This is a genomic window from Pseudomonas sp. S2_C03, from assembly GCF_054668405.1.
This window is the reverse complement of the sequence record NZ_CP162766.1, coordinates 5,321,814-5,378,029: the sequence shown is the minus strand read 5'-3', so window position 1 is coordinate 5,378,029 and position 56,216 is coordinate 5,321,814. Positions and strand designations below refer to the sequence as shown.

Below are 56,216 nucleotides of genomic sequence, written 5' to 3'. Positions count from 1 at the left end.
TGGGGCGCCGCGTAGTTTTGCCCTGATCCAAGGTGATGACATGACGACCCGCACCGAGGCCGTAAAAGCCTATCTGCTCGACCTGCAAGACCGCATTTGTGCTGCCCTGGAAGCCGAAGACGGCGCCATGCAGTTCGTCGAAGACGCCTGGACCCGTGCGGCAGGCGGCGGCGGTCGCACCCGGGTGATCGAGAATGGCGCGGTCATCGAAAAGGGCGGCGTGAACTTTTCCCACGTTTTTGGCAGCGGTCTCCCACCGTCCGCCAGCGCCCATCGGCCGGAATTGGCCGGGCGTGGCTTCGAAGCCCTGGGCGTGTCGCTGGTGATTCACCCGCACAACCCGCAGGTGCCAACTTCCCACGCCAACGTGCGTTTTTTCATCGCGGAAAAAGAAGGTGAAGAACCGGTCTGGTGGTTTGGCGGCGGCTTTGACCTCACCCCCTACTACGGCAATGTCGAAGACTGTGTGCATTGGCACCGTGTTGCCGAGCAGGCCTGCGCGCCGTTCGGTCCAGACGTCTACTCACGCTACAAGGCCTGGTGCGACAGCTATTTCCATATCAAGCATCGCCACGAGCCACGCGGTATTGGCGGCCTGTTTTTCGATGACTTGAACGAGTGGGACTTCGACACCTGCTTCGCCTTCATCCGTGCCATCGGTGATGCCTACATCGACGCCTACCTGCCAATCGTGCAGCGCCGCAAGAACGATACGTTCACCGCCCAACAGCGCGAGTTCCAGGAATTTCGTCGCGGCCGTTACGTCGAGTTCAACCTGGTGTATGACCGAGGTACGCTGTTCGGCCTGCAGTCGGGTGGGCGCACCGAGTCGATCCTGATGTCGCTGCCACCCCAGGTTCGCTGGGGCTATGACTGGAAAGCCGAGCCGGGCACCGAAGAAGCCCGTCTGACCGAGTATTTCCTGCAAGATCGCGATTGGTTGGCCGAGGCCTGAACGAGGAAACCTGATGGACCGTTACGTCGTATTCGGCAACCCGATTGGCCACAGCAAGTCGCCGATGATTCACCGGTTGTTTGCCGAGCAGACCGCTCAGCAACTGGATTACAGCACTTCACTGGCGCCGCTCGAGGATTTTTCGGCCTTCGCCCGGGGATTTTTCCTCGAAGGGCGCGGGGCGAATGTGACGGTGCCGTTCAAGGAAGAAGCGTTTCGCCTGGCAGACAGCCTGACGGCGCGTGCCCAACGGGCTGGCGCGGTGAACACCCTGAGCAAACTCGCCGACGGCACCCTGCTGGGCGACAACACCGATGGTGCCGGACTGGTGCGGGACCTGACGGTCAATGCCGGGTTCAGCCTCAAGGGCAAACGCATCCTGCTGCTCGGCGCCGGTGGTGCGGTGCGTGGAGCGCTGGAACCACTTTTGGCCGAGCAGCCGGCTTCGGTGATCATCGCCAACCGCACGGTGGAAAAGGCCGAGCTGCTGGCCGAGCTGTTTGCGGACCTGGGGCCGGTGTCGGCCAGTGGTTTCGATTGGCTGCACGAGTCGGTGGACCTGATCATCAACGCGACGTCGGCGAGCCTGTCCGGTGATGTCCCGCCGATTGCCGGCAGCCTGGTCGAGCCCGGCAAGACCGTCTGCTACGACATGATGTACGGCAAGGAACCGACTGCGTTCTGCCGCTGGGCAACGCAGCAGGGCGCAGCGGTGTCGATGGATGGCCTGGGCATGCTCGCCGAGCAGGCGGCGGAAGCCTTCTTCCTGTGGCGTGGCGTGCGCCCGGACACGGCGCCGGTGCTGGCGGAGTTGCGTCGGCAGTTGGCTGCATAAACCGGACGCTCCTACAGGGGTGGTGTATCAATCCTCGAACCGTATCGGGCACTTCTGCGCCCCCTCAAGCTTCCTCAGCTCCTCCACCACCGGCGGCCGAGCCCCGCGCAGCGTCAGGCTGCGATCCTGACGCAACAGCCGTCGTGCCTCCTGATGCAGCATTTCCACCCCTGAATAGTCGATGAAGTTGATCTGCTGCGCTTCGATCACCACGCGCGCGGCGTTCATCCGTTGCAGGCGCACTTGCAGGTAATGGCTGGCGCCGAAGAAGATCGAGCCGCCGACCCGCAGAATGTCCTCGTCGCCGTCACGCCAGTGCTGGACCCGTGGTTGCGAGGTGCGTTTAAGGTAGAAGAACAGCGACGCGAGCACGCCGGCGTAGATCGCGGTTTGCAATTGCAGCAGCAGCGTGGCGACGCAGGTCAGTGCCATCACCGCGAATTCCGCGCGGCTGACTCGCAGCAAGGCACGGATGCCGCGATGATCCACCAGCCCCCAAGCGATCAACAGAATGCTGCCTGCCATGGCCGGGATCGGAATGTGCGCAATCAGGTTGGCGCCGAAGATGGCAAACAGCGCCACCCAGATGGCGGAAAAAATCCCTGCCAGCGGTGAGCAGGCGCCGGCTTCGAAGCTCAACCCAGAGCGTGTGAAGGAGCCGGCCGACAGGGACCCGGAAAAAAACGCCCCGACAATGTTCGACAAGCCCTGTGCACGTACCTCCTGGTTCGCATCGAGCAATTGCTGTGAACGCGCCGACAGGGAGCGGGCAATCGACAGGCTGGTGACCAGCCCGAGCATTCCCACTGCGACGGCGCTGGGCAACAGTCGAAGGACCACATCCAGGTCCAGCGGCAACGGGCTGAACGGCGGCAGCCGGCCGACAAAGGTACTGACCAGGCCGACATGGCCGAACATCGAGGGCCACAACCACACCACCAGCCCGCTCAGTACCAACGTGATTAACAAGGTTGGCCAGCGCGGCAACAGCATTTTCAGGATTACGCCCACCACCACGGTCGCTACGCCGAGCACCAGTGAGGGGCGATCAACTTCGCCCAAGTGGTGAAACAGTGTCATGAAACTGTCCAGCGCCGTCGCCTGGTTGGGTACATCCAGCCCTAGCAGGTTGGGCATCTGGCCAATGGCGATGACCACCGCTGCGCCCAGGGTGAACCCCAGCACTACCGAGTGTGAAACGAAATTGACCAAAGCGCCGAACCGCAGCAGCCCCAACAACCACTGGAAAACCCCGGCCAGGAACGTCAGCAGCAGGATCAACGTGATGTAGTCCTTGGAAGCCGGCACCGCCAGCGGACTGACACTGGCATACAACACAATCGAAATGGCCGCCGTAGGGCCGCAGATCAGATGCCAAGATGAACCCCACAGACAGGCGATCAGCACCGGGATGATGGCGGCGTACAGGCCGTACTCCGGTGGGAGTCCCGCGATCAGGGCGTAGGCAATGGACTGCGGTAACGCAAGAATGGCGCCGCTCAAGCCAACGATCAGGTCACGCCCGACGCTGGCGCGGGTTTGCCGGGGCAACCAACTGAGGAAGGGAAAGAGCGAATGGCGGCTTGGAAGGGCCATGGGTCCTCTCGGTCAGGGTTTTGCGAAAGAGTAACAGCAGATGACATTGTGGGAGCGGCGGTGCGCAGCTCCCACAGGGGAGAACGTTAAAGCTTGGCCTTGACCACCGGCAACGCCTCCTTGCCATCCAGGGTCTTCACGCCGTCCAGCCACTTGTCCAGCACAGCCGGGTTGGCCTTGATCCACGCCTTGGCCGCATCGGCGTTGCTCAGCTTCTTGTTCACCACCTCAGCCATGATGCTGTTTTCCATGTCCTGGGTGAAACTCAGGTTGGTCAGCAACTTGCCGACATTCGGGCAGGCCTGGGCATAGCCCTTGCGCGTCAGGGTGTGCACGGTGCCGGTGTCACCGAAGTACTTCTCGCCACCCTTGAGGTAATGCATTTTCAACTGCACGTTCATCGGGTGAGGCGTCCAGCCGAGGAAGGTTACGAATTTCTGCTTCTTCACGGCCCGCGACACTTCAGCCAGCATGGCCTGTTCGCTGGACTCCACGAGCTTCCACTGCCCCATGTCAAAGTCGTTTTTCTTGATCATGTCCTGCAGCGAAATGTTGGCCGGCGCGCCGGAGCCGATGCCATAGATTTTCTTGTCGAACTTGTCGGCGTATTTGTTCAGGTCGGCAAAGTTATGCACACCCGCGTCCCAGACATAGTCCGGCACGGCGAGGGTGAATTCGGTGCCGTCGAGGTTTTTCGCCAGTTGCGTCACGTCACCGGTAGCCACGAATTTGTCGTAGAAACCTTGTTGCGCTGGCATCCAGTTACCCAGGAACACGTCGACCTGGCCGTCCTTCAAACCCCCGAAGGTGATGGGCACCGCGAGGGTGTCGACCTTGGCCTTGTAGCCCATGCCGTCCAGCAGAAACCCGGTGATGGCGTTGGTCGCGGCAATGTCACTCCAGCCAGGATCGGCCATCTTCACCGTCTCGCAGCTCTTGTCGTCGGCAAATGCCGAGGCACTGCCCAGAGCCAACAGACCGATTGTCAGTGCTGTGGATAACTTTTGCATGGACTTCCCCTTAACATTATTGGTTTTGGCAGGGTTGTGGATAACGTGCTTTGCGCTCCAGGTCGTCGAGGTCGATGTGGTTGCGCATGTACTGCTGACTGGCGTCCACCAGTGGCTGGTGATCCCAGCTCTTCAGCTTGCCGATGGTCAGCGCATCGGCAACGAAACGCCGACGACGTTGACTGGCGAGCACCTGCTGGTGAATCGCCGGGATATCCCATTTGGCCCGTGCTTCGGCGAGAAATTCATCGAACAGCCCACGATGTTGCGCAGACTGGCTGAGTTCTTCCTGCTCGCAGGGGTCATTGTTTATGTCGAAGAGCAGGCAAGGGTCTTGCTCGCTGTAGATGAATTTGTAGGCGCCGCGGCGAATCATCATCAACGGGCTGGTGGTGCCTTCGGCCATGTACTCACCAAACACTTCGTCATGACCGCCCTGCCCTTGCAGGTGCGGCACCAGGGAGCGACCATCCAGTGGCAACCCAGGCTCCAGTGAGCCTCCAGCCAGTTCGACGAAGGTGGGCAACAGGTCGGCGGTCGACACGGCGGCGCTGACCCGTCCTGCACCGAACTGCCCGGGCGCGCTGATCAACATCGGTACGCGGGCTGCCATTTCGAACCAGTGCATTTTGTACCAGAGGCCGCGTTCGCCGAGCATGTCGCCATGGTCGCCGGAAAAGACGATGATGGTGTCGTCGATCAACCCGGTTTCTTCGAGCGTTTGCAGGAGTTTGCCGACGTTGCTGTCGATATAGCTGCACGCACCGAAGTAGGCGCGTCGCGCGTCGCGGATCTTATCCACAGGCAACGGCTTGTCCCATAAGTCGTAAACCTTGAGCAAACGTTGGGAGTGAGGGTCGAGCTCGCTCTGCGCCGGCGTTTCCGGCAACGGGATCTCACTGTCTTCGTACAGATTCCAGAACGCCTTGGGAATCGTGTACGGGTCGTGCGGGTGAGTCATCGACACGGTCAGGCAAAACGGCTGGTCGCCCTCTTCGCGCACGTGATCGAACAGATACTGCTGGGCCTTGAATACCACCTCTTCATCGAAATCCAGCTGGTTGGTACGCACGCACGGCCCGGCTTGCAGCACCGAAGACATGTTGTGATACCAGGTGGGACGCACATCCGGCTCGTCCCAGTTTACCGCCCAGCCGTAGTCGGCTGGGTAGATGTCGCTGGTCAGGCGTTCTTCATAGCCGTGTAGTTGGTCCGGACCGCAAAAGTGCATCTTGCCCGACAGCGCCGTCCGGTAGCCCAGGCGACGCAGATAGTGGGCGTACGTCGGCACGTCGGCGGGGAAATCGGCAGCGTTGTCATAGGCGCCGATCTTGCTCGGCAACTGACCGCTGACCAGGGTAAAACGCGACGGTGCGCACAGGGGGCTGTTGCAGTAGGCGGCATCGAACACCACGCCTTGCGCGGCGAGGCGGCTGAGATTCGGGAGTTTGATAGGCGAAGGGCCGTAGAACGGCAACATTGGCGCGGCCATTTGATCGGCCATGATGAAAAGAATGTTCTTGCGCTTCATGTGATCGCGGCATTCCATAGTGAATATTTATGCGAAAGTGCTGCAATCGAGGATGGATTCCATGCTCTTTGTGGTAAAGCCCATGCAAGACAATGACTAGGATAAGCACAGCTTATGTATGACGCCTTGGGTGATTTGTCCCTGGATCTGCTTCGGGCTTTCGAGGCGGCTGCGCGCCAACGCAGTTTCACCGCTGCGGCTGTGGAGCTGGGCACGACGCAGCCGGCGATCAGTCAGCAGATCAAGCGTCTGGAAGATCAACTCGCCACGCGTTTGTTCGACCGCATTTATCGCGGCATAGAAATGACCGAGGCTGGGGCGATCCTATTTGAGCAAGTTCAGCTCGGTTTGCTGAATATCGATGCAGGATTGAGCGCAATCAGCACTCAGAATCAACACGAAGTGTTACAGGTTGCCACCGATTTCGCCTTCGCCGCCTATTGGTTGATGCCGCGTCTGCACCGTTTCCATGCGGCCAACCCGCAGGTGGATGTCAGCCTGGTCACCAGCGAGCGCAGCCTCAACATGCTGCGCACGGATATCGATGTGGCCGTGTTGTTCGGTGATGGCCGATTCAAGCAGGGCGAAAGTCATTGGCTGTTCAGTGAAGAGGTCTTTCCGGTATGCAGCCCACTGCTGGTGGCGGACCGACCCCTGCCCTTGTCCGCTCAAGCGTTGCTGGAGTTGCCACTGTTGCATTTACGCGGCGAGAACAGCAGCAAATGGTTCGATTGGAGTGGCGTGTTTCGTGGACTCGGCCTTAGCTCGGCGCCTGCGCCTGGCCAGTTGCGCTTTGACAATTACACGCTGCTGATCCAGGCCGCGATTGGTGGCCAGGGTGTGGCAATTGGTTGGCGGCACCTTGTGGATAACTTGCTGGCGCAGGGGTTGTTGTGTCGTCCGATTGCCGACACGGTCATTTCCCGTCAGGGTTACTACGTGGTGCTGCCGCCCCGGAAACGACGCGGGGCGCTGATCCAGCAGTTCGTCGACTGGTTGATGGCCGAACAGGCCAGCAGCGCGCAATCGCTCAGCGGCCTGACATTGCCGTCTATTGCGGTGTAGTACCCACGAAGCTGATGTGGTCACCCACGTGCAGGTTCAAGTGCAACTCATCGGCGATACCTGTCGCGACACGACTGAGACGTTCGAGCGGTTCGGCCAAGCCGGGTTCCAGACTGCTGCTGACCTGGCTGAAATGCTCGATGGTCAGCCCCGCCACGCCTCGCGGTGCGTCGATCAGCGTCCAGTGCAGCGAGCTGCTTTGCAGGGCCTCGCGGATTTCTTCGGCGGCGTGGCGCTGCAGTTGGTCCTCAATCTCCGGGTCATCCAGCAGTTCGAAATCACCCACCAGAAACAATCGCGAAATGCCCGCCGCCTGCAGGCCATCGACTAATGCATCAACCGCCAGCACTTGCTCCACAGGCCCCGGCACAATGCTTCTTTCCACGTGCTCGCTGTTGAATGGCAGCCCTGGTGCATCCAGCAGGCAGATCACTGCCGAGCAGCCCGCCACGCTCTGCTTGACCCGCTCGGCATCGAACAGGTCACCGGTCTTGGTGCGCAAACCGGGACGGGGGGCCAAGGCTGTCAGTTCATCGAGTATCGCGATCACTTCATGCTGACGGCGCAGCATTTCAGCCATCAGCGCACTGCCCAGGCTACTCATGGCACCATACAGCACCACTTTGATGACTGGGGTTTCTGCATTTTTCATGGCTGATCTCCACACTTTCATACGTATATGGCGTGTGACCTGCGGTAATCGGTGAGGGTTCGAAAGGGTTTGGAGGGATTGCCATGCAGCAGATCAAGGGCTATCACGCCCATGTGTATTTCGACGCGAACAGCATCGATCAAGCGCGGGGGTTCTGGATGGGCGCGATCCGGCCATTGGACCTGTCTATTTTTTGATCACAGGGTTTCTTCGGCTTCACCCGGCAGGTGTTCGTCCAGGTGCAACCACGGCAGGCGGCTGTCGGTCCAGATGTGGCGCTCGGCCGGCGCCTGGTCCGGGTGATCGAGGGTGGCGATGGTCAGGTCGATGCTTTCCGGGCTCAGCCGGGTCACCAAGGCGAGCTGCGCCCCACATTTCGGACAGAAGTAGCGTACGCAACTGGCTGAAGAGTCGTACTGCGCCGGCGTGCCTGCAAGCCATTCGAAGGCTGCGGCCGGCACGGTGATCCAGGTGGTGACGATGCCGCCGCTGACCCGTCGGCAAATCGAGCAGTGGCAATGGGCGATGTCACGCAGCGGTCCGCTGAACTGGTAGCGCAGCTGGCCGCAGTGGCAGCCGCCGGTGTGGGTGTCGGTCATGTCTGTTGCTCCTGCGGTGTCTTTGATTATGCCTTCGCGAGCAAGCCCGCTCCCACAGGGTCCGCGCCGTCCTGTAGGAGCGAGCTTGCTCGCGATGGCTTCACCTCGGTCTCACGCCCCGACGACCGGTCACGCATCCGGTCACCACTTTCACGGGCGAAAGCTGGCTGAAAGCTTCCCCGATTAGGATCGCCCCACTACCGGCAACAGACCGGTCGGCCAATGCCAGCGTTTTACCGCTCGCACAGCCCATTAAACAACAACAATGGTGACCCTGATGTCCTTTACTACCCGCCGCTTCGCCATCACTCCGCCCGTACGCCTCGCGCTTCCCGTTCTGCGCTGACCCCTCCGGTTCGCCCATTCCCTAGCCGCGCTACGCCTGGAGTATTCCCATGCTGACTTTCCTTGGCTTCGCCATGGTCATCACGTTCATGTTCCTGATCATGACCAAGCGCCTGTCTGCGCTGATCGCCCTGATCATCATCCCGATCCTCTTCGCCCTGTTCGGTGGTTTCGCCCCGAAAATCGGCCCGATGATGCTCGAAGGCATCACCAAGCTTGCGCCAACTGGCGTGATGCTGATGTTTGCCATTCTGTACTTCGCCCTGATGATCGACTCCGGCCTGTTCGACCCGGCCGTGCGCAAGATCCTCAAGATGGTCAAGGGCGACCCGTTGAAGGTTTCGGTCGGTACCGCCGTTCTGGCGCTCGTTGTCTCCCTCGACGGCGACGGCGCGACCACTTACATGATCTGCGTGGCCGCGATGCTGCCGCTGTACAGCCGTATTGGCATGAGCCCGCGCATCATGGCCGGTCTGATCATCCTCGCCGGTGGCGTGATGAACATGACCCCATGGGGTGGTCCGACCGCCCGTGCCGCCAGTGCGCTGCATGTCGACCCGTCGGCGATCTTTGTCCCGATGATCCCGGCGATGGCCGCTGGTGTGGTGGCGATCCTGGCCATCGCTTACTTCTACGGCAAGCGTGAGCGTGCGCGCCTGGGTGAGCTGCACCTGGTGGGTGATGAAATCGACCACAGCGAAATCAGCGTTTCGCAGTTCCCGGATGCCCGTCGTCCGAAGCTGATCTGGTTCAACGGCGCATTGACCCTGGCGCTGATGTGCACCCTGATCGCCGGTCTGTTGCCGCTGCCCGTGCTGTTCATGGTGGCGTTCAGTATTGCGATGATCGTCAACTACCCTTGCCTGCAACAGCAGAAGGATCGCGTCGCAGCGCATGCTGGTAGTGTGCTGGCGGTAGTCGGCCTGATCTTCGCGGCGGGCATTTTCACCGGTATCCTCACCGGCACCGGCATGGTCGACGCGATGTCCAAGAGCCTGCTCGCGGTTATCCCGGATTTCCTTGGGCCGTACCTGGCCGTGATCACCGCGCTGGTGAGCATGCCGTTCACGTTCTTCATGTCGAACGACGCGTTTTATTACGGCGTGCTGCCCGTGCTGGCCGAAGCCGCCAGCCATTACGGTATAACCGCAGTAGAAATGGCACGTGCCTCGATCGTCGGTCAGCCCGTCCACTTGCTGAGCCCGCTGGTACCATCCACCTATCTGTTGGTGGCGCTGGCCGGTATCGACTTCGGTGACCACCAACGCTTTACCCTGAAATGGGCAGTGCTGGTGTGCATGTGCATACTGGTTGCTGCATTGCTGATGGGGATTTTTCCGCTGTTCAGCACTCTATAAGCCCAAGACTCACCATAAAGAGTCCAGGCTTCGTTGATTGAAGCCCGGACTTTTTTGGTTTAACACTCGCTCAAAGGAATACACATGGAATGGCTGACCAACCCTGAGATCTGGGTTGCCTTCTTTACCCTGACTGCCCTGGAAATCGTCCTGGGTATCGATAACATCATCATGATTTCGATCCTGGTCAGCCGCATGCCCAAGCACATGCAGGCGCGTACCCGTATCTTCGGCCTGGCGCTGGCCATGGTCACACGCATCCTGTTGCTGCTGTCCATCACCTGGGTCATGCGCCTCACGGCCGATCTGTTCGAAGTGTTCGGCCAGGGCATTTCCGGGCGAGACCTGATTCTGTTCTTCGGTGGCCTGTTCCTGTTGTGGAAAAGCTCGCAAGAGATGTACCACGCGCTGGAAGGCGAAGACGAAACCAACGACGAGCCAAGCGGCAAGGGCGGCAATTTCCTCTACACCATCATCCAGATCGCGATCATCGACATCGTGTTCTCGCTGGACTCGGTGATCACTGCTGTCGGTATGGTCTCCCACGTGCCGGTCATGGTCGCGGCGATCATCGTGGCCGTCCTGGTGATGATGTTGGCCGCCGGCACCATCAGCGATTTCATCGACAAGCACCCGTCGCTGAAAATGCTGGCGCTGTCGTTCCTGCTGGTGGTGGGTACCGTGCTGATTGCCGAAGCCTTCGACGTTCACGTGCCTAAAGGTTACGTCTACTTCGCGATGGGCTTCTCGCTCGCGGTAGAGGCCATCAACATCAAGATGCGCACCGCCATCGCCAGGAAGAAAAAGCAGCAGGACCCGGTGAAACTGCGCAAGGACATTCCGGGACAGTAACCCGAAACGCCGAACTTCTGTAGGAGCGAGCATGCTCGCGATGGACTCGAAAACGCCACGGGGTGCCAGGTACCCAGCGTTATCATTGACGACCATCGCGAGCATGCTCGCTCCTACAGGGGTAATGCGCTTCACATGACGGTTTTGTTTCAAACCTTTCTTTGGCTGTGCGATGCTGGCGCACAGACCGTTAGCCAACTACAGCTTAAGTACAAGACGTAGAAATTCGCGCGGTACCGTCAACTTGCTCCATTGGGGCGCTATCACCACAGGGGGCCTGTATGCTCACCCTGCTCAATCTGCTTTCCGCCGTGGCCCTGCTGATTTGGGGCACGCACATCGTCCGAACCGGCATCCTGCGGGTCTACGGTTCCAATCTTCGCCATGTAATCGGCCAGAACATGTCCAGGCGTTGGCTGGCATTTCTGTCGGGCATTGCCGTCACGGCCATGGTCCAGAGCAGCAACGCCACGGCGATGCTCGTGACGTCCTTCGTCGGCCAGGGATTGATGGCGCTGACCCCTGCCCTGGTGACCATGCTAGGGGCCGATGTCGGTACGGCGCTGATGGCGCGGGTGTTGACCTTCGACCTGTCCTGGCTGTCGCCACTGCTGATCTTTCTGGGGGTCATTTTCTTCCTGTCGCGCAAGCAGACCCGTCTCGGCCAGATGGGCCGCGTGGCCATCGGCCTGGGGCTGATCATCCTGGCGCTGCAACTGATCGTCGAAGCAGCCGACCCGATTACCCACGCCAAAGGCGTCAAGGTGATTTTCGCTTCGCTGACCGGCGACATCCTGCTCGATGCCCTGATGGGGGCGCTGTTCGCCATGATTTCCTACTCCAGCCTGGCAGCGGTGTTGCTGACCGCGACCCTGGCCGGTGCCAAAGTGATCAGCCTGCCGGTAGCCTTGGGCCTGGTCATTGGCGCCAACATCGGCAGCGGTGTCCTGGCCTTCCTCAGCACCAGCATGCAAAACGCCGCCGGGCGTCAGGTGGCCCTGGGCAGCCTGTTGTACAAACTGATCGGGCTGCTGCTGATCATCCCGGTGCTCGATCCGTTGGTGCACTGGATCGACAGCCTGGATTTCAGCCCGCAGGAAATGGTTATCGGCTTTCACCTGCTCTACAACTCCGCGCGCTGCCTGATTTTGCTGCCCACCGTCGGGCCGATGGCCAGGTTCTGTGCCTGGGTGCTGCCGGAGCAACCCCAAGCCAACGGCATGGCCAAACCCCGGCACCTCGATCCGACGGCGCTGGTCACGCCCAGTCTGGCGCTGGCTAATGCGTCTCGGGAAACCCTGCGCATGGGCGATCTGATCGACCACATGCTTGAGGCCATGCTGGATGTGCTGCAGGGCAAGCAAACCGCCGTCACCCAGGAAATACGCCGTCTGACCGATGATGTCGAAGCGCTGTACAGCGCGATCAAACTCTATCTGGCGCAGATGCCCCGCGAAGACCTCAGTGACCAGGACAGCCGCCGCTGGGCGGAAATCATCGAGCTGGCGATCAACCTCAAGCTGGCCAGCGACCTGATCGAGCGCATGCTGCGCAAAGTCCAGCAACAGAAAACCTCACAGCGCCGCTCGTTTTCCGAGGTTGGCCTGGAAGAGTTGGCGGGGCTGCAAAGCCAGTTGATTTCGACATTGCGCCTGGGCCTGTCGGTGTTTCTCAGTGCCGACAAGGAAAGCGCCCGTCAGCTGCTGCGCGAGAAACGTCGCTTCCGCGCACAGGAACGCCGCCTGGCCCACGCCCATGTCAGCCGCTTGCAACGTAAAATTGTGCAAAGTCTGGAGACCAGTTCGCTGCACCTGGAGCTGATCGCCGATATGAAGCGTCTGAGCTCTCTGTTCTGCAGCAGTGCCTATGTGGTGCTGGAAAACGCCGACACCGGGGCACTGATGGTCGACGATTTGGCTGACATCACACATTCGCCTTGAACGTCTGGCACAGTGATCAGTCAGTAACTTGGATCTGTAGGAGCGAGCTTGCTCGCGAAAGCGCCCTGACTGACGAAACGGATCCCTGACTGACTGCCCGGAAGCTTCTTATGCGTTGCCTGTTGTTCGCCTGCCTGCTGCTGGGCTCTCTCCCTTCTTTCGCCCTGGATCGCTTCCAGGTTGAGGGCTATACGCTGCGCAACGGCCTGCAACTGCTGCTCAAACCGGGCAGCGAGCGCGGGCATGTGGCGATTCGGCTGGTGGTAGGTGTCGGCATCGATGATTTCAGCTGCGCCGACAAAGAGCTGCCGCACCTGCTCGAACACTTGCTGTTCAGCGGTATCGACGCCACCGGTGAAGGTGGCCTGGAAGAGCGCATGCAGGCACTCGGTGGTGAGTGGAACGCCTTCACCAGCAACGCCGACACCACATTCGTCATCGAAGCCCCGGCGAAGAACCAGCGCAAGGTGCTCGACCTGCTCCTGGCGTTGCTCACGCAGACCCGCATCGATGACCACGCGATCAACGCCGCCAAGCAGGTGGTCGAGCGAGAGGACGGCGGTCACTACACCCATCTGCAACGCTGGCTGGATCGTCAGGACCTCGGTCATACCGCGAGCAATCAACTGGCGGTGGAACTGGGCCTCAGATGCCAGGAGCGGCCCGAAGTCGATCACCTGACCCGCGAACAACTGGAGTCGGTGCGCAAGGCCTGGTACGCGCCGAACAACATGACTCTGATCGTCGTCGGCGACCTTGAGCGTCTGCTGCCGGCTTATCTGGAGCGGGCCTGGGGTGCGCTCAAGGCGGTAGACCCGAGCGAGCATCCGCCCTTGCCGGTGATCCTGGCCAGCGCCGCCCATGAGCGTACCTTGAGCCGCGGCCTCGTGGGCGACACGGCCAAACTGCACTGGCTAGTGCCGGAACCGGTGCTGGACGATGTCAATGACGCCACCTTCGACTTGCTCAAGGACTACCTGGACTGGGCGCTGTATCGCCAGTTGCGCCTGGCGCACAGCCTGTCCTACGGTCCGTCGGCCGAGCGCGAGGTATTTGGCGGGGTGGGCTTCATGAGCCTCAATGCCGATCTTGAGCGAGGCGATGTATCAAAGGCTGCGCGGGCGCTGGACGAATTGAAGGCCGGCCTGCTCAAGAACGGCCTCGACGCCGACACCTTCAATCGCCTCAAGCAGGCCGCCATGGCACGCCAGGCCTGGGCCGTGCAAGGCAACAGCGCATTGGCGGATTACTACTGGAGTGCGCTGGGCGATTACGAGGACGGTCGATTCTCTGACCCGGCCCGGGAGTTGCACAGCGTGACCCTGGCGCAAGCGAACAAGGCCATGCGTGAATTGCTGATCCAGCCGGGTTACCTGCGGGTGGAGAAGCCGCTGCTGGGTGATGATCAGTTGATCGTGGCGATCGCCGCCGTCCTGGGTCTTCTCGTATTGGTGCTGCTGGGTTGGTGCTGGCGCGCGCGGAAAACGGCGCAGGATCGGCTCGCCACAACGACCCGCGGGCGGTAACCTGTCGAGGATTTTTCCCACGACTACTGCGAATCGCCGAATGCCGACCCTGACCTTGTACGTACAGCGCCTTCTCGAATTGATGAAGCGCTACCCAGGCGTCATTGCGCTCGGCGGTTTCATCTCCGGGGTCGCCAGTTTCATGCTGGTGGACCGCCAACAGGGCCTGGCGACCTGGATCACCGTGATCATGGTCCTCAGCTGGGTCTGGCTGATGCTGGAAAACAGCCTGACGCAGCTATTTACACGCATCTTCAAGCGAGAAATCCCACAACCTTTGCTGCGTTACGCGACGCAGATGATCCACCAGGAAAGCCTGTTCTTCGTCCTGCCCTTCTTTTTCATCACCACCACCTGGAATAGCGGCCAGTTGTTTTTCACCGGGCTGTTGGGCATTGCCGCGCTGATTTCCATTATCGACCCGCTCTACTACAAATGGCTGGCCCCGCGGCGCTGGGCGTTCCTGGCGCTGCACACGCTGACGCTGTTCGCCGCGCTGCTGACCGCCCTGCCCGTCATCCTGCACCTGACCACCTCCCAGAGCTTCAAGCTGGCGCTGGGCACGGCGGTGGTCCTGTCGTTCCCGAGCCTGGCGTCGATCTTCCCGATCCGTACCGTGCGCAATGCCGTGGCGATCCTGTGCATCACCGTCGGCATTGGCGCTGTGGGCTGGGTCCTGCGGTCGTGGGTGCCGCCGGCCACGCTGTGGATGACCGACGTCGCGATCAGCACGCAGATGCAGGACCGCACGCCGGGCGACAGCCTCCATGAAGTGAGCGCCGAGCAGATTCGTGGCGGCGGGCTCTATGCCTACACGGCGATCAACGCGCCACGTGGTCTGGACGAGCGGATTTATCACGTCTGGCAGTTCAATGGAAAAGAGGTCGACCGCATTGCTCTGGACATCCATGGTGGTCGCAAGGAAGGCTACCGCGCCTGGACCCATAAACAGAATTTCCCCGGCAACCCGGCGGGTGACTGGCAGGTTCGCGTGTTGACCGAGGACGGCCAGTTGATCGGTGTGTTGCGATTCAAGATCACAGACAGCACACCGACCAAAGAAAAGTAACGGGGTTCGTGCTATTACGTAGCTCTGCGTAATAGCCGAACAAGCACGGAGCTTATGACCAGCAGCACAACGCCCGGCAGTGCCCTGATGGACACATCACTCTCCCCCGCGCAATTGCGGGTCGTGGGTGACTGGACGCTCGCCCACTACGCCGCCCTCAAGGATCTGTGCGAAAAGCTGCGCGGCCAATACGACAACAACACCCACATCGACCTCAACGGCCTCGGCGCGCTCGACACCGCAGGTGCATCGCTGCTGGCGGAGTTGCTGGGCTCGGAACGTCTTGGACGATCCGCCGAACACCCTGATTGCACCTTGCCCACTGCGGATCGGGCGTTGTTGCAGACGGTGTATCGCTCGATGACCGATTTCTGCGTACCGATCAAGGAGCCGGAGATCAGCGTCGGCATCCAATTGTTGACGCGCATCGGCCGTGCGGTGGATGCCGTCTGGCAGGACACCCTGCAACTGCTGGGTTTCGTCGGGCTGATCCTGGAAACCCTCGCCCGCGGATTGTTTCGCCCCTGGCGTTGGCGGATCACGCCGATGGTTGCGCACATCGAGCAGACCGGCCTCGACGCCGCGCCCATCGTCGCCCTGCTCACGTTCCTGGTGGGCGCCGTGGTGGCGTTCCTCGGGGCGACGGTACTGGCCAACTTCGGAGCGACGGTGTTTACGGTCGACCTGGTGGCCTTTTCCTTCCTGCGCGAGTTTGCCGTACTGCTGACAGCGATCCTGATGGCCGGCCGCACGGCCAGCTCGTTTACCGCGCAGATTGGCTCGATGAAGGCCAACGAAGAAATCGACGCCATTCGCACCATCGGCCTCGACCCCATGGAGCTGCTGGTGGTGCCACGGGTGCTGGCATTATTGGTGTCGCTGCCGATGCTGACGTTCCTGGCGATGATCTCCGGAATCGTCGGCGGCGGTGTGGTCTGTGCCCTGTCGCTGGATATTTCCCCGGCGATGTTCCTGTCCTTGCTGCATTCGGACATCGGCGTTCAGCATTTTCTGGTGGGGATCGTCAAAGCGCCGATCTTCGCGTTTCTCATTGCCGCGATTGGCTGCCTGGAAGGTTTCAAGGTCAGCGGCAGTGCCGAGTCGGTCGGCGCCCATACGACATCGAGCGTTGTGCAGTCGATCTTCGTGGTGATCGTGCTCGATGCCGTGGCCGCCCTGTTTTTCATGGAGATGGGATGGTGAGTCGTCCACTGCGTGCGCCCTCCGAGGCGGTGATCGAGGTACGTGGCCTGTGCAATCGCTTTGGCAGCCAAAGCGTGCACGAAAACCTCGACCTGGATTTGAACAAGGGTGAAATCCTTGCCGTGGTCGGCGGATCCGGCAGCGGCAAGTCGGTGCTGCTGCGCAGCATTGTCGGCTTGCGCCAGCCCAGCGAAGGCATGGTGAAGGTGTTCGGCAAGAACCTGCCGACCCTGTCTGAACATGAGCGCTCGCTGGTCGAGCGGCGGTTTGGCGTCTTGTTCCAGAAAGGCGCCCTGTTTTCTTCGCTGACGGTGACCGAAAACGTCGCCCTGCCCCTGATCGAACACGCAGGCCTGAGCCGTGAGGATGCCGAGCACCTGGCAGCAGTGAAACTGGCGCTGGCCGGCCTGCCGCTGTCCGCCGCCGACAAATACCCTGCCTCGCTGTCCGGCGGGATGATCAAGCGCGCTGCGCTGGCCCGGGCATTGGCGCTGGACCCGGACATCCTCTTTCTCGACGAACCAACCGCCGGCCTTGACCCGATTGGGGCGGCCGCCTTTGACCAGTTGATCCTGACATTGCGCGATGCGCTGGGCTTCAGTGTGTTCCTGATCACTCACGACCTCGATACCCTTTACACCATCACTGACCGCGTAGCCGTGCTGGCGCAGAAAAAAGTGCTGGTGGCAGGCCCCATCGATGTCGTCGCCGAAACCGATGATGCGTGGATTCACGAATATTTCCACGGCCCTCGCGGCCGCGCGGCGTTGACCGCCGCCCAACAGTTGAAAGAGGTCTGACATGGAAACCCGAGCCCATCATGTATTGATCGGCCTGTTCACGGTGATCGTCGTCGCAGGCGCCCTGCTCTTCGGCTTGTGGTTGGCCAAGTCCAGCGTCGACACCGAGTTCAAGGACTATGAAGTGGTCTTCAACGAGGCCGTCAGCGGCTTGTCCAAAGGCAGTTCGGTGCAGTACAGCGGGATCAAGGTCGGCGACGTGGTGACCTTGCGTCTGGACCCGAACGACCCGCGCCGGGTGCTGGCGCGCATTCGCCTGGGCGGTGACACGCCAATCAAGGAAGACACCCAGGCCAAACTGGCACTGACCGGGGTGACCGGAACGTCCATCATCCAGCTCAGTGGCGGTACCCCGCAGAGCCCGGCCCTCAAGGGCAAGGACGGTGAGTTGCCGACCATCGTCGCCTCGCCCTCGCCCATCGCGCGCCTGCTCAATGACAGCAACGACCTGATGTCCGGCGTGAACATGCTGATGCACAACGCCAACCTCCTGTTCTCCAGCGAAAACGTCGAGCGCATCGGCAAGACCCTGGAACACCTGGAACAAACCACCGGCACCATCGCCGAACAACGTGGCGATATCCGCCTGGCGATGCAGCAATTGGCGTCGGTCGGCAAGCAGGCCAGTGGCATGCTGGAGCAGACGTCGACCCTGATGCGCAACGCCAATGGCTTGCTCAATGATCAGGGCAAGCAGGCGTTCGGCAGCGCGGAGCAAGCCATGAAGTCGCTGGAACAGAGCAGCGCCACCCTCAATAAGCTGCTCAGCAGCAACCAGGATTCGCTCAACAACGGTATGCAGGGACTCAATGGCCTGGCACCGGCGGTGCGAGAACTGCGTGAGACGCTGACGTCGTTGCGGGCCATTTCACAGCGCCTGGAAGCCAATCCCAGCGGCTACCTGCTGGGCACTGACAAGAACAAGGAATTCACGCCATGAAGCTGTGTCACATTGCTCTCCTTGGCGCCTTCGCGGTGACCAGCGCCTGCTCGATCCTGCCCAAGGCCGAGCCCTCCGATGTGTATCGTTTGCCTTCGTCCCAGAGTGGCGCAGCCAGCAGCCATGGCACCGCGCAAAGCTGGTCGCTGCGCCTGGTCAAGCCGCAGGCCAGCGAGGCGTTGAACAGTCGCAACATCGCGGTGATCCCCCAAGGGGATCTGATCAGCAGCTACAAGGCTTCACGTTGGAGCGACCCTGCGCCGGAACTGCTGCGCAATCGTCTGCTCGATGGCTTCCAGCATGATGGCCGGGTGTCGTTGTTGAGCACCGACGACAGCAATTTCCAGGCAGACCTGGAACTGGGCGGAACCCTCCAGGCCTTCCAGACCGAGTACCAGGGCAAGGCCGTCAGCGTCGTGGTGCGCCTGGATGCCTTACTGGTGCGTGGTTTTGACCAGCGCATCCTCGCCAGCCGCCGCTTCGAAGTGCGTCAGCCGCTGGGCGACGTCGCCGTCCCATCGGCGGTGAGCGGGTTTGGTCGGGCCAGTGATCAACTGACGGCGCAGGTGGTCAACTGGGCGGTGGAACAAGGCCAGAAGGTGGCGCCAGCGCGCCCGTGAGGCCAATGATCCCCCTGTAGGAGCGAGCGAGCTCGCGATGCGGTGTGCCATGGAACATCTAGGGTGGCTGATACTCCGCGATCGCGAGCAAGCTCGCTCCTACAAGGGAACTTGGATTAACCGAAGAACCAATAACAAACCCCAATTGCCCCCAGCACCCCAGCCAACTCCGCCAGCAACGCACAGCCCACCGCATGCCGGGCGCGCTGGATGCCCACCGCGCCGAAGTACACTGCCAGCACATAGAAGGTCGTCTCGGTGCTGCCCTGAATCGTCGCCGCCACCAGCGCCGGGAAACTGTCCACGCCGGAGGTTTTCATGGTTTCGATGAGCATTGCCCGGGCAGCGCTGCCGGAAAACGGCTTGACCATCGCCGTCGGGAGCGCATCGACGAAGCGGGTGTCCCAGCCGGCCCATTCCACCAGGTGACGAATGCCATCGAGGCCGAAATCCAGCGCCCCGGAAGCACGCAGCACCCCAATCGCACAAAGCATCGCCACCAGATACGGCAGCAGGTTCTTCGCCACATCGAAGCCTTCTTTCGCTCCTTCGACAAAGGCCTCGTAGACCTTCACCTTGCGCAGCGCGCCGATGATCAAAAACAGCATGATCAGGCCGAACAGCGTGAGGTTGCCCAGGATCGATGACAGGCCGGCCAATGCAGTGGCCGACATCGTGGCCAACAGCGCCATGAAGCCGCCAAGCAAGAGAACGCCGGGAATCAGGTAGGCCAGCACCACCGGGTCCCAGACCCGCAGGCGCTGCATGAACGCGACGGCGAGGAAACCCACGATGGTGGAGCAACTGGTGGCCAGCAGGATGGGCAGGAACACCAGCGTCGGGTCAGGCGCGCCTTGCTGGGCGCGGTACATGAAGATCGTCACCGGCAGCAGGGTCAGCGAGGAGGCGTTGAGCACCAGGAACAGGATCTGCGCGTTGCTGGCAATGGTGTCGCTGGGGTTGAGTTCCTGCAATGCCTTCATGGCCTTGAGGCCGATGGGGGTGGCGGCATTGTCCAGGCCCAGGCCATTGGCGGCGAAGTTCAGGGTGATCAGGCCGATGGCGGGGTGGCCGGGCGGCACTTCGGGCATCAGGCGCAGGAACAGGGGCCCCAGCGCCTTTGCCAGCCATTCGACGATCCCGGCTTTCTCGGCGATCCGCAGGAAGCCCAGCCAGAGGGTGAGGGTGCCGAACAACAGCACCATGACTTCGACCGACAACTTGGCCATGGCGAAAATACTCTCCACCATCGCCGCAAAGATTCCGGCGTTGCCGCCGATCAGCCACTGCGCCAGCGCCGACACGGCGGCCACGATGAAGAAGCCAAGCCACAGGCCATTTAGCATCAGTCAAATCCCCCAAAAGATGCGCGAATGATAGCGGGGCGGCCAGAAACGACAAACCCCGGATTGTTCCGGGGTTTGTTTGGGTGCTGGGAGTTAACCCTGTGGGAGCGAGCTTGCCCGCGATGGCTTTATGTCAGCCAACAAATAGGTTGAAGCTGCCGACCTCATCGCGGGCGAGCCCGCTCCCACAGGTAAGACTTAACTGTGAGATGACTCAGCGACCGGCATTTTTTCCTTGCTGCGCCAGTGCGGCAGGGAGTTCCAGTAGCGCTGGCCCTTGGCATCGTCGTACATGCCTTCCCAGCGTGAGATGACCAGTACAGCCAGTGCATTGCCGATCACGTTCAGGGCGGTCCGCGCCATGTCCATGATGCGGTCGACACCGGCGATGAACGCCAGGCCTTCCAGTGGGATACCGACGCTGCCCAAGGTGGCCAGCAGCACGACGAAGGATACGCCTGGAACGCCGGCGATGCCTTTGGAAGTAACCATGAGGGTCAGCACCAGCAGCAGTTGCTGGCTGATCGACAAGTCGATGCCGTAGAGCTGGGCAATGAAAATCGCCGCGATGCTCTGGTACAGGGTCGAACCGTCGAGGTTGAACGAGTAGCCGGTCGGCACCACGAAGCTGCAGATGGCTTTCGGCGCACCGTAGGCTTCCATTTTCTCGATGACACGCGGCAGCACGGTTTCCGAAGATGCGGTGGAGTAGGCCAGGACCAGCTCATCCTTGAAGATGCGCATCAGCTTGATCACCGAGAAGCCGAACAGGCGAGCGATCAGGCCCAGTACCACGAAGGCGAAGAAGGCGATGGCGACGTAAACCAGTATCACCAGTTTCGCCAGCGGCAGCAGCGAAGCGAAGCCAAAATTGGCGACAGTTACCGCGATCAGGGCGAAAACGCCGATCGGGGCGTAGTTCATGATCATGTGAGTGACCTTGAACATGCTTTCCGATACGCCCTGGAACATCGTGACCAGCGGATCGCGCAGTTCCGGCTTGAGGCTCGACAGACCGAGACCGAACAGTACCGAGAAGAAGATGATTGGCAGCATTTCGCCGCGGGCCATGGCCGCGAAGATGTTGGACGGGATCAGGTTGAGGATTGTCTCGATGAACGCATGTTCATGCTGAACTTCGGCGGCGGTCGCCTGATACTTGGAAATATCCACCGTACCCAGCGTACTCATATCGATGCCGGCGCCCGGATGGAATACGTTGGCGAGCAGCAGACCGACCACGATGGCGATGGTGGTAACAATCTCGAAATAGATGATGGTCTTGAGGCCGATGCTGCCGAGTTTCTTCGCATCGCCCACGCCGGCGATACCGACGACCAGCGAGGAAATGACGATCGGGATCACGATCATCTTGATCAAACGGATAAAGATATCGCCCGCCGGTTGCAGGACGTTGCTGATCCACCAGGCCTTCTCCGCACTGAAGTGGTTGAGCAGCGCACCGATTGCAATCCCCAACACCAGACCGATGAGGATCTGCCAGGCGAGGCTGAGCTTTGCCTTCTTCATATCTTTACCCTTACTTCAGTTTGACTCGGACTGGATGCGCAAACTGGACCGCTCATGGCGAAAAAGTCGTGTGCATCCGCCCCCGTATAAGGTACCCGGAGCGTTTTTATGGCTCTCTGGCAGCTGAAAAAAGGCGCAACTATTCCGATGCGGGGAAGCGGCGTCTAATGCCGTAAACGACTACCCTATGCCGAATCGGCATGAGGTTTATGAGTCAAAAGCGACGTCGCAAATGGTTCGAATGTGACATTTCGGCGCTTCAAGTGCCGTGAACCGGTCATCTCCGAGGTGAATGATTGATTTACGGTCAGTTATCCAAGCGGTGGTTTTCAGAAAAATCCGACATTGCCTCGCGACAAAACGCCGCAAAATAGATCGAGTTTTTCTCGATGTACGGTCATGAAGAAATCGCCGGCTGGAAATCACGAAGGGGTGAATGCAGGGAGGGGGCGATACCGAATGGATCGTCCATAAATATCTCAGCGTTGAGCAAGCTCTCCGCAAGTCCGTCGAACCAATATTGGACGGCGAACTTGCGTCGCAGCTTTTACCTGACCCGGCCCTTGCGCAGGCACTCCATGTACCCGTAGGTCACTCCGCCCCTGTAACAGGCAGAACGTCCCGACCCCTTGGTCATGCGCCTACCTTCCTCGGGCGGCGCATCAGAGAGAAGCAATGTTGCTTCTTTCATGTGACAGATTCAGTACCAGTTTGGATCTTTCTTTAGCTGTTCCATCAACATCGTCTGCATGCCCTGGTCGGGTTTGCCGAGGAAGCGATAGTCGGCATGCCGCGTTGGCGACTTGTCGGTCGGCAAGCCTGCCGGCACCTGCACCAACATCGCATACGCGTCCTTCCTGTCGAGGCTGACGGCAACGATCAGTCTGTTATTGCGGCAGGTGTCCGGAGTTTCGCAAAGCGGGCCCACCAGATAATCGTCGCCATCTTCCTGTACGGCATTCATTTGCTCAGCATTACCCGAGAGATTCATCACCCATTCCGGCAGGCGTTCTTCCTTCTTTACCACACCTTGCCAGGTGTCCCGGAACTGCGGGTCGCTGCTTAGCAGTTCGTTGACCCGCGTCTGGCCATCATTGGCCGCCATCGCTATGGCACTGCCGCCCAGAAGCAGGGCGGCTGCCAGCGTCTTGAATGGAACGTTCATCCTCAGCCCCGACCACGACGGCCAAAGAAGAACGAAGCAATGAACATCACCAGGAACACGACAAAGAGGATCTTGGCGATACCCGTGGCGGTGCCTGCGATACCACCGAAGCCCAGTACGGCGGCGATGATGGCAATGATCAGGAAAGTGATTGCCCAGCTCAACATGGTGATTCTCCTTACTTCTATTTAGAGGTCTTGCTCATGCCCGACGCGCTGCCCGCGTCAAGTTCGTATCTTCAAAATACCCAGCGCTCCTGGCGTGGCATCTCATCCAGGGGCTGAGCCTGGTCGACGTCCATCATGCGCAATGGCTGGTTTTCGGCGGCCGAACTGCGTGCGGCGCTGAAGTGAGTTTGAGTGGGATACTGAAACGATACCCGCGGCGCTTCCGGCTGCTGGCTCAGCTCCCAACGCAGCAGCTGTTGACCGCCAATCAGGGTGATCAACAGTGCCAGGACCGCGAACAGACCCTGCTGGATATGCAGTGGCGAGATACGCATTTGGGCGGCACGTTGGCGATTCATCCTGAAATTCCTCCCACACTGTGGTGTTTTGGTTGAGCGAGTGTTTTCGCTCGGGCTGAAAACACTATTGCAGTGTGCGTGCCAGCTTTTTCTTCACAAAAAATCTAATAAAAACAATGATTTAGTAAACACAAAAAATCAATGTCGGACGCATCCTGCACGATGCCCTATTGGTTGTCGTGCGAAATGCACGATAAATTCGTGGGAGCTTTCAGAATTTTTTGAATTGCGTGAGACACGCTGGTGTCTGATGGGGAGCAGATTCAGCCTCGAATGGCAGAACCGATAAAAACAGTGAAATCAGGTGATTAAAAACGGGGTGAGTAGATTTCTCCCCCGACGTGGCCGGAATCGACCAGAATTAACCATGCAACTTGCCCGATTTTTCCGGGACTAACAAAGATCATTCATTTAGGAGCGTAGGAAAAATGGAATCTGCCACCGAGCATCAGGGCCGCATTCTGCTGGTGGATGACGAATCCGCCATCCTGCGAACGTTCCGGTATTGCCTCGAAGACGAAGGCTATAGTGTCGCCACGGCCAACAGCGCGGCACAGGCCGATGTGCTATTGCAACGTCAGGTGTTCGACCTGTGTTTCCTTGATTTGCGCCTCGGTGAAGACAACGGTCTCGACGTGCTGGCGCAAATGCGTATCCAGGCGCCATGGATGCGTGTGGTGATCGTCACCGCACACTCGGCCGTGGACACCGCCGTGGATGCAATCCAGGCAGGCGCAGCCGATTATCTGGTTAAACCCTGCAGCCCTGATCAACTGCGCCTGGCGACCGCCAAACAACTGGAAGTGCGACAACTGTCGGCGCGCCTGGAGGCATTGGAAGGGGAGATCCGCAAACCCAAGGACGGCCTGGACTCTCATAGCCCGGCCATGAAGGTGGTCCTCGAAACGGCCCGCCAGGTAGCGACCACTGACGCCAACATCCTGATTCTTGGCGAGTCCGGCACCGGTAAGGGCGAACTGTCCCAGGCCATTCACGGCTGGAGTAAACGCGCGAAGAAATCTTGCGTCACCATCAACTGCCCATCGCTGACCGCCGAATTGATGGAAAGTGAGCTCTTCGGTCACAGCCGGGGCGCTTTTACCGGCGCCAGCGAAAGCACCCTCGGACGCGTCAATCAGGCGGATGGCGGGACGCTGTTTCTCGACGAAATCGGCGATTTTCCCTTGACGTTGCAACCCAAGTTGTTGCGTTTCATCCAGGACAAGGAATATGAGCGTGTCGGTGATCCGGTCACGCGTCGTGCTGATGTGCGCATTCTTGCCGCCACCAACCTCAACCTCGAGGACATGGTGCGCGAGGGGCGTTTCCGTGAAGACTTGCTGTATCGCCTGAACGTCATCACCCTGCATTTGCCACCGCTGCGTGAGCGCCGTGAAGACATCCTCAACCTGGCTGATCGCTTCCTGGCGCGCTTCGTCAAGGAGTACGCGCGACCGGCACGTGGTTTTAGCGAAGAAGCCCGTGAGGCTTTGTTGAGCTACCGATGGCCGGGGAACATCCGCGAACTGCGTAACGTCGTGGAACGCGCCAGCATCATCTGTCCGCAGGAACGTGTCGAGCTCAGCCATCTGGGCATGGCCGAGACACCGGCCAACAACGCGCCGCGCATTGGCGCGGCATTAAGCCTGGACGAACTGGAGAAAGCCCACATCGGCGCCGTGTTGGCCACCGCTGGCACCCTCGATCAGGCCGCCAAGACGCTGGGCATCGACGCGTCGACGCTGTATCGCAAACGCAAGCAATACAACCTGTGAGTTGCGCGTGATGAAACTGGCGATGAAGTTGCGTACTCGGCTTTTCCTGAGTATCTCCGCACTGATCACCGTCGCGTTGCTGGGGCTGTTGCTCGGGCTGGTCAGCGTGATGCAGATGGCGGGAACCCAGGAAGTATTGGTACGCAACAGCTTCGTCACCCTGGACCTTGGGCTGAAGCTGCGCCAGACCCTGGGCGACCAGTTGATTCTAATGCTGGGCAACAAGCCCGAGTCGCCGGAGTTCCAAGCGTCAAAACAGCACTATTTCGAATTGCTGGAGCAAGGCATCGCACATGATCTGGGCGAAGATCGGCGTTACGGATTCGCTCAAGCCAAGGCTGACTATCTGGATTTCCTTCAGGCTTTGGATCAGTCGAGCGATCCATCCCACATATTGAGTGGCAACGAAGAGCTGACCAGAAAATTCAATGTGGTGCGCAACGGGCTGATTACCGAGCACAAGAATGCGTTGGACGACATCAGCGACATGCAGCGCCAGGGGCGGGACCGGGCGCTACTGATTGCGGGGTTGTTGGGGTTGGTTGGCCTGGCGGTGCTGATCATCGGTTTCGTCACCGCACAGGCGATTGCCCGACGTTTCGGTGCACCCATCGAAGCGTTGGCCAAAGCTGCCGACAATATCGGCCAAGGCAACTTCGAGGTGACGCTGCCGGTGTCCTCTGCGGCAGAAATCAATCAACTGACCAAGCGTTTCGGCCTCATGGCTGAGGCGTTGCGTGAGCATCAGGCGACCAATGTCGACGAATTGCTCGCCGGTCAACAGCGCTTGCAGGGTGTGCTCGACAGCATCGATGATGGGCTGTTGATGATTGACCGCGAGGGTCGTCTGGAACACCTCAATCCGGTGGCGCAACGCCAGTTGGGCTGGGACACCGATTTCCTCGGGAAAGGACTGGGCTCGGCACTCGACAGGCCCGAACTGGATCAGCAACTGCAAATGGTGCTGCGCGGCGGCACGCTGGAGCGGGTGCCCGAAGACTTGAGTGTCGAGGTCGATGGCGAGTCGCGGTTGCTGACCTACAGCCTGACGCCGGTCAGTCATACCCAGGGCCATATCCTGGGTGCGGTGATGGTGCTGCATGATGTCACCGAGCAGCGCGCCTTCGAGCGAGTGCGCAGCGAGTTTGTCCTGCGCGCATCCCATGAGCTGCGCACACCGGTAACCGGAATGCACATGGCTTTCGGTCTGTTCCGCGAGCGTGCCCATTTCCCCGAGGACTCCCGTGAAGCGGATCTCCTGGACACCGTTAACGAAGAAATGCAGCGCTTGATGCAACTGATCAATGACTTGTTGAATTTCTCCCGCTATCAGAACGGATTGCAGAAACTCACACTGGCGCCCTGTTCCATCGAAGACTTGCTTGAGCAGGCCCGTTTGCGATTCGCCGAGGCAGCGCAGGCGAAGGGCATCGACTTGTTGGTGGAAGTCCAGGAGCCATTGCCGAGGTTGCAAGCCGATCAGCCACAGTTGGACCGGGTGCTGGATAACCTGATCGACAACGCATTGCGTCACACCGGCACGGGTGGCCAGATCCGCTTGCAGGGCCGACGTCATGGCGAGCGAGTGATTATCAGCGTCGAGGATAATGGTGAAGGCATTGCCTATGGCCAGCAGGGCCGGATCTTCGAACCCTTCGTGCAGGTTGGACGCAAGAAAGGTGGCGCTGGGCTGGGCTTGGCGCTATGCAAGGAAATCGTGCAGTTGCACGGCGGGCGGATGGGCGTTTATTCGCGGCCGGGGCAGGGCACGCAGTTCTATATGGCGCTGGCGGTCTGATTGGCGTCAGGCCTCGTCATCCAGGCGTCGTGCGGCGATACGCCGGCCACGGGTAATCAGCTCGATGAACTGCACGGCGCTCAATGCATGGGCGAACAGCCAGCCCTGGCCGAACTTCACCCCTTCACTGCTCAGGAACGCTGCCTGGGCTTCATGCTCGATACCTTCGGCAATGACCTTGAGTTGCAGCGCCTGGGCCATATGAATGATGTGTGGCGCAACGCCACTGCTGGCTGCGTCATGCCCCAGCGCATCAATAAACGCCTTGTCGATTTTCAGGCAATCCACCGGCAGGGTTTGCAGGTAGGCGAGGCTGCAATAGCCGGTGCCAAAGTCATCGATCAACACCTGGTGCCCGACATCACGCAGAGCCTGGAGGTTTTCCCGGGCCACCTCGACATCGATCAGCCCACGCTCGGTGACTTCAAAAGCAATCTGTCGGGCTGCCACGCGGTGCAGGGTCAACAGGCGCGCCATCACCTGGCCGATTCGCGGCACCATCACGTCGCAGGCTGCCAGATTGACCGAGATATAGAGCTGCGGATTGGCACGCAGTAAATGCCCCAACTGCTCCAGCAGACGTTGCAGGACGAAATCGGTCATCTGGCGGATCTGCCCGGTGTTCTCCGCCATGGGAATGAACAGGTCGGGGCTGGTCAGGGTGCCGTCGGGTCGACGCCAGCGCAGCAGGGCTTCAGCTCCGACGCAATGGCGGTTGTCGAGGTTGAAGATTGGCTGATACAACACCTGCAGCTCCCCGCGTCGTATCGCGCCCGCCAGCTCCGCGTCCAGCGACTGGCGCTGGCGCACCAGCAGGAACACCATGAAGCCCACCAATAGTCCTGCTATCAGGCTGGCCGGGCCCAACCACCACCATGCGGTAGGCACATGCCTGCCGGTGCGCGGCGAGATCAGCACCCATTGGTACTCGGGATTGTCGGTGGGCATGCGATAGATCAAGCGAGTCTGGGTCACTTGCAGGGCATCGCGTTTATCCGCTGGCCAGGCTTCGTCGGGGGGCCAGGCCTGCGCCGTACCCAGCACCGGGATGGCTCGCTTGCCGTGGTCGAGCACGACCAGAAGACTGCTGCCCGGCGACAGGTCGACCATATCGGTCAAATGCCCGCGAGAGGTCGCGACGCGAAAGTTGCCACGTCCCAGCATTAGCGCGGCGCGGTTTTCGTCGGGCTCGGTGGAGGTGTTCAGCCAATAGCTGTAGCCCGGATCCTTGATGTCCGGGGGCCGTATCATCGACAGGCCTTCCTGGCGGGGACGGTTGGAGCAGATCCGCGAACCGTCCATGAATGCGGCTTCGTACACGAAGCGATAATTGAACGTGACCTGTTGCAGCGTGGCGACCATTTCGTCGTTGCAGGTGCGCAATGGCTGGGCTTCCAGATCATCGAGACTTTCGCGCAATTGTCCGAACAGTTGCTCGAGACGCGCCAGGAAACGCTCACCTTGCGCATTCATTTCAAGGCTTTCGTTCTGCTGGATCTGGTTCAAGGCCACGAACATGCTGCCGGCCAGTAGCATTACAGTGCTCAGCACAGCAGCCAATATCGCCAGAAACCAGGGGCGATAAAACCAGCTACGGAGTGTCTCTCGAGCAGCAGTCATATTGGATATCCGAAGGATTACCAATGAGTTATAGCTGCTGATTTGGAAAGCGCGCTGACCGTCGGGCGGGCGTCATTATTTTGTCTGATTCAACACCAACAGAAGTGCGGCAGTTTGCGCGTCGGGCAGGCCGTCGAAGCGCGAAGGACGGAAATGCATCTGGAACGCCGCGAGCACATGACGCGTCGCGACGTCCAGCTCACCGGTTTGCGGCGTGGCATATCCAAGTCGGGCCAACTGCCCCTGGAACCAACTGATGCTCGGCAACTGGGTGTCGAATTGCGCCTGTTGCCGGGCCACTGCCTGTTCGTTCGGCCAGATACCAAGGCCTTCATCCGCCAGGCGTTTCCAGGGGAACAGCGGCCCAGGGTCGAGTTTGCGCAGTGGGGCGATATCACTGTGGCCGATGATGCTGCGAGGGTTGATGGCGTAACGTTTGCTTATGTCCTTTAGCAGGGCGATCAGCGACTGGATCTGTGCTTCGCTGTAGGGATACCAGAGGCGCTTGCCGTCCGCCGTTTCCTTGAAGCCGGGATTGACGATCTCGATGCCGATGGAGCTGGAGTTCAGCCAGGTTCGGCCTTGCCATTCGCTCTCACCGGCATGCCAGGCTCGAAGGCTTTCATCCATCAATTTGTAGATGGTGGCGTCTTTATCGTCGCCGATCAGGTAATGGCTGCTGACTTCGCCATGGGTCAGCAGTTGCAACGAGCGTTGCAGGGACGCGGAAGTGTAATGCACCACTACAAACTGGATGCGGCTGTCGTGATTGGCCGAAGGATGGCTGGTGTCGTACCGGGGCCCGCTGGCACAACCGGCCAACAGGATCAGCGAAAGGATGAGGGCAAGATATTTCATGGCAGAAGACAGCACGCGAAGGACAGTAATGCAACAGTGTAACGTACTGCCTCGCGCCGTGACGGCTGACCGGGCCCATTTCAACAAAATGGGACAAATTGCCCGTCAGCCGAGTTCGATCCGGTTGCGGCCGGCGTGCTTGGCCCGGTAGAGCGCCTGGTCGGCCCGCTTGAGCACCAGATCGCTGTGTTCGCCGGGCCTGAAGGCGGTCACTCCCATCGAAACGGTAATGGTCACTGGCTCTCCCTTGAAGTGAAACGGGCAGGCTTCGATTGCCGCACGCAATTTCTCCAGCAGTTTTGCTCCCACGGCGGGAACGGTGCCAGGCATCAGCAGGACGAACTCTTCACCGCCGAACCGGGCGATGAAGTCGGTGCCGCGCAGGCGTTTACGCAACACGCTGGCGATGATTTTCAGCACCTTGTCCCCAGCCAGGTGGCCATAGTTGTCGTTGATGCGTTTGAAATGATCGAGGTCGAGCATGGCCAGCAACAGGGTATTGCCATGTTGCTGCCATTGGCCGATCTCGTAATCCAGTCGTTCGCTCCATGCCGCGCGGTTGGGCAGGGTGGTCAGCGGGTCGATCAAGGCCTTCTGGCGCTGTTCTTCCAAGTGCTCGCGGTAGCCCAGCGCTTCCTGCTCCATATGCGCCACGCGTTCGGCCAGACCTTTAAGGCGGGCCGCGACCTCCTGCTCGCGCTCGTCGCGCTGCTTCTGGTGCTGATCCATGGTTCCAAGCAGACCTTCCAGGTGGTTCTCCAGCACGAGCTTGAGATCGTCGAGGTCGGCTGCCTCCTGCACGCTGCTCTGCAAGCCGTCGACTTGTTCGCGGATCTGCGTGTCCATCTCGCGCGCCGCCGATAGGTTGTCGGCGTGGCCATCGCTGGCCGCTTGCAGGTTGCTCTGGAAAGACTCCAGGCGCTCATTGAGCTGTTGCAAATAGACTTCGAACTCATGCTGGCCGCTGTCGTTGATGGCCAGCATCAAGGTCGCCAGATCGTCGAGAATCGGCAGCAATTCGTACCAATTCAATCCATTTTGCAGCCGGTCACGCATGGCTTCGGCTTGTGGGCGATGGCGCTCGGGCAACGACAAGTCGTCCAGCAGGCCCAGCAGGGTGTCTTCGATATGCTTGGCCACAGAACTGTAGGACGGTTCCGGCGAATCCGGCAGCGCGTAGAGAATGTCTTGCTCGGGTTGCTCCGGATCGATGGCGGCCAATGCCTGGGCCATGACCGGGGGCAGGGGCAGGCGGTCGAGGAAGACCTCCGGCGTCAGTTCGTCCGGATTGCCTTGCGGCGGTGCCGAAGCGACCGGCGTGGCGTCCGGCGGCTCATGTTGTTCGGCCTGCGGCGGCTCGGGCGTTTGTGCCTGCGGTGCGGGTAGAACTTCAAGAATGGGGGGAACAAACGCCACGACTTGCGCCGGTGGTGGTGCGGAGGGGGCCGCTTCGGTTGCCTGCGCCTCGTCCTCGACAGCTTGTTCGATTGACGGCGTTACGGGTGGCGCCTGGACCACTTGGGGCGCTTCGACCTCCACCTTTGACGGTGTGGGGGGCGCTGCGGCAACTTCTTGTTGAGCTTCTACGTCAGCCGGTTGCGCTGGCGACTGCACTGATGTCTCGAGCGCCACTGCCTGCTGCGGTGCTTCTTCGTTTTCACGCTGGCCAAACAAGCGCTGCAGCAAACCTGGCCGGCCAGGTTCCGCTGGGTGCTCCAGTTGACTCAGGGCCTTGCCTTGCAGCCCGCTCAGTTCGCTGAGCAGTAGCGGCATTTCACGAGCCTGGCCGACACGAGCGTCCAGTTGTTTGGCGAAGTTCTTCAGGGGGCGGCTGACTTCGCGCGGCAATGGCAAAGTTTGCAACTGAGTGACCAGTGCAGTCAGCGCGGCGCTGGTCTGGTTGACCCGGGTTTCGCGGCGTTGCTCGGAGTCAAGCACGGCTTTTTCCAAGCGAGGCAACAACGCCGCCAGGCCCGCATCCATTTCATCGGTGCGGATGACGTCGCGCATCTCCTTCATGCACTGGTCGACGGCGCGGTCAGTGCCTTCCGCCGCCAGGGTGCTGCGTACCAGCCCGCGCCGCAGCAGGTCGAGCCGGGCGTCCCAGCGACGCTCGAGCTTTTCCTGTTGTTCGACGCTCTTGAGGTATTTTTCTTTCCAGCGCTGTGTTTCGTCGCTCATTCAACGGTTCCGCGAAGGGCAGGACTCAACGCGGGCAATGCATCGGCCGTGAGCGAACCTGGCAGACGAATCTCTACCGCGACCGGCAGGTGATCAGAAATGGGTTGAGCCAGCACTTCGACTTTTTCGAGCGTCAGGGTCGGGCTCAGCAGAATATGGTCCAGGCAGCGCTGAGGGCGCCAGCTGGGAAACGTCGCTTCCACTTGCGGAGCCAGCAGGCCAAGGTCGCGCAACGGGGAGTTTTGGAGCAAGTCGCTGGCGTGGGTGTTCATGTCCCCCATCAGCACCTGATGCTTGTAGTCGCCGATCAACTCGCGAATGTACGCCAGTTGCAGGCTGCGGGTGCGGGCCCCGAGTGCAAGGTGCATCATCACCACCACCATGGCTTCGGGACCTTCGCCGAACCGCACCAGGATCGCACCGCGCCCCTTGGGGCCCGGCAACGGGTGATCTTCGATGGCCCACGGGCGCAGGCGACTCAGCACGCCGTTGCTGTGCTGTCCCAGGCGCCCGAGGTTGCGATTGAGTTGTTGATACCAGTAGGGAAAGGCGCCCAGTTGGGCCAGGTGTTCCACCTGATTGATGTAGCCGGACCTGAGGCTGCCGCCGTCCGCTTCCTGCAGGGCGACAAGATCGAAGTCGCCCAGCAAATTGCCGATTTTCTGCAGGTTATCGGCCCGCCCGGGGTGGGGCAGTACGTGCTGCCAGCCACGGGTCAGGTAGTGCCGATACCGCTCGGTACTGATGCCGACCTGGATATTGAAGCTGAGCAAACGCAGACGGCTGTCCGTGGGCAGACCCGTCGATTCCAGGTGATGATCGTTGACCCGCGGATCATGCAGGCCAACGACACGTTCAGTTCCCCAGCGGCGCATGGCGGTCGCAGCGCTTAGTTGGCCGCAGCCTTGTGGGTCGCTCGCTCTTTGTCGACCAGTTGGTCGGCGAGTTTCAAGGCCTCTTCCGCGCCACCGGCAGAGCCGATGTCAAAGCGGTACTTGCCGTTGACGACCATGGTTGGAACGCCGGTGATCTGATACTTCTTGGCCAGTTCACGGGCCTGGACGATCTTGCCCTTGATGGCGAAGGAGTCGAAGGTCGCCAGGAACTTGTCCTTGTCTACGCCCTGGGTGGCAAGGAAGTCAGCCATTTCGTTCTTGTCAACGAGCTTCTTGTGTTCCTTCTGAATGGCATTGAAGACGGCGGCGTGAACCGAGTGCTCGACGCCCATGGCTTCCAGGGTCAGGAACATCTGGCCGTGGGCATCCCACGGGCCGCCGAACATGGCAGGGATGCGTACGAAGTTGACGTCCGAAGGCAGCTTCTCGACCCAAGGGTTGATCACGGGTTCAAAGGCGTAGCAATGCGGGCAGCCGTACCAGAACAGCTCCACCACTTCGATTTTGCCAGGCACTGCGACCGGGACCGGATTGGCCAATTCAACATACGAGTCGGGGTGTGTTTCGGCGGCTTGGGCAGTCACGCCGAACAGGCTGGCAGCGACGAATGCGGCGCTGATGATCAGATTACGCATGCTTTACTCCTGGAGAATTTGAGTCGCCTCGCGCGACCTGTTATCAGACGGGTCTGTGCGGGCTCGAGTTCTGTAGTGTAACGGCAGCGGCCACAAAAAAGGGCGGCCGGAGCCACCCTTTTTATACTTGTTGCGACAGATTAATGGAGCGTTAACGTAGCGGCAGATGTAAGCCCGCACGCCGCCCGATTAGCCGCGCTTAGTGCAGGCCCTGAATGTAGCTGGACACTGCGGCAATGTCTTCGTCGCTCATGCGCTTGGCGATGCTCTGCATTGGCTTGGCGTCGCCGTCGTTGGTACGGCCGCCTTCTTCCTTGCGGAAATCGGTCAGTTGTTTGCCAACGTATTGAGCGTGTTGGCCACCCAGGTGCGGGAAGCCGGCGGCCGCGTTGCCTGCGCCATTCGGAGAGTGGCAGCCGGTGCAGGCTGGCAGGCCCTTGGCCAGGTCGCCACCACGGAACAGTGCTTCACCACGAGCCACGAGTTTAGGATCGGCGGCGCCAACGCTGCCTTTCTGGCTGGCGAAGTAGGCGGAGATATCAGCCAGGTCCTGATCGCTCAGGTTGGTCAGCAGGCCAGTCATTTCCAGTACCGTGCGCTTGCCGGACTTGATGTCGTGCAGCTGCTTGTTCAGATAACGTTCGCCCTGACCTGCCAGTTTCGGAAAGTTAGGCGCCATGCTGTTGCCATCCGGGCCATGACAGGCGCCACAGACTGCGGCTTTCGCCTGGCCAGCTGTTGCGTCACCTGCAGCATGGGCTACGCCGGAGATCCCCACGGTCAACAGCAGACTCACGATCAATTTGTTCATCAGCTAATCCAACTACGGCTAAGGGTTAAAGAGTTATGGACCGGGATCACTCGCTCATCCACTGGATGATGGTTCGGTAATCCTCGGCACTGCAGTCCATGCACAAACCACGCGGCGGCATCGCCTTGAAACCCTGGGTCACGTGTTGCACCAGCGTCTCCATACCTTTCGCCAACCTCGGCGTCCAAGCTTCCTGATCGCCCTTTCGGGGCGCCATGGGGAGTTGGCCGGAATGACAGGCACCACAAACACGGTTGTACACAGCTTCCGGATCCTGTGTAGCCTGAGCGCTGTAAAGCGGTATCAGGACTCCGGCAGCCAGCAGCCATTTCGTCATAAAACGACCTTTTCAGGGTTGAGAGCGTTCTGCGTTCTAATGCGCAATCAAGGTCATTCGCTCTCGTGAACTTCATCCTACGCTGGGACAAAGCGCACACAAAATCTGCGGCATTATATACTGGCGCTACTGAAACGGAAACGACACCGCTTGCCGCGTCCATTCCCGGCGCCGCCCACATCGGAAATCCCATGCAACTCAAGAACCCCATCCTCGGCCTGTGCCAACAGTCCACCTTCATGCTCAGCGCTGCCAAAGTCGATCAATGCCCCGATGACGAAGGCTTTGAAGTCGCCTTTGCAGGGCGCTCGAACGCTGGTAAATCCAGCGCATTGAACACCCTGACCCATGCCAGCCTGGCGCGAACCTCGAAGACCCCGGGGCGCACGCAACTGCTTAATTTCTTCAAGCTAGACGATGATCGCCGTCTGGTCGACCTGCCGGGCTACGGTTACGCGAAAGTACCTATCCCGTTGAAGCAACACTGGCAGCGACACCTGGAAGCCTATCTGGGCGGGCGCGAGAGTTTGAAAGGCCTGATCCTGATGATGGACATCCGTCATCCAATGACCGACTTCGACCTGCTGATGCTCGATTGGGCCGTAGCGAGCGGCATGCCGATGCACATCCTGCTGACCAAGGCGGACAAGCTCACCTACGGTGCGGCGAAAAATACGCTGCTCAAGGTTCAGTCCGAGATCCGCAAAGGCTGGGGCAGCACGATCACCATCCAGCTGTTCTCGGCGCCCAAGCGCATGGGGCTGGAAGAGGCCTACACTGTATTGGCGGGTTGGATGGAATTGGCTGACAAGGGCGCGGAGCCTGCCGCGGAGTAAATCGCAGGCAAAAAAAACCCCGGACTTCAATGGGGAGGGGGAAGTTCCGGGGTTCAAGTTCCGGACCGCTAGGGCGGGGTCCGAATATCTGCCAACACTTAACACAACATAGGAGCAATGAACGGCTTCACCAGCCATTCAGTTACTCTGAGTCGCAGTTCACGTATTTAGTTCCGAACGCTCAAAAACCATTTGAAATAAGCCGCTTCGTTTTCTGAAATAAGCGCTCTTTGAGCCGGCCGCGACACTATGCCGCGGCCGTTCCTGGCAAAAAATACCGGTCAGTGGGCCTCGTCCCAGTTATTCCCCACCCCGACCTCCACCAGAAGCGGTACATCCAGCTTCGCGGCTTCGCTCATGTGCTGGCGAATGTCGTCACGAACCTGATCGACCAGGTCCTCGCGCACCTCCAGCACCAATTCATCGTGCACCTGCAGGATGACTTTGGCATCCAGGCCCGAGGTCATCAGCCAGTTATCTACAGCCACCATGGCTTTCTTGATGATGTCCGCAGCGGTGCCTTGCATCGGCGCGTTGATCGCCGTGCGTTCAGCGCCCTTGCGCAGGGCCGGGTTCTTGGCGTTGATTTCCGGCAGGTACAGGCGCCGGCCAAAGATGGTTTCGACGAAACCCTGTTCTGCGGCCTGGGCGCGGGTGCGCTCCATGTATTCGAGCACGCCTGGGTAACGGGTGAAATAACGGTCGATGTACGCCTGGGACTGTTTGCGGTCCACGCCGATCTGCTTGGCCAGGCCAAAAGCGCTCATGCCGTAGATCAAGCCGAAGTTGATCGCCTTGGCACTGCGCCGCTGATCGGTGGTGACGTTTTCCAGCTCGACGCCGAACACCTCGGCGGCGGTGGCCTTGTGCACGTCCAGGTCATTGCGGAAGGCGTGCAGCAGACCTTCGTCCTTGGCCAGGTGCGCCATGATCCGCAATTCGATCTGCGAGTAGTCCGCCGCCAGCAGCTTGTAGCCTTTGGGTGCAACGAACGCTTGGCGAATCCGACGGCCCTCAGCTGTGCGGATTGGAATGTTCTGCAGGTTCGGGTCGCTGGAGGACAAGCGACCGGTTGCTGCGACCGCCTGATGATAAGAGGTGTGGATCCGCCCGGTGCGCGGGTTGATCTGCTCGGGCAGGCGATCGGTATAAGTGCTTTTCAGTTTGCTCATCGAGCGGTACTGCATCAGCACCTTGGGCAGCGGGTAGTCCTGTTCGGCCAGCTCTGCCAGCACCGCTTCGGCCGTTGATGCCTGGCCCTTGGCGGTTTTGCTGAGGATCGGCATGCCGAGTTTTTCGTACAGGATGACGCCCAATTGTTTTGGAGAGCCGAGGTTGAATTCCTCACCAGCAATGGCGAATGCCTCACGCTCCAGTGCGACCATTTTGTCGCCCAGCTCGACGCTCTGGATGCCCAGCAGGTTGGCATCGACGAGCGCACCCTGACGCTCGATTCGGGCCAGGACGGGCACCAGCGGCATTTCGATTTCGTTCAATACCTTGCTCAGGCTTGGAATTGCGTTGAGCTTTTCCTGCAAGGTCTGATGCAGGCGCAACGTTACGTCGGCGTCTTCGGCGGCATAAGGCCCGGCCAGTTCCAGGGCAATCTGGTCAAATGTCAGCTGTTTGGCACCCTTGCCGGCGATGTCCTGGAAACCAATAGTGGTGTGGTTCAGATACTTCAGCGCCAGGCTGTCCATGTCGTGGCGAGTCGCGGTGGAATCCAGCACGTAGGATTCGAGCATGGTATCGAAGGCGATGCCTTGCACGTTGATGCCGCAGCTCTGGTCGCCACCGATGGCGCAGTTGGCCAGGATGTTCATGTCGTACTTGGCGTGCTGGCCGACCTTGAGTTTGTTCGGGTCTTCCAGGATCGGCTTGAGTGCACGCAGCACGGTGTCGCGATCCAGTTGGTCGGGCACGCCCATGTAGGAGTGGGTCAACGGGATGTAGGCCGCTTCATCAGCCTGGACCGCGAACGACAAGCCGACCAGTTGTGCTTGCTGCGCATCCAGACCGGTGGTTTCGGTGTCGAAGGCAAACAGGCTGGCGTCGTTGAGCTTCTTCAGCCATAGGTCAAAATCGGCCTGGGTGAGGATCGTGGTGTATTTGCGCTCAGTCTCGCCAGCGGCGTCTTCGACCACAGGCGCGGTCACTTCCTGGCCGGAACGCTTGGCATCGCGCTGATTCTCATCAAACCAGCTCTTGAATTCCAGCAGGGTGTAGAGCTCGGCGAGGGCATCGTGATCCGGCCGGCCCATCTGCAAATCGTCGAGACCGATGTCCAGCGGGACGTCGATCTTGATTGTCGCGAGCGCATAGGAGAGGAAAGCCATCTCCTTGTGCTCTTCGAGCTTGGCCGGGAGGGTTTTCGCACCACGGATCGGCAGGGTTGGGACGATGTCGAGCTTCGCATACAGCTCGGTCAGGCCACCATTCACGCCTACCAGCAAGCCAGAAGCCGTCTTGGGACCAATGCCCGGAACGCCTGGGATGTTGTCGGAAGAGTCGCCCATCAGCGCCAGGTAATCGATGATCTGCTCGGGAGCGACGCCGAATTTCTCCTTCACGCCTTCTACATCCAGCGCGCTACCGGTCATGGTGTTGACCAAGGTAATGTGGCCATCAACCAGCTGCGCCATGTCCTTGTCGCCGGTGGAGATGACCACCGGGCGGTCGGCTGCTGCACTGCTGCGGGCCAGTGTGCCGATTACATCGTCGGCCTCCACGCCATCGACGCACAGCAGTGGAAAACCCAAGGCCTTGACGCTGTCGTGCAGCGGCTGGATCTGTACGCGCATGTCGTCTGGCATGCTCGGGCGGTTGGCCTTGTATTCGGCGTACATTTCGTCGCGAAAGGTCCCACCTTTGGCGTCGAATACTACGGCAAACGGGCTGTCCGGGTACTGCTTGCGCAGACTCTTGAGCATGTTCAGCACGCCTTTGACCGCTCCGGTCGGCATGCCTTTGGAGGTGGTCAGTGGCGGCAGGGCATGGAAGGCCCGGTACAAGTATGAAGAACCGTCCACCAGGACGAGGGGGGCTTGGCTCATGAGCAGGATCAACCTTTTCGGCGGGTCCGGCGCTAGAATAGCGGGACCGTTGACGACAAAGGGACAAGGTTATCATGCGTACACTAAATCGCCTGTTGCTGGCTGGCTTGTTTGCAATTACACCTTTGGCCGTGATGGCCGCAGATGATGCGCCATCGCCTGAACCGGATGTCACCATCCGAACCGAAGGCGACAATACGATCAAGGAATTCCGCCAGAATGGTTTTCTGTACGCCATCCAGGTCACGCCGAAGGGCGGAAAACCCTATTTTCTGGTGCGCGCCGATGGATCGGACGGTAACTTCATCCGCTCGGATCAGCCCGATATGCTGATTCCGTCGTGGAAGATTTTCGAATGGAAATAGTTTCCTGGAAGTAGATTCTTAATTTCACTTGGCGCCGGCCCCTGGCGGCGCCCGTACTGGCAGTTAAAACATGTCTGTGTTCACCCCGCTGGCTCGGCCCGAGCTGGAAACCTTTCTCGCCCCTTACGGGCTCGGCCGCCTGCTTGATTTCCAGGGAATCGCCGCTGGCAGCGAAAACACCAATTTCTTTATCAGCCTGGAAAAGGGCGAGTTCGTCCTGACCCTGGTCGAGCGCGGCCCAGTGCAGGAAATGCCGTTCTTCATCGAGTTGCTGGATGTCCTGCACGAGGCCGACCTGCCGGTGCCATACGCCTTGCGCACGACCGACGGCGTTGCCCTGCGCGAGCTGGCCGGAAAGCCTGCGCTGCTGCAACCGCGCCTGGCGGGCAAGCACATCAAGCAAGCCAATGCCCAGCATTGTGCCCAGGTCGGTGAGTTGCTCGCCCATCTGCACCTGGCAACCCAGGCCAAGATGATCAAGCGCAAGACCGATCGCGGTCTGGACTGGATGCTGGAAGAGGGCCACCAACTGCTCTCGCACCTCAATGCCGAGCAAAGCGACCTGCTGCAGCGGGCGCTGGACGAGATCACACTTCAAAAAGAGAAAATTCTGGCGCTGCCACGGGCGAATATCCACGCCGACCTGTTCCGCGACAACGCGATGTTCGAAGGCACGCACCTGACCGGGTTGATCGACTTCTACAACGCCTGCTCCGGGCCGATGCTCTACGACGTGGCGATCGCGTTGAACGACTGGTGTTCGGACGATAACGGCTTACTGGACGGCCCGCGAGCGCGGGCATTGCTTGGCGCCTACGCGGCGCTGCGGCCATTCACCGCTGCCGAGGCCGAGCTGTGGCCGACCCTGTTGCGAGTGGCGTGCGTGCGGTTCTGGCTGTCCCGGTTGATCGCCGCGGAATCGTTCGCCGGCCAGGACGTGTTGATTCACGACCCGATGGAGTTTCAGCTGCGCCTGGCGCAGCGGCAGAAGGTCAGTACGCCTTTGCCTTTTGCCCTCTAAAAATATCGCGAGCAGGCTCGCTCCCATTCACCTGTAGGAGCGGGCTTGCCCGCGATAGGGGTCACCTCAATCCTGATCACAGCGACTCCAGGCACCCCGCCAAGTCATTGCCCAGTTTCTCAAGTATCTGCTCATACCCTTGGGCAGTCGCCGGCGTGTACCCCCCCAACGCATCCAGCTCCGCCAGTTTCACCGGCAGGCCCGCGACCAGGGTCTCGGCCAGGCGTGGGCGCAGTGGTGGTTCGCTGAACACGCAGGTCTTGCCCACTTCCTGCAAGCGAGTGCGCATCGCCGCGACGTGCTGAGCGCCTGGCTGCACCTCGGCGGCGACGCTGAACACGCCAGTGTGCTTGAGGCCGTAGGCGTCTTCGAAATAGTCGAATGCCTCATGAAAAACGAAATACGGTTTGCCGGCGATACCCGCCAGGCGCGCTTTCAGGCGCAGATCCAGGGCATCCAGGCGTTCCTCGAACCCCTTGAGATTGCTTTGATAGCGAGGGGCGTTGGCCGGATCGGCTGCGGCCAGGTCCGCTGCCATTTTGGCGGCAATCACTCGGGCATTCGCTGGCGATAGCCACAGATGCGCATCCAGGCTGCCAGGGCGGTGATCGTGATCATGATCGTCCGCCTCCTCGGCGTGAGAGTGGCTGTCCTCGGCAAAGTGGCGCAGCTTCAAACCGGGCAGGTCCTGTATGGCGATGCTCGGCAACGTACGACCTTTCATCACACGAGGCAGGAAACCTTCCATATCCGGTCCAATCCAGTAAACCAGATCTACCGATTGCACCTTCCGTACGTCGGATGGGCGCAGTGCGTAATTATGCGGGGAGGCCCCGGGTGGCAGCAGCACTTCGGGAATCGCCACGCCGTCCTGCACCGCCGCGGCTATCAGCTGCAGAGGCTTGATGCTGGTAAGTACCTTGACCTCGGCCTGGGCTGCACCGACGAACAGAAAACTTGCGACGAAAGCGACAAAGATGGAAAAAAGTCGGGACACGATGACCACTCAAGGAGGTAAGAACGGGTAACATAATAACGTCTCTAACAAAACTCGTCGCCGCTCATGCCTATTACACCGATTGCCAGCCGTCCCCACGACCACTCCCATTGCGTTCACAGCGCCCTGTCTGAGGCCGATGCCCTGTGCGCGCGCCAAGGCCTGCGCCTGACCGCACTGCGCCGGCGGGTGCTGGAGCTGGTGTGGCAAAGTCACAAGCCGCTGGGCGCCTACGACATTCTGGCGGTGCTCAGCGAACAGGACGGCCGTCGGGCGGCGCCGCCTACGGTTTACCGCGCGCTGGATTTCCTGCTGGAAAACGGGCTGGTGCACCGCATCGCCTCGCTCAATGCCTTTGTTGGCTGTAATCACCCGGAGCATGCGCATCAGGGGCAATTCCTGATCTGCCGCGAATGCCATGCCGCCATCGAACTTGAACAGAAATCCATCAGCGACGCGATTGTCGGCAGCGCCAGGGATGTAGGGTTCGTGGTCGAAGGCCAGACCGTTGAAGTGGTCGGCCTGTGCTCGGGCTGCCAGGGGGCTTGATGAGCAATGCGTTGATCCGCCTCGAGCAGGTTGCCGTCACCTTTGCCGGGCAAATCGTGCTGGATAATATCGAGCTGAGCGTCGAGCCGGGGCAGATTGTCACCCTGATCGGGCCTAACGGCGCCGGCAAGACCACCCTGGTGCGGGCGGTGCTCGGTCTGTTGAAACCGGACAGCGGCAGCGTCTGGCGCAAACCGAAGCTGCGGGTGGGTTATATGCCGCAAAAGCTGCATGTCGATCCGACGTTGCCGCTGTCGGTGCTGCGATTCCTGCGCCTGGTGCCGGGAGTGGACCGCGCTCGCGCGTTGGCGGCGCTCAAGGAGGTCGGCGCCGAACACGTCATCGACAGCCCGGTGCAAAGCGTCTCTGGGGGCGAAATGCAGCGCGTGTTGCTGGCCCGGGCGCTGTTGCGCGAACCCGAGTTGCTGGTGCTCGACGAGCCGGTGCAAGGCGTCGATGTAGCGGGGCAGGCGGAGTTGTACAGCCTGATTACCCGTCTGCGCGATCGTCACGGTTGCGGTGTGCTGATGGTGTCCCACGATCTGCATCTGGTCATGAGCACCACCGACCAGGTGGTGTGCCTCAATCGCCATGTCTGCTGCTCTGGCCATCCTGAGCACGTCAGCGGTGACCCGGCGTTCGTCGAGTTGTTTGGCAAGAACGCCGCGAGCCTGGCGATTTATCACCACCACCACGATCACGCCCACGACCTGCATGGCTCGGTGGTCAAACCCCACGTTCACGGAGATCACTGCAAGCATGGCTGATTTTCTGCTCTATGCCCTGCTCGCAGGTTTGGCCCTGGCGCTGGTGGCGGGGCCACTGGGATCGTTCGTCGTGTGGCGGCGCATGGCTTATTTTGGCGACACCTTGTCCCACGCGGCATTGCTCGGCGTGGCATTGGGCTTTTTGCTGGATGTCAGCCCGACGGTCGCGGTCACTGTCGGCTGCCTGCTGTTAGCGGTGTTACTGGTAACGTTGCAACAGCGCCAGCCACTGGCTTCTGACACGCTGTTGGGAATTCTCGCACCGAGCACTCTCTCTCTCGGTTTGGTCGTACTAAGCTTCATGCACGAAGTGCGGATCGACCTGATGGCTTATCTGTTCGGCGATCTTCTGGCGATCAGTCCCAGCGATCTGGCGTGGATTCTTGGCGGCAGCGCGGCGGTGCTGGTGTTGCTGGTGACGATGTGGCGGCCATTGTTGGCGATCACGGTGCACGAAGAACTGGCGCGAGTGGAAGGATTGCCGGTGCCGGCGCTGCGCATGACCCTGATGCTGCTGATCGCCGTGGTGATCGCAGTGGCGATGAAAATCGTCGGTGTGTTGCTGATTACGTCATTGCTGATCATCCCCGCAGCTGCGGCACAACGTCACGCCCGCTCGCCCGAGCAGATGGCGTTGGGCGCAAGCCTGCTGGGCATGCTCGCGGTGTGTGGCGGGTTGGCGTTGTCCTGGTTCAAGGACACCCCGGCGGGCCCTTCCATCGTGGTGACGGCGGCCGCACTGTTTCTGCTGAGTTTTGTCCTGCCCCGTCGAGGGGTGTAGACTTGCTCGTTTTTTGCGCAAATAGAGAGTCGCAGGAATGAAGCCGTTCGCCTCCCGTTATCTGCTCCTTGTCGCGTTTTCGCTGCTACTGGGCGCATGCCAAAGCACCCCGCCGGCGGCCACCCAGGCCACTGATGCGCGGGCTACGGCCATCGCACAGCTCGAGCAAAGCCTTGCCAGCAGCGAACTGGCGACCGCCGAAGGCCAACTGGCGGCCTTGCAGGCCGAGACGCCCAATGATCAATCCCTGGAACAGTACCAGCGGCAGTTGGCTGAAGCCTACCTGCGTCGCAGTCAGATCGTGCTGCAAAAAGGTGACGTGAACGCCGCCGCCACGGCACTCAGCCGGGCTCGGGCGCTGATGCCCAAGGCGCCAGCGCTGACCGGTGGGGTCAACAATGCCATCGTCAATGCGCGCAAGGCTGAGTTGGATAAAGCAGAAGCGGCGCTCAGGGCTGCTGAAGCCAAGCCCGCCGCCAAGGTGATCGATCCAACGGCAGAGAGCACGACCGTGGCGCTGAACCTCAGCGATATGGGCAAGCTTCGTCGCCAACTGGACGCGATCGCCGCTGATGTGGTGAATTATGACTGCGATGTGAGCATTCAGGCGCCCCGCACCGATGACTACCCGTGGCTGGCCACCTTGCTGACCAAGCGGGTGAAGAAGCTTGACGCGGATTTTGACCTGAACCTGCAAAAGCAAATTTTACGCAGCGTACCGGCGCAGGTTGTCCTGAGTCCGCGTAAACCCTGACAGCATCGCGAGCAAGCTCGCTCCTACAGGGTTTGTGATCAACCTGTAGGAGCGGGCTCGCCCGCGATCGCATCAGCCCGGTTGATACAAATCCTAAGCCGGAACCCCCTTGGCCTTCGGCTCCCGCTCCCAGACCCGGTGCTGCCCAATCGCCGCAATGAACGCTTTGGCCAGCGTGGCATCCGTCCCTACGATCAACCCAACATCCGCCTCCAGCTTCAACACATCCAGCAACTGCTTCGCCTCGCCGTGCAGGGCAATCGCTTTCAAGTGTTTGTAAGCCTCAAGTACGTAATGCAATGCCACCCCATCCCCGCTCAACGCCTTGATCGATGCCGCGCCTCCGGGCACGAAGACGGCGTCGAAGGCAATGGACGGCATCCCTTCCATGGAAGCATCCACCGGCAACGTTGTGCCATCGGCGGTCTTCACGGGAGCGGAGGTCGGCCCAAGCAGTTTGGCGTGCGCACCTTCGGCTTTCAGTGCTGCCTTCATCGCATCGATTGCAGCCCCATCGACACCATTGGCCGCCAGGATCGCGATTTTGCGGCTTTTGATATTCTCGGGCAGCAAATTCGCCTGGCTGAGTGCTGGCGAGCGCTCCAGGGATGATTTCGGCACGTCGACGGTCCCGGCGGTGGGCGCTGGTAAACCGAGGTTCTGCGCAACCCGTTTAGCCAGTTCCAGGTCGATGTTGGCCAGAATCTCATTAACCTCCCGAGCCCGGATGAACTCACGCTCCACTTTGCCCAGCTCGAAGCTGTACGCGGCAATGATGTGTTCTTGCTCGTGCTTGCTCATGCTGTGGAAGAACAGGCGCGCCTGGGAGAAGTGGTCGCCAAACGACTCGCTGCGTTGACGGATCTTGTTGGCATCGATGCGCTCCGGATAGGACTCGAATCCACCGTCCTGTGCGGCTGGAGGCGTTTCTTTTGGCCAGCCGCCATCAATGGAGTTCGGTTCGTACGCCGCACGTCCCTTGTCGATGGTGCTGCGGTGCTGGGCATCGCGCTGGCCGTTATGGACGGGCGCTATCGGGCGGTTGATCGGGATTTCGTGAAAGTTCGGCCCGCCGAGGCGGCTGATCTGCGTGTCGGTGTAGGAAAACAACCGGCCTTGCAGCAGTGGGTCGTTGGAAAAGTCGATGCCCGGAACGATATGCCCTGGGCAGAACGCCACCTGCTCGACTTCAGCGAAAAAATTGTCCGGGTTACGGTTGAGCACCATCTTGCCCAACGGTGTGATCGGGACCACTTCCTCGGGAATGATCTTGGTCGGGTCGAGAATGTCGAACTCGAAAGCGTGTTCGTTTTCTTCTTCGACCACTTGGACACCCAATTCCCACTCGGGATAGTCGCCCATCTCGATGGCTTCCCAAAGATCGCGACGATGGTAGTCAGTGTCCTTGCCGGCGAGCTTCTGCGCCTCATCCCACACCAGCGAACAGGTGCCAGCCGTTGGACGCCAGTGGAACTTGACGAAACGTGACTTGCCCTCGGCGTTGATCAGGCGAAAGGTGTGTACACCGAAGCCCTGCATGCTGCGCAGGCTTTTGGGAATGGCCCGGTCGGACATGGCCCAGATCACCATGTGGGCCGACTCGGGCACCAGCGAAACGAAATCCCAGAAAGTGTCGTGTGCTGAGCCGCCAGTCGGTATCTCGTTGTGGGGTTCGGGTTTTACCGCGTGCACGAAGTCGGGAAACTTGATCGCATCCTGAATGAAAAACACCGGCATGTTGTTGCCCACCAGGTCGAAGTTGCCCTCGTCGGTGAAGAACTTTACGGCGAAACCGCGCACGTCGCGCACGGTGTCGCCCGACCCGCGAGGACCTTGTACCGTGGAAAAACGCACGAATACCGGAGTTTTTTTGCCCGGGTCCTGTAGAAATCCGGCTTTGGTCAGCGCCGCATGGTTTTCGTAGGTCTGGAAGTAGCCGTGGGCGCCGGTGCCTCGGGCATGGACGATACGCTCCGGGATGCGTTCATGGTCAAAATGCGTGATTTTTTCACGCATGATGAAGTCTTCCAGCAATGATGGTCCGCGAGCGCCTGCCTTCAAGGTGTTTTGGTTGTCCGAAATCTTCACGCCCTGGTTGGTTCGCAGCGCCTGATCGGTGGCATCGCTGCGGAAGGTTTCCAGGCTGTCGAGCTTGGCATTGGTATTACTGCGGTCCGGGGTGTCGGTCCCGGCCATCGCGCTATTCGGGGCGGCAGGCTTCTTGGTACTCATCAGTCGAAACTCCTCGTCGAACGTGGAAATATCCCTCCCAGGCACGGCACCTGGTGGTTGTCGAGTTGCTTTAAACAGTGACTGATGAAGGTTTGAGGCGTTCCTTTTATATGACTCTCGGTGGCGTTATTGCCAAATCGAAGGTTGCATGCGCAATAAATGCTAATAACCTCTATACGGACAGGCTAAAATGCGCGCCCGGCTAACCGCTGACCCTATTCCAACGCGCCCCACAAGGTTCGCTACGTGATCGAGTTTCAAAACGTCCATAAAACCTACCGCGTCGCCGGTAAGGATATCCCCGCCCTGCACCCGACCAATCTGACGATTGAGAACGGTCAGGTATTCGGCTTGATCGGACATTCCGGAGCGGGAAAAAGTACCCTGCTGCGTCTGATCAATCGCCTGGAGAATTCCTCTGGCGGCAAGATCATCGTCGACGGCGAAGAAATCACCGCGCTTGATGCCAATGGCTTGCGCCGTTTCCGTCAGCAGGTCGGCATGATTTTTCAGCACTTCAACCTGCTGGCCTCCAAGACGGTTGCCGATAACGTCGCGCTGCCGCTGACCCTGGCCGGTGAGCTGTCGCGTGGCGAGATCGACCAGCGTGTCGCCGAGCTGCTGGCGCGGGTGGGGTTGTCCGACCATGCTAAAAAGTACCCGGCGCAGTTGTCCGGTGGCCAGAAGCAGCGCGTTGGCATCGCGCGCGCCTTGGCGACCAAACCGAAAATCCTCCTGTGCGATGAAGCCACCAGCGCCCTGGACCCGCAGACCACGGCCTCGGTCCTGCAGTTGCTGGCCGAAATCAACCGTGAGCTGAAACTGACCATCGTGTTGATCACCCACGAGATGGATGTGATCCGTCGCGTTTGCGATCAGGTGGGGGTAATGGATGACGGCGTCATCGTCGAACAGGGTTCGGTGGCAGACGTGTTCCTGCACCCCAAGCACCCGACCACCCGGCGCTTCGTGCAGGAAGACGAGCAGGTCGACGAAGGCGAGCAGCGCGACGACTTCGCCCATGTGCCGGGCCGTATCGTGCGTCTGACCTTCCAGGGCGAAGCAACCTACGCGCCATTGCTGGGCACCGTCGCTCGCGAAACTGGCGTGGACTACAGCATCCTGGCCGGTCGTATTGACCGCATCAAGGACATTCCCTACGGGCAACTCACCCTGGCCGTCACCGGCGGCGACATGGAGGCGGCGTTTGCCCGCTTCACCGCGGCTGACGTTCACATGGAGGTGCTGCGCTAATGGAAGCCCTGACAAATTTCTTCGCCAATATCGACTGGTTCGAAATCTGGCTGGCCACCGGCGACACCCTGCTGATGCTCGGCGGTTCGCTGCTGTTTACCGTGTTGCTGGGGCTGCCGTTGGGCGTTCTGCTGTTCCTGTGCAGCCCGCGCCAGTTGCTCGAGGCCAAAGGCGTTTACGCGATGTTGTCGCTGGTGGTGAACATCCTGCGTTCGTTGCCCTTCATCATCCTGTTGATCGTGATGATTCCGTTCACGGTGTTGATCACCGGCACGTCGCTGGGTGTCGCCGGTGCTATTCCGCCACTGGTGGTGGGCGCCACGCCGTTCTTCGCGCGTTTGGTAGAAACCGCCCTGCGTGAAGTGGATCGCGGCATCATCGAGGCAACCCAGTCCATGGGCGCGACGACACGCCAGATCATCACCAATGCCCTGCTGCCCGAAGCTCGACCTGGCATCTTCGCGGCAATTACGGTGACAGCGATTACACTGGTTTCCTACACCGCGATGGCGGGTGTGGTGGGCGCTGGCGGCCTTGGCGACCTGGCGATCCGTTTCGGTTACCAGCGCTTCCAGACCGACGTGATGGTGGTAACCGTGGTGTTGCTGTTGGTTCTGGTTCAAGTGTTGCAAACGGTTGGCGATAAGTTGGTTGTGCATTTTTCCCGCAAGTAAGCGGGTCTCAAGGAGTTAGCTGAATGAAAAATCTACTCGTCGCGTTCGCTGCCGTTGCAGCCTTTTCCGCTCACGCGGACACCCTGACGGTGGCGGCCACTCCGGTTCCGCACGCGGAAATCCTCGAGTTTGTGAAGCCAGCCCTGGCCAAGGAAGGCGTGGACCTGAAGGTCAAGGTCTTCACCGATTACATCCAGCCGAACGTGCAGGTCGCGGAGAAGCGCCTGGACGCCAACTTCTTCCAACACCAGCCGTACCTCGATGAGTTCAACAAGGCCAAGGGCACTCACCTGGTGTCCGTGGCGGGCGTGCACCTGGAGCCGTTGGGCGCGTACTCCAGCAAATACAAGAAACTCGATGAGCTGCCAAGCACCGCCACCGTGGTCATTCCCAACGACGCCACCAACGGTGGCCGCGCATTGCTGCTGCTGGCCAAGGCAGGCGTGATCACCTTGAAGGACTCGAACAACATCCTGTCGACCGTTAAGGACATCACTGCCAACCCGAAGAACCTCAAGTTCCGTGAGCTGGAAGCCGCGACGATCCCACGCGTGTTGACCCAAGTTGACCTGGCGCTGATCAACACCAACTACGCGCTGGAAGCCAAACTCGACCCATCCAAGGATGCGCTGTTCATCGAAGGCAGCGACTCGCCGTACGTGAATATCCTCGTCGCCCGCCCGGACGACAAGGACAGCGAAGACATGAAGAAGCTGGTCGCCGCGCTGCACAGCCCGGAAGTGAAAGCCTTCATTCTCGAGAAGTACAAGGGCGCCGTGGTGCCTGCGTTCTGATTCGCGAGTCATGACAAAAAAGGGGCGCATTGAATGCGCCCTTTTTTTGTGCCTGCAATTTCGCCCCCTGTAGGAGCGAGCATGCTCGCGATGGAGGACCAGACAACGCGGGGCGTCAGGCCGTCAGCGTTATCGTTGAAGCCCATCGCGAGCAAGCTCGCTCCTACAGGGAGAGATGTTGACTATTTACGTTGAAGCATCACCGGCAACTGCGCCACCAGCTTCTGGTTGTTCAACGGCGCACGGATGAAGCCGCGTTGCTTGCCGTCCGGGCCGATCACCGCGAGGTTGCCGCTGTGGTCCACGGTGTAGTTGGGCTTGCTGGTGTCGGCCGGGATGAACGGGATGCTCACGGCATTTGCCAGCTTCTGGATGTCGTCCACCGAGGCGGGCGTCAGGCCCTGGAATTGCGGGTCGAAGTAGCCCAGGTACTGCTTGAGCTGCTTGGGCGTGTCGCGGTTCGGGTCGACGCTCACCAGGATAATCTGCAGGTTATTCACGGCCTCTGGCGGCAGCTCGCTCTTGATCTGACGCAGTTGGGCGAGAGTGGTTGGGCAGATGTCCGGGCAGAAGGTGTAGCCCAGAAACAGCAGTGACCACTTGCCTTGCAGTTGATTGACCGCGACCGGTTTACCGTCCTGGTCTGTCATCGTCACGTCCGGCAGCGTGCGGCTTTGGGGCAACAGGATGATCCCGGCGTCGATCAACGCGGTGGGGTCACCCTGGCCTTTGCCGGACAGCACTTTGTTGATGGTCAGGCCCAGGACCAGCGCGATCAGGGCGACAAGGATAAAGACGGTTTTCTGAGTTCGAGTCATAGGTTCAACAATAGGTAGTGGTCTACGAGCAGCGCGATAAACAGCAGGAATAAGTAGTAGATAGAGTACTTGAACGTGTTGATCGCCGCGTGTGGTCGAGTGCCACGGTACAACACCACGGCCCATTGCAGGAACCTCGCGCCCAGGCCCAGCGCGCAAATCAGGTACAGCGTGCCGCTCATGTGGATCACATAGGGCAACAGGCTGACGGCCAGCAGCGCGAAGGTGTAGAGAAGGATGTGGACCTTGGTGTAGTGCTCGCCGTGGGTGACCGGCAGCATCGGGATGTCGGCCTTGGCGTATTCCTCCTTGCGGTGAATGGCCAGGGCCCAGAAGTGCGGCGGGGTCCAGGCGAAGATGATCAGCACCAGCAACAAGGGTTCAGCGCTGACGTGACCGGTGGCAGCGGTCCACCCCAGCAGCGGTGGGGCGGCACCTGCCAGGCCACCGATGACGATGTTCTGCGGCGTCGCGCGTTTGAGGAAACCGGTGTAGACCACGGCGTACCCCAGCAAGGACGCAAGGGTCAGCCAAGCGGTCAGCGGGTTGGTGAAGGCCAGCAGCAGCGCCTGGCCCAGCAAAGCCAGAATCAGGGCGAAGGTCAGCGCCGCGGTGGGGGAGACGCGGCCTTCGGCCAATGGTCGCTTGTGGGTGCGGGCCATCACCGCATCGATCCGCCGATCCACCACATGGTTGACCGCCGCCGCCCCGCCGGCACACAAGGCGATGCCCAGGTTGCCAAATACCAGCACGGTCCATGGCACCCCGGCACGGGTCGCGAGAAACATGCCGACCAGCGAGGTGATAAGCATCAGCACCACCACCTTGGGCTTGGTCAGTTCCAGATAGTCACGCCAGATCGCCTGGCCGTGACGCGCGCTGGTCAGAGTCGCCATGGCATCTCTCCTTTTATTGTGATGGGCCTGGCCGAGGGCTTGCGGGGGCTGAACCGCCAACGTCCCAGGGAGGGTTGCCGGACGCGAACCAGGCTGGTTCGTGCGTGGTAATTGACCAGCACCAGAGTCAACAGCAACGCTGCACCTCCGGCGTTATGGGCGACGGCCACCGGCAGCGGCAGGTGAAATAGCACGTTGCTGATGCCGAGGGTGATTTGCGTGGCCAGGGCGATCAGCACCAGGGCAGCCAGGCGGCTCATGCCGACCACTTTCAACTGCCACGCCAGCCCCAGCAGCACCAGCGTGACCAACAATGCGCCGATCCGGTGAGTCAGGTGAATGGCGGTACGGGCGTCGCTGTCCAGTTGCCCGCCAAGATAATTCGGGCCGATGTGCTGGGTCAGGTGAAAGCCATTGGCGAAGTCCGCAGGTGGCAACCATTGCCCGTGGCAGGTCGGGAAATCGATACAGGCCACGGCGGCGTAGTTGGAGCTGACCCAGCCACCCAGGGCAATTTGCAGGATCACCAGCAGCAACCCGGCGGTCGCCCAATATTGCAGACGCCGGGGCACCGTCAATGCCGGCAGCACGCCGGACAATCGCAGGGTCAGCAGGAACAGCAGGCTCAATGTCGCGAAACCGCCGAGCAGATGCCCGGTGACCACCTGCGGCCAAAGCTTGAGCGTCACCGTCCACATGCCGAACGCGGCCTGCGCAAACACCACGGCCAACAGAAACAATGGCAACTTCACCGGCTGCCCCGGATGACGCCGATGTACCCAGGCTCGACCGGCCAGCACCGAAATCAACAGCCCCAATGTGCCAGCGAAATAGCGGTGGACCATTTCATTCCAGCCCTTGTGGGCTTCGACAGGTGAGTCAGGAAAATGCAGCTCCGCATGGGCCAGTTGGGCTTCGCTTTTGGGCACGCTGATAAAGCCATAGCAGCCAGGCCAGTCCGGGCAGCCGAGGCCGGCGTGGGTCAGGCGGGTGTAGGCGCCGAGCAGCACCACGATCAACGCCAGCAGGGTGGCAAACAGCGCGAGGCGAAATCCAGGTTTGGCCATGACGATGCCCTTATCCGATGTTCGACAGTTTCAGCAGATGCCGCAGGTCGTTGAGCAGGTCTTTGCCCTTCACCGTCGGGTCGTAGCGCAGCACCAGATTGCCATGCGGGTCGATGATCCACAGCTGGGGCATGGTCTGCTCGTGGGTGGATTTGCTGAATGTGGTCAGGTCCATGGGGTAGCGTTGAAGTTGCGGGTATTCGCGGGTCAGCTTGGCGTCGTAATCGCTGTTCAACGGTTGCGCAACCGCCAGTGCGTGGCTGGCACGCGAGGCATCACGGCCAAGGCCGATCTGGATCTGCCGCGCCAGATACACCAGTTGCTGGCAATCCACGGAGCAATCCTTGGGCGCCGTTACCAGCAACTGCCAACGCTCGTCCTGCACCTGCACCCCAAGGTCGGCGCGTGTCTGGCCGTTTCCGATCAATTCGCCGTGATAGCTGCGGCCCTCGGGCACCCAGAACTGTAATTTGTACATGCCGGTGGCGAGGATCATCGGACCGATCACCCCCAACAGGATCAGCAACAACTGCAAGCGACCCTTGCGCCGGTTAACCGGTCTTTTTGCCTCAGACATGCTGGGTGGATTCATGGCCGCTCCCATGGTGTTTCTCCTTTGCGTTGTGCCAGCCGAGGTAAATGAACAGGCCGAGCAGGGCGATCGCCATGGCAAACCACTGCACGGCGTAGGCGATATGTTTTTCCGGGCCAAGAGCGACCACCGGCCAATCGACCCGGTAGGCCGCTGGGCCGCCTTCTTCGCGTAGTTCGTAGGCAAAGCCTTCACGATCCAGGGCAGTCCAGAGTTTGGCGGGATCGACAACGGTTACCAGCTCTGGCCAGGTGGTGCTGGTCGGATCGGCGTGTAACTGAAACGTCGCGCCGGGCGGAACATAGACCCAGGCATCAAGCGTCAGCGACTGGGTCGGCGTGGTGAATTGCGGCGGCGTGCGCCGGTCCGGCCAGGGTAACCAGCCACGATTGACCAGCAGCCACAATCCGGTGGCCTGGTCCCGGAACGGTTGCAGCAATTCCACGCCAACCTTGCCATCGCGTTGGCGGTTATCCAGCAGCAGGCTATGGGCGGCATCGAATTGGCCTTGCAGGCGCACGCGACGAAAGGCCGGGTCTTGCGTATGTTGCAGCTCAGTGCTGGCCATGGGCTGCGCGGCACGACGCTCGGCATAGGTGCTCAGCAGCGCGGTTTTTTCCGCGCCACGGCCCAATTGCCAGAAGCCGAGCGACACCAGTAGCGGCAGCAGCAATGCAACCACCAGTGTCGGTATGACGCCTGGCCGGAAGCGCTTCATGGCGTCGCCAGAAAGTAGCTGGTCACGAAAGCTATACTCAAATGCATCGCCTTCCCCCGGAGTTTCCCCATGCTCAAGGCAGCTATCGTCCTGATGCTGATTGCCACGGTTGTCAGCCTGTTCAGCGGCCTGTTTTTTCTGGTCAAGGACGACAGCAGCTCAAACCGCCTCGTCATTGCCTTGAGTGTTCGTGTGGCCCTGGCCGCCATCACCGTCGGCTTGATCGCCTGGGGCTTTTTCAGCGGCCAGTTGGTGTCCCACGTTTCGTGGTAGTTACGATCTGCAAGCTGCAAGCGCTTCAACCTTGAGGCTTGCAGCTCGAAGCTTGCAGCTGCTGTCAGAGCACATAAACGAAAACGAACAGACCGATCCACACCACGTCCACAAAGTGCCAATACCAGCTCGCCGCCTCGAAGCCGAACTGATGTTCGTTATCGAAGTGCCCGCGCAGGATGCGCATCAGCATCACGAACAGGATGATGGTGCCAATGGTCACGTGGGCGCCGTGGAAACCGGTGAGCATGAAAAAGGTCGCGCCGTAGATGCCCGAACCCAGGGTCAGGCCCAGCTCGTTGTAAGCGTGCATGTATTCTTCAGCCTGGAAACCGAGGAACGCGCAGCCCAGTAGCACGGTGATCGCCAGCCAAAGTTTCAGCGCGCCGCGATGGCCCTTTTTCAAGGCATGGTGGGCGATGGTCACGGTGACGCTGGAGCTGACCAGAAGCACGGTATTGAGCAGCGGCAGGCCCCAGGGGCTGATGACTTCCTTGGGCGGTGGAAAAAGTTTGGAGTCCGGGTTGTTCAGCAGTGGCCAGGTGAACTCGAAGCCTGGCCACAGCATATGGGCGAGGCCTTTGGTGCCTTCGCCGCCCAGGGCTGGGCCAGACACGTGGCGCACGTAGAAAAGCGCGCCAAAGAAGGCGATGAAGAACATGACCTCGGAGAATATGAACCAACTCATGCCCCAGCGAAACGAACGGTCCATCTGCGCGCTGTACAAGCCCGCGCGACCTTCCTTGATCACCGCTCCGAACCAGCCGAACAACATGTAGGCCAGCAGCAGGCCGCCGACGAAAAAGATCAGCGGGCCATGGGACTCCGGACGCGCAGCCTTCAGGTCGTTGAACCAGGTCGCCAGGCCGAACACGGTGACGAACATGCCCACCGTGGCAATGATCGGCCATTTGCTCTGGGCCGGTACGTAATAGTGCTCATGAGTTGCCATTTATTGTTCTCCTTATCGGGCACGCTCAACCGCCAGTGTTTACGGCAACCGGTGGATGTCGGGCGGTGATATCGAACAGCGTGTAGGACAGCGTCAGGTGCTTCACATCCTTGGGCATGTCACGGTCAACGATGAAACGTACCGGCATCTCGATCCGTTGACCGGGCTGCAGCACTTGCTGGGTAAAGCAGAAACATTCGGTCTTGTGGAAATACGCTGCCGCCGCACTGGGCGCAATGCTCGGCACGGCCTGGGCGCTCATCGGGCGGTCGGTCGGGTTGTGCGCGATGAAGATCATTTCGTTCACCGCGCCCGGGTTGGTCGTCAACTCATCCTGTTTGGGGTAGAAATCCCAGGACATGTCGGCGGAATTGGTCGACAGGAACTGCACGCGCACCTGCCGCGAGGCGTCGACTATCTGCTCACCCTCGTACTGCCCCGCAGTTTTGCCGTTGATGCCGAACACTTTGCACATCACGTCGTAGATCGGCACCAGGGCAAACCCGAAGACGAACATCGCCACCACCACCAACATCAGGCGGGTGACCAGTTTTTTCATCGAAATCGAGTCAGCCATGGTCAGAAATCCCTGTAGGAGCGGGCTTGCCCGCGATGGCGGCGTATCTGGCACACCGCGTCAGCTTCATCGCAGGCAAGCCAGCTCCCACAGGGGTTAGTGTCAGGCAGTCAATGTTCATTTCACTTCCGGCGGCGTGGTGAAGGTGTGATACGGCGCCGGTGACGGAATGTTCCACTCCAGCCCCTCGGCACCATCCCACGGTTTGGCCGGTGCTGGCGGGCCGCCGCGAATGGTCTTGATCACGATGAAGAGGAAGAACAGTTGTGTGGTGCCAAACATGAACGCGCCGATCGACGACACCATGTTGAAGTCGGCGAACTGCAGGTTGTAGTCCGGAATCCGTCGCGGCATGCCGGCGAGCCCGACGAAGTGCATCGGGAAGAACGCCATGTTCATGCCAATGAACGAGAGCCAGAAATGCAGCTTGCCGAGGGTCTCGTCGTACATGTGGCCGGTCCACTTCGGCATCCAGTAATAGGCGGAGGCGAAGATCCCGAAGATCGCCCCCGGCACCAGCACATAGTGGAAGTGCGCAACCACGAAGTAGGTGTCCTGGTACTGGAAGTCCGCCGGTGCGATGGCCAGCATCAACCCGGAGAAGCCTCCGATGGAGAACAGGATCACGAACGCCACCGCGAACAGCATCGGCGTCTCGAAAGTCAGCGAGCCTTGCCACATGGTGCTGGCCCAGTTGAACACCTTCACCCCGGTTGGCACTGCAATCAGCAGCGTGGCGTACATGAAGAACAATTCGCCCACCAACGGGATGCCGACCACGAACATGTGGTGCGCCCAAACGATGAAGGACAGGAAGGCGATGCTCGCCGTTGCGTAGACCATCGAGGTGTAGCCAAACAGCGGTTTGCGCGAGAAGGTCGGGATGATCGAGCTGACGGCGCCGAACGCCGGCAGGATCATGATGTACACCTCGGGGTGACCGAAGAACCAGAACACATGCTGGAACAACACCGGGTCACCGCCACCGGCGGCACTGAAGAAGCTGGTGCCGAAGTGGATGTCCATCAGCATCATGGTCACGCACCCGGCAAGCACCGGCATCACCGCGATCAGCAGGAACGCGGTGATCAGCCAGGTCCAGACGAACAGCGGCATTTTCATCAGCGTCATGCCGGGGGCGCGCAGGTTGAGGATGGTGGCGATCACGTTGATCGCGCCCATGATCGAACTGATCCCCATCAAGTGGATGGCGAAGATAAAGAAGGTCACGCTTTGCGGCGCATAGGTCGTCGACAGCGGAGCGTAGAACGTCCAGCCAAAGTTCGGTCCGCCGCCAGGCATGAACAATGTCGACACCAGCAGCAGGAACGCCGCAGGCAACAGCCAGAAGCTGAAGTTGTTCATCCGTGGCAGGGCCATGTCCGGAGCGCCGATCATCAGCGGCACCATCCAGTTGGCGAGGCCGACGAAGGCCGGCATCACCGCACCGAAGACCATCACCAGACCGTGCATGGTCGTCATCTGGTTGAAGAATTCCGGCTGGACGATTTGTAACCCTGGCTGGAACAGCTCGGCGCGAATCACCATCGCGAACGAGCCGCCCAGCAGGAACATGGAAAACGCGAACCACAGATACAATGTGCCAATGTCTTTGTGGTTGGTGGTCAGAACCCAGCGCATCAGGCCTTTGGCGGGGCCGTGGGCGTGGTCGGCATGACCATGGTCATCGATGACGGCGCTCATGGTTTGGCTCCTGCAAACAGTTGGGCTGGGCAGGTCGGGGCGCGTTGCCCCGACCGGTTGCTTACATGCGCAATGGACCGTGTCATTTGCTTTCCGCCTGTTTCAGCTCCAGCACTTCTTTAGGAGTGACCATGTCGCCCTTGTTGTTACCCCAGGCGTTACGTTCAT

The 56,216-nt window shown here is 60.3% G+C and carries 54 protein-coding genes (1 of these 54 only partly in view); 25 read left to right on the top strand and 29 right to left on the bottom strand.

The window, feature by feature from the left end; all coding sequences use genetic code 11:
• The first annotated feature begins 40 nt into the window (after positions 1–40).
• Together hemF and aroE are read left to right on the top strand one after the other, a co-directional pair.
• The gene (gene hemF, locus AB4N64_RS24750; protein WP_460119400.1) at positions 41–955 is read left to right on the top strand and encodes an oxygen-dependent coproporphyrinogen oxidase; all 915 of its coding nucleotides are present in this window, start codon (positions 41–43) and stop codon (positions 953–955) included.
• Between the two features lie 13 nt (positions 956–968).
• Positions 969–1,790, top strand: coding sequence for a shikimate dehydrogenase (gene aroE, locus AB4N64_RS24745; protein WP_460119399.1), 822 nt, complete (start codon positions 969–971; stop codon positions 1,788–1,790).
• 27 nt (positions 1,791–1,817) lie between these two features.
• Here aroE and AB4N64_RS24740 read toward each other — a convergent pair whose 3' ends face one another.
• The 3 genes from AB4N64_RS24740 to betC all read right to left on the bottom strand — a co-directional run bounded on the left by AB4N64_RS24740 (position 1,818) and on the right by betC (position 5,927).
• Positions 1,818–3,386, bottom strand: a complete 1,569-nt coding sequence (locus AB4N64_RS24740; protein ID WP_460119397.1) for a SulP family inorganic anion transporter — start codon at positions 3,384–3,386, stop codon at positions 1,818–1,820.
• Positions 3,387–3,472: 86 nt separating this feature from the next.
• Positions 3,473–4,396, bottom strand: coding sequence for a choline ABC transporter substrate-binding protein (gene choX / locus AB4N64_RS24735; RefSeq protein ID WP_460119395.1), 924 nt, complete (start codon positions 4,394–4,396; stop codon positions 3,473–3,475).
• Positions 4,397–4,412: 16 nt separating this feature from the next.
• The gene (betC, locus tag AB4N64_RS24730) at positions 4,413–5,927 is read right to left on the bottom strand and encodes a choline-sulfatase (protein ID WP_460119393.1); all 1,515 of its coding nucleotides are present in this window, start codon (positions 5,925–5,927) and stop codon (positions 4,413–4,415) included.
• 114 nt (positions 5,928–6,041) lie between these two features.
• Here betC and AB4N64_RS24725 point away from each other — a divergent pair, with 114 nt between their 5' ends.
• Positions 6,042–6,992, top strand: a complete 951-nt coding sequence (locus AB4N64_RS24725; RefSeq protein WP_460119391.1) for a choline sulfate utilization transcriptional regulator — start codon at positions 6,042–6,044, stop codon at positions 6,990–6,992.
• On the opposite strand, the gene AB4N64_RS24720 is transcribed toward AB4N64_RS24725, so the two are convergent.
• The gene (locus tag AB4N64_RS24720; RefSeq protein WP_460119389.1) at positions 6,979–7,644 is read right to left on the bottom strand and encodes an NAD(P)-dependent oxidoreductase; all 666 of its coding nucleotides are present in this window, start codon (positions 7,642–7,644) and stop codon (positions 6,979–6,981) included. The two genes, AB4N64_RS24725 and AB4N64_RS24720, sit on opposite strands and share 14 nt — an antisense overlap.
• 197 nt (positions 7,645–7,841) lie before the next feature.
• Complete coding sequence (locus AB4N64_RS24715) at positions 7,842–8,243, bottom strand: GFA family protein (protein ID WP_460119387.1); 402 nt, start codon at positions 8,241–8,243, stop codon at positions 7,842–7,844.
• Between the two features lie 395 nt (positions 8,244–8,638).
• On the opposite strand from AB4N64_RS24715, the gene AB4N64_RS24710 reads away from it, so the two are divergent.
• The 9 genes from AB4N64_RS24710 to AB4N64_RS24670 all read left to right on the top strand — a co-directional run bounded on the left by AB4N64_RS24710 (position 8,639) and on the right by AB4N64_RS24670 (position 18,896).
• Positions 8,639–9,946 (top strand): CitMHS family transporter, encoded by a 1,308-nt coding sequence (locus AB4N64_RS24710; RefSeq protein WP_460119385.1) that lies wholly within the window; start codon positions 8,639–8,641, stop codon positions 9,944–9,946.
• 84 nt (positions 9,947–10,030) lie between these two features.
• Positions 10,031–10,798 carry a TerC family protein gene (locus AB4N64_RS24705; RefSeq protein ID WP_460119383.1) on the top strand — a complete coding sequence of 256 codons (768 nt, stop codon included), beginning with the start codon at positions 10,031–10,033 and terminating at the stop codon, positions 10,796–10,798.
• Positions 10,799–11,079: 281 nt separating this feature from the next.
• A complete protein-coding gene (locus AB4N64_RS24700; RefSeq protein WP_460119381.1) occupies positions 11,080–12,738 on the top strand; it encodes a Na/Pi cotransporter family protein in 1,659 nt (552 codons plus the stop codon).
• Positions 12,739–12,848: 110 nt separating this feature from the next.
• Entirely contained in the window at positions 12,849–14,264 is a 1,416-nt protein-coding gene (locus tag AB4N64_RS24695) for a M16 family metallopeptidase (protein ID WP_460119379.1), read from the top strand.
• A gap of 40 nt (positions 14,265–14,304) precedes the next feature.
• On the top strand, positions 14,305–15,333 hold the full coding sequence (locus tag AB4N64_RS24690) for a DUF5924 family protein (protein ID WP_460119377.1): 1,029 nt from the start codon (positions 14,305–14,307) through the stop codon (positions 15,331–15,333).
• 54 nt (positions 15,334–15,387) lie between these two features.
• The gene (locus AB4N64_RS24685) at positions 15,388–16,536 is read left to right on the top strand and encodes an ABC transporter permease (protein WP_460119375.1); all 1,149 of its coding nucleotides are present in this window, start codon (positions 15,388–15,390) and stop codon (positions 16,534–16,536) included.
• Positions 16,530–17,336, top strand: coding sequence for an ABC transporter ATP-binding protein (locus AB4N64_RS24680; protein ID WP_460119373.1), 807 nt, complete (start codon positions 16,530–16,532; stop codon positions 17,334–17,336). Before AB4N64_RS24685 ends, AB4N64_RS24680 begins: the two co-directional genes overlap by 7 nt.
• Before the next feature lies 1 nt (position 17,337).
• Positions 17,338–18,276: an MlaD family protein gene (locus AB4N64_RS24675; protein WP_460119371.1), complete on the top strand. Its 939-nt coding sequence runs from the start codon at positions 17,338–17,340 to the stop codon at positions 18,274–18,276.
• Positions 18,273–18,896, top strand: coding sequence for an ABC-type transport auxiliary lipoprotein family protein (locus tag AB4N64_RS24670; RefSeq protein ID WP_460119369.1), 624 nt, complete (start codon positions 18,273–18,275; stop codon positions 18,894–18,896). The genes AB4N64_RS24675 and AB4N64_RS24670 overlap by 4 nt, the downstream gene beginning before the upstream one ends.
• A gap of 116 nt (positions 18,897–19,012) precedes the next feature.
• On the opposite strand, the gene AB4N64_RS24665 is transcribed toward AB4N64_RS24670, so the two are convergent.
• From AB4N64_RS24665 to AB4N64_RS24645, 5 genes are all read right to left on the bottom strand, one after another.
• Positions 19,013–20,242, bottom strand: a complete 1,230-nt coding sequence (locus tag AB4N64_RS24665; RefSeq protein WP_460119367.1) for a nucleoside recognition domain-containing protein — start codon at positions 20,240–20,242, stop codon at positions 19,013–19,015.
• A gap of 198 nt (positions 20,243–20,440) precedes the next feature.
• Complete coding sequence (gltP, locus tag AB4N64_RS24660) at positions 20,441–21,772, bottom strand: glutamate/aspartate:proton symporter GltP (RefSeq protein WP_460119365.1); 1,332 nt, start codon at positions 21,770–21,772, stop codon at positions 20,441–20,443.
• A 700-nt stretch (positions 21,773–22,472) separates the two neighbouring features.
• A complete protein-coding gene (locus AB4N64_RS24655) occupies positions 22,473–22,937 on the bottom strand; it encodes an inhibitor of vertebrate lysozyme family protein (protein ID WP_460119363.1) in 465 nt (154 codons plus the stop codon).
• Positions 22,938–22,939: 2 nt separating this feature from the next.
• Positions 22,940–23,104 carry a DUF1328 domain-containing protein gene (locus AB4N64_RS24650; protein ID WP_003177151.1) on the bottom strand — a complete coding sequence of 55 codons (165 nt, stop codon included), beginning with the start codon at positions 23,102–23,104 and terminating at the stop codon, positions 22,940–22,942.
• Positions 23,105–23,175: 71 nt separating this feature from the next.
• Positions 23,176–23,463, bottom strand: coding sequence for a hypothetical protein (locus AB4N64_RS24645; protein ID WP_460119361.1), 288 nt, complete (start codon positions 23,461–23,463; stop codon positions 23,176–23,178).
• A 428-nt stretch (positions 23,464–23,891) separates the two neighbouring features.
• Between AB4N64_RS24645 and algB the strand changes: the two genes are divergently transcribed.
• Together algB and AB4N64_RS24635 are read left to right on the top strand one after the other, a co-directional pair.
• Entirely contained in the window at positions 23,892–25,238 is a 1,347-nt protein-coding gene (algB, locus tag AB4N64_RS24640) for a sigma-54-dependent response regulator transcription factor AlgB (RefSeq protein WP_460119360.1), read from the top strand.
• Between the two features lie 10 nt (positions 25,239–25,248).
• Entirely contained in the window at positions 25,249–27,036 is a 1,788-nt protein-coding gene (locus AB4N64_RS24635; RefSeq protein ID WP_460119358.1) for a KinB sensor domain-containing domain, read from the top strand.
• A gap of 6 nt (positions 27,037–27,042) precedes the next feature.
• Here the strand turns inward: AB4N64_RS24635 and AB4N64_RS24630 are convergent, their stop codons facing one another.
• The 7 genes from AB4N64_RS24630 to AB4N64_RS24600 all read right to left on the bottom strand — a co-directional run bounded on the left by AB4N64_RS24630 (position 27,043) and on the right by AB4N64_RS24600 (position 34,374).
• The gene (locus tag AB4N64_RS24630) at positions 27,043–28,656 is read right to left on the bottom strand and encodes an EAL domain-containing protein (protein WP_460119356.1); all 1,614 of its coding nucleotides are present in this window, start codon (positions 28,654–28,656) and stop codon (positions 27,043–27,045) included.
• Positions 28,657–28,731: 75 nt separating this feature from the next.
• Complete coding sequence (locus AB4N64_RS24625) at positions 28,732–29,514, bottom strand: N-acetylmuramoyl-L-alanine amidase (protein WP_460119354.1); 783 nt, start codon at positions 29,512–29,514, stop codon at positions 28,732–28,734.
• Positions 29,515–29,619: 105 nt separating this feature from the next.
• On the bottom strand, positions 29,620–31,695 hold the full coding sequence (locus AB4N64_RS24620; RefSeq protein WP_460119352.1) for a GGDEF domain-containing protein: 2,076 nt from the start codon (positions 31,693–31,695) through the stop codon (positions 29,620–29,622).
• Complete coding sequence (locus AB4N64_RS24615) at positions 31,692–32,570, bottom strand: endonuclease/exonuclease/phosphatase family protein (RefSeq protein WP_460119350.1); 879 nt, start codon at positions 32,568–32,570, stop codon at positions 31,692–31,694. Before AB4N64_RS24615 ends, AB4N64_RS24620 begins: the two co-directional genes overlap by 4 nt.
• Positions 32,571–32,584: 14 nt before the next feature.
• Positions 32,585–33,226, bottom strand: a complete 642-nt coding sequence (locus AB4N64_RS24610; RefSeq protein ID WP_460119348.1) for a thiol:disulfide interchange protein DsbA/DsbL — start codon at positions 33,224–33,226, stop codon at positions 32,585–32,587.
• A 199-nt stretch (positions 33,227–33,425) separates the two neighbouring features.
• Entirely contained in the window at positions 33,426–34,037 is a 612-nt protein-coding gene (locus AB4N64_RS24605; RefSeq protein ID WP_460119346.1) for a c-type cytochrome, read from the bottom strand.
• Between the two features lie 46 nt (positions 34,038–34,083).
• Entirely contained in the window at positions 34,084–34,374 is a 291-nt protein-coding gene (locus AB4N64_RS24600) for a c-type cytochrome (protein WP_460119345.1), read from the bottom strand.
• A gap of 191 nt (positions 34,375–34,565) precedes the next feature.
• On the opposite strand from AB4N64_RS24600, the gene yihA reads away from it, so the two are divergent.
• Positions 34,566–35,210 (top strand): ribosome biogenesis GTP-binding protein YihA/YsxC, encoded by a 645-nt coding sequence (gene yihA, locus AB4N64_RS24595; RefSeq protein WP_460119343.1) that lies wholly within the window; start codon positions 34,566–34,568, stop codon positions 35,208–35,210.
• A gap of 281 nt (positions 35,211–35,491) precedes the next feature.
• Here the strand turns inward: yihA and polA are convergent, their stop codons facing one another.
• Positions 35,492–38,263 carry a DNA polymerase I gene (gene polA, locus AB4N64_RS24590; RefSeq protein ID WP_460119341.1) on the bottom strand — a complete coding sequence of 924 codons (2,772 nt, stop codon included), beginning with the start codon at positions 38,261–38,263 and terminating at the stop codon, positions 35,492–35,494.
• Between the two features lie 74 nt (positions 38,264–38,337).
• Here polA and AB4N64_RS24585 point away from each other — a divergent pair, with 74 nt between their 5' ends.
• Both AB4N64_RS24585 and AB4N64_RS24580 read left to right on the top strand, forming a co-directional pair.
• The gene (locus tag AB4N64_RS24585; protein ID WP_460119339.1) at positions 38,338–38,628 is read left to right on the top strand and encodes a DUF2782 domain-containing protein; all 291 of its coding nucleotides are present in this window, start codon (positions 38,338–38,340) and stop codon (positions 38,626–38,628) included.
• Between the two features lie 70 nt (positions 38,629–38,698).
• On the top strand, positions 38,699–39,649 hold the full coding sequence (locus AB4N64_RS24580) for a homoserine kinase (RefSeq protein ID WP_460119337.1): 951 nt from the start codon (positions 38,699–38,701) through the stop codon (positions 39,647–39,649).
• Positions 39,650–39,725: 76 nt separating this feature from the next.
• Here AB4N64_RS24580 and znuA read toward each other — a convergent pair whose 3' ends face one another.
• Positions 39,726–40,646, bottom strand: coding sequence for a zinc ABC transporter substrate-binding protein ZnuA (gene znuA, locus AB4N64_RS24575; protein WP_460119335.1), 921 nt, complete (start codon positions 40,644–40,646; stop codon positions 39,726–39,728).
• Between the two features lie 66 nt (positions 40,647–40,712).
• Here znuA and zur point away from each other — a divergent pair, with 66 nt between their 5' ends.
• The 4 genes from zur to AB4N64_RS24555 are packed head-to-tail and all read left to right on the top strand — an operon-like array spanning position 40,713 to position 43,497.
• Entirely contained in the window at positions 40,713–41,195 is a 483-nt protein-coding gene (zur, locus tag AB4N64_RS24570) for a zinc uptake transcriptional repressor Zur (RefSeq protein WP_460119332.1), read from the top strand.
• Positions 41,195–41,962, top strand: a complete 768-nt coding sequence (gene znuC / locus AB4N64_RS24565) for a zinc ABC transporter ATP-binding protein ZnuC (RefSeq protein ID WP_460119329.1) — start codon at positions 41,195–41,197, stop codon at positions 41,960–41,962. The genes zur and znuC overlap by 1 nt, the downstream gene beginning before the upstream one ends.
• Positions 41,955–42,743 (top strand): zinc ABC transporter permease subunit ZnuB, encoded by a 789-nt coding sequence (gene znuB / locus AB4N64_RS24560; protein ID WP_460119326.1) that lies wholly within the window; start codon positions 41,955–41,957, stop codon positions 42,741–42,743. The genes znuC and znuB overlap by 8 nt, the downstream gene beginning before the upstream one ends.
• Positions 42,744–42,780: 37 nt before the next feature.
• On the top strand, positions 42,781–43,497 hold the full coding sequence (locus AB4N64_RS24555; protein ID WP_460119324.1) for a PA5502 family lipoprotein: 717 nt from the start codon (positions 42,781–42,783) through the stop codon (positions 43,495–43,497).
• 93 nt (positions 43,498–43,590) lie between these two features.
• On the opposite strand, the gene katE is transcribed toward AB4N64_RS24555, so the two are convergent.
• Positions 43,591–45,774 carry a catalase HPII gene (gene katE / locus AB4N64_RS24550; RefSeq protein ID WP_460119322.1) on the bottom strand — a complete coding sequence of 728 codons (2,184 nt, stop codon included), beginning with the start codon at positions 45,772–45,774 and terminating at the stop codon, positions 43,591–43,593.
• A 201-nt stretch (positions 45,775–45,975) separates the two neighbouring features.
• Between katE and AB4N64_RS24545 the strand changes: the two genes are divergently transcribed.
• From AB4N64_RS24545 to AB4N64_RS24535, 3 genes are read left to right on the top strand one after another with little or no spacing between them, the layout of a single operon-like run.
• A complete protein-coding gene (locus tag AB4N64_RS24545) occupies positions 45,976–46,983 on the top strand; it encodes a methionine ABC transporter ATP-binding protein (protein WP_460119319.1) in 1,008 nt (335 codons plus the stop codon).
• Complete coding sequence (locus AB4N64_RS24540; protein WP_460119317.1) at positions 46,983–47,657, top strand: methionine ABC transporter permease; 675 nt, start codon at positions 46,983–46,985, stop codon at positions 47,655–47,657. The genes AB4N64_RS24545 and AB4N64_RS24540 overlap by 1 nt, the downstream gene beginning before the upstream one ends.
• 23 nt (positions 47,658–47,680) lie before the next feature.
• On the top strand, positions 47,681–48,451 hold the full coding sequence (locus AB4N64_RS24535) for a MetQ/NlpA family ABC transporter substrate-binding protein (RefSeq protein WP_460119315.1): 771 nt from the start codon (positions 47,681–47,683) through the stop codon (positions 48,449–48,451).
• Between the two features lie 182 nt (positions 48,452–48,633).
• Here the strand turns inward: AB4N64_RS24535 and AB4N64_RS24530 are convergent, their stop codons facing one another.
• The 5 genes from AB4N64_RS24530 to AB4N64_RS24510 are packed head-to-tail and all read right to left on the bottom strand — an operon-like array spanning position 48,634 to position 52,542.
• Entirely contained in the window at positions 48,634–49,269 is a 636-nt protein-coding gene (locus AB4N64_RS24530; protein ID WP_460119313.1) for an SCO family protein, read from the bottom strand.
• Positions 49,266–50,165, bottom strand: a complete 900-nt coding sequence (cyoE, locus tag AB4N64_RS24525; protein ID WP_460119311.1) for a heme o synthase — start codon at positions 50,163–50,165, stop codon at positions 49,266–49,268. Before cyoE ends, AB4N64_RS24530 begins: the two co-directional genes overlap by 4 nt.
• Positions 50,153–51,232, bottom strand: a complete 1,080-nt coding sequence (locus tag AB4N64_RS24520) for a COX15/CtaA family protein (protein ID WP_460119309.1) — start codon at positions 51,230–51,232, stop codon at positions 50,153–50,155. Before AB4N64_RS24520 ends, cyoE begins: the two co-directional genes overlap by 13 nt.
• Before the next feature lie 10 nt (positions 51,233–51,242).
• Entirely contained in the window at positions 51,243–51,836 is a 594-nt protein-coding gene (locus AB4N64_RS24515; RefSeq protein WP_460119307.1) for a hypothetical protein, read from the bottom strand.
• Positions 51,802–52,542: an SURF1 family protein gene (locus AB4N64_RS24510; protein ID WP_460119305.1), complete on the bottom strand. Its 741-nt coding sequence runs from the start codon at positions 52,540–52,542 to the stop codon at positions 51,802–51,804. The genes AB4N64_RS24515 and AB4N64_RS24510 overlap by 35 nt, the downstream gene beginning before the upstream one ends.
• A 69-nt stretch (positions 52,543–52,611) precedes the next feature.
• On the opposite strand from AB4N64_RS24510, the gene AB4N64_RS24505 reads away from it, so the two are divergent.
• Positions 52,612–52,815 (top strand): twin transmembrane helix small protein, encoded by a 204-nt coding sequence (locus tag AB4N64_RS24505; protein WP_150765453.1) that lies wholly within the window; start codon positions 52,612–52,614, stop codon positions 52,813–52,815.
• A gap of 64 nt (positions 52,816–52,879) precedes the next feature.
• Here AB4N64_RS24505 and AB4N64_RS24500 read toward each other — a convergent pair whose 3' ends face one another.
• From AB4N64_RS24500 to coxB, 4 genes are all read right to left on the bottom strand, one after another.
• Positions 52,880–53,767, bottom strand: coding sequence for a cytochrome c oxidase subunit 3 (locus tag AB4N64_RS24500; protein ID WP_460119303.1), 888 nt, complete (start codon positions 53,765–53,767; stop codon positions 52,880–52,882).
• Positions 53,768–53,792: 25 nt separating this feature from the next.
• The gene (locus AB4N64_RS24495; RefSeq protein ID WP_460119301.1) at positions 53,793–54,344 is read right to left on the bottom strand and encodes a cytochrome c oxidase assembly protein; all 552 of its coding nucleotides are present in this window, start codon (positions 54,342–54,344) and stop codon (positions 53,793–53,795) included.
• A gap of 117 nt (positions 54,345–54,461) precedes the next feature.
• Positions 54,462–56,048 carry a cytochrome c oxidase subunit I gene (ctaD, locus tag AB4N64_RS24490; protein WP_460119299.1) on the bottom strand — a complete coding sequence of 529 codons (1,587 nt, stop codon included), beginning with the start codon at positions 56,046–56,048 and terminating at the stop codon, positions 54,462–54,464.
• A gap of 82 nt (positions 56,049–56,130) precedes the next feature.
• On the bottom strand, positions 56,131–56,216 hold the 3' end of the coding sequence (gene coxB / locus AB4N64_RS24485) for a cytochrome c oxidase subunit II (RefSeq protein ID WP_460119297.1). It continues 1,042 nt past the right edge of the window; 86 of the gene's 1,128 nt are visible here — the last part of the coding sequence; the start codon falls outside the window, past its right edge — the gene reads right to left on this strand; its stop codon occupies positions 56,131–56,133.

Coding starts and splice junctions, on each gene's coding strand:
- AB4N64_RS24585 (WP_460119339.1), top strand. CDS start 38,338: ATGCGTACACTAAATCGCCTGTTGCTGGCTGGCTTGTTTGCAATTACA.
- yihA (WP_460119343.1), top strand. CDS start 34,566: ATGCAACTCAAGAACCCCATCCTCGGCCTGTGCCAACAGTCCACCTTC.
- gltP (WP_460119365.1), bottom strand. CDS start 21,772: ATGAAGAAGGCAAAGCTCAGCCTCGCCTGGCAGATCCTCATCGGTCTG.
- AB4N64_RS24720 (WP_460119389.1), bottom strand. CDS start 7,644: ATGAAAAATGCAGAAACCCCAGTCATCAAAGTGGTGCTGTATGGTGCC.
- AB4N64_RS24635 (WP_460119358.1), top strand. CDS start 25,249: ATGAAACTGGCGATGAAGTTGCGTACTCGGCTTTTCCTGAGTATCTCC.
- AB4N64_RS24740 (WP_460119397.1), bottom strand. CDS start 3,386: ATGGCCCTTCCAAGCCGCCATTCGCTCTTTCCCTTCCTCAGTTGGTTG.
- znuB (WP_460119326.1), top strand. CDS start 41,955: ATGGCTGATTTTCTGCTCTATGCCCTGCTCGCAGGTTTGGCCCTGGCG.
- AB4N64_RS24535 (WP_460119315.1), top strand. CDS start 47,681: ATGAAAAATCTACTCGTCGCGTTCGCTGCCGTTGCAGCCTTTTCCGCT.
- AB4N64_RS24605 (WP_460119346.1), bottom strand. CDS start 34,037: ATGAACAAATTGATCGTGAGTCTGCTGTTGACCGTGGGGATCTCCGGC.
- hemF (WP_460119400.1), top strand. CDS start 41: ATGACGACCCGCACCGAGGCCGTAAAAGCCTATCTGCTCGACCTGCAA.
- AB4N64_RS24705 (WP_460119383.1), top strand. CDS start 10,031: ATGGAATGGCTGACCAACCCTGAGATCTGGGTTGCCTTCTTTACCCTG.
- AB4N64_RS24655 (WP_460119363.1), bottom strand. CDS start 22,937: ATGAACGTTCCATTCAAGACGCTGGCAGCCGCCCTGCTTCTGGGCGGC.
- aroE (WP_460119399.1), top strand. CDS start 969: ATGGACCGTTACGTCGTATTCGGCAACCCGATTGGCCACAGCAAGTCG.
- AB4N64_RS24630 (WP_460119356.1), bottom strand. CDS start 28,656: ATGACTGCTGCTCGAGAGACACTCCGTAGCTGGTTTTATCGCCCCTGG.
- cyoE (WP_460119311.1), bottom strand. CDS start 50,165: ATGGCGACTCTGACCAGCGCGCGTCACGGCCAGGCGATCTGGCGTGAC.
- AB4N64_RS24505 (WP_150765453.1), top strand. CDS start 52,612: ATGCTCAAGGCAGCTATCGTCCTGATGCTGATTGCCACGGTTGTCAGC.
- AB4N64_RS24665 (WP_460119367.1), bottom strand. CDS start 20,242: ATGCTAAATGGCCTGTGGCTTGGCTTCTTCATCGTGGCCGCCGTGTCG.
- AB4N64_RS24530 (WP_460119313.1), bottom strand. CDS start 49,269: ATGACTCGAACTCAGAAAACCGTCTTTATCCTTGTCGCCCTGATCGCG.
- AB4N64_RS24685 (WP_460119375.1), top strand. CDS start 15,388: ATGACCAGCAGCACAACGCCCGGCAGTGCCCTGATGGACACATCACTC.
- betC (WP_460119393.1), bottom strand. CDS start 5,927: ATGAAGCGCAAGAACATTCTTTTCATCATGGCCGATCAAATGGCCGCG.
- AB4N64_RS24645 (WP_460119361.1), bottom strand. CDS start 23,463: ATGAATCGCCAACGTGCCGCCCAAATGCGTATCTCGCCACTGCATATC.
- AB4N64_RS24725 (WP_460119391.1), top strand. CDS start 6,042: ATGTATGACGCCTTGGGTGATTTGTCCCTGGATCTGCTTCGGGCTTTC.
- AB4N64_RS24650 (WP_003177151.1), bottom strand. CDS start 23,104: ATGTTGAGCTGGGCAATCACTTTCCTGATCATTGCCATCATCGCCGCC.
- AB4N64_RS24555 (WP_460119324.1), top strand. CDS start 42,781: ATGAAGCCGTTCGCCTCCCGTTATCTGCTCCTTGTCGCGTTTTCGCTG.
- AB4N64_RS24670 (WP_460119369.1), top strand. CDS start 18,273: ATGAAGCTGTGTCACATTGCTCTCCTTGGCGCCTTCGCGGTGACCAGC.
- AB4N64_RS24700 (WP_460119381.1), top strand. CDS start 11,080: ATGCTCACCCTGCTCAATCTGCTTTCCGCCGTGGCCCTGCTGATTTGG.
- AB4N64_RS24540 (WP_460119317.1), top strand. CDS start 46,983: ATGGAAGCCCTGACAAATTTCTTCGCCAATATCGACTGGTTCGAAATC.
- algB (WP_460119360.1), top strand. CDS start 23,892: ATGGAATCTGCCACCGAGCATCAGGGCCGCATTCTGCTGGTGGATGAC.
- AB4N64_RS24495 (WP_460119301.1), bottom strand. CDS start 54,344: ATGGCTGACTCGATTTCGATGAAAAAACTGGTCACCCGCCTGATGTTG.
- AB4N64_RS24515 (WP_460119307.1), bottom strand. CDS start 51,836: ATGGGAGCGGCCATGAATCCACCCAGCATGTCTGAGGCAAAAAGACCG.
- AB4N64_RS24580 (WP_460119337.1), top strand. CDS start 38,699: ATGTCTGTGTTCACCCCGCTGGCTCGGCCCGAGCTGGAAACCTTTCTC.
- AB4N64_RS24690 (WP_460119377.1), top strand. CDS start 14,305: ATGCCGACCCTGACCTTGTACGTACAGCGCCTTCTCGAATTGATGAAG.
- znuC (WP_460119329.1), top strand. CDS start 41,195: ATGAGCAATGCGTTGATCCGCCTCGAGCAGGTTGCCGTCACCTTTGCC.
- AB4N64_RS24615 (WP_460119350.1), bottom strand. CDS start 32,570: ATGCGCCGCTGGGGAACTGAACGTGTCGTTGGCCTGCATGATCCGCGG.
- AB4N64_RS24680 (WP_460119373.1), top strand. CDS start 16,530: ATGGTGAGTCGTCCACTGCGTGCGCCCTCCGAGGCGGTGATCGAGGTA.
- AB4N64_RS24610 (WP_460119348.1), bottom strand. CDS start 33,226: ATGCGTAATCTGATCATCAGCGCCGCATTCGTCGCTGCCAGCCTGTTC.
- AB4N64_RS24625 (WP_460119354.1), bottom strand. CDS start 29,514: ATGAAATATCTTGCCCTCATCCTTTCGCTGATCCTGTTGGCCGGTTGT.
- ctaD (WP_460119299.1), bottom strand. CDS start 56,048: ATGAGCGCCGTCATCGATGACCATGGTCATGCCGACCACGCCCACGGC.
- AB4N64_RS24620 (WP_460119352.1), bottom strand. CDS start 31,695: ATGAGCGACGAAACACAGCGCTGGAAAGAAAAATACCTCAAGAGCGTC.
- AB4N64_RS24710 (WP_460119385.1), top strand. CDS start 8,639: ATGCTGACTTTCCTTGGCTTCGCCATGGTCATCACGTTCATGTTCCTG.
- AB4N64_RS24715 (WP_460119387.1), bottom strand. CDS start 8,243: ATGACCGACACCCACACCGGCGGCTGCCACTGCGGCCAGCTGCGCTAC.
- AB4N64_RS24510 (WP_460119305.1), bottom strand. CDS start 52,542: ATGAAGCGCTTCCGGCCAGGCGTCATACCGACACTGGTGGTTGCATTG.
- AB4N64_RS24600 (WP_460119345.1), bottom strand. CDS start 34,374: ATGACGAAATGGCTGCTGGCTGCCGGAGTCCTGATACCGCTTTACAGC.
- polA (WP_460119341.1), bottom strand. CDS start 38,263: ATGAGCCAAGCCCCCCTCGTCCTGGTGGACGGTTCTTCATACTTGTAC.
- AB4N64_RS24675 (WP_460119371.1), top strand. CDS start 17,338: ATGGAAACCCGAGCCCATCATGTATTGATCGGCCTGTTCACGGTGATC.
- AB4N64_RS24520 (WP_460119309.1), bottom strand. CDS start 51,232: ATGGCCAAACCTGGATTTCGCCTCGCGCTGTTTGCCACCCTGCTGGCG.
- zur (WP_460119332.1), top strand. CDS start 40,713: ATGCCTATTACACCGATTGCCAGCCGTCCCCACGACCACTCCCATTGC.
- AB4N64_RS24695 (WP_460119379.1), top strand. CDS start 12,849: ATGCGTTGCCTGTTGTTCGCCTGCCTGCTGCTGGGCTCTCTCCCTTCT.
- AB4N64_RS24500 (WP_460119303.1), bottom strand. CDS start 53,767: ATGGCAACTCATGAGCACTATTACGTACCGGCCCAGAGCAAATGGCCG.
- choX (WP_460119395.1), bottom strand. CDS start 4,396: ATGCAAAAGTTATCCACAGCACTGACAATCGGTCTGTTGGCTCTGGGC.